Source organism: Gammaproteobacteria bacterium (genome assembly GCA_030949385.1).
GTDB lineage: Bacteria > Pseudomonadota > Gammaproteobacteria > JAUZRS01 > JAUZRS01 > JAUZRS01.
In genome coordinates, this window is sequence record JAUZSP010000010.1 from 113515 (window position 1) to 154312 (window position 40798).

Here is a 40798-nt window from a genome sequence, read left to right on the forward strand (position 1 = left end):
TGTGAATAAAGAGCGGTGCTCATACGGTTTCGATTCCTATCAAGTCAGTGGTTTGGCGCAGGATAGAACAATTGCTGCTGGGATTCTATTTTTATAACGGTTGTAGGGAGTGCAGAGATGGATTTAGCCACGTTATTGGGCGTGTTGGCGGTGACGGGGGTGATCGTAGGGTCGATTCTGCTCGGTGGCGATGCGATGGTGTTTATTAATGTACCGTCGTTGATCATTGTGTTTGGTGGCACGATTGCGGTGGTGTTGACCCGCGTCACCTTGGGGCAGTTTTTAAGCTCTTTTGGCATTGCGTTGAAAGCGTTTTTGTATAAAAGCACCGCCCCTGAAGATCTAATCACTGAAGCCGTTGAACTGGCCAACATTGCTCGTAAAGAGGGTATTTTGGCGCTGGAGGAGCGAGAGATTAACCACCCTTTTTTGAAAAAAGGCATTGGTCTCTGCATTGACGGTCATCCGCCTGAGATGGTGAACCGGATGTTGGCTAAGGACATTAATTTGACCATCGAACGTCATGATATCGGTGTCAGCATGTTTAAGTCCACGGGCGATGCGGCTCCGGCAATGGGCATGATTGGTACTTTGATTGGTCTGGTGCAGATGTTGTCGAATATGTCTGATCCCAAGTCCATCGGTCCAGCGATGGCGGTGGCACTGTTAACGACGTTGTACGGCGCGGTGATTGCCACCGCCTTTGCCTTGCCGATTGCGGAGAAATTAAAACTCAGAAGCAACGAAGAGAAGCTCAATAAAGCCTTGATCATTGAATCCATCTCTGGCGTACAGGAGGGGGTTAATCCAAGAGTGTTGGAGCAGTTATTGATGAACTTCTTACCCGAGAGCAAACGGGTCTCATCAAGTGATGACTGAATTTTTGGGATGAAGCATGGACGATGAAGCCGTATGTGAGTGTGAAGAGGGCATACCCGGCTGGGTCATGACCTTTGCCGACTTGATGTCACTGCTGATGTGCTTTTTTGTGTTGTTGCTGTCGTTTTCTGAAATGGACGTGCAAAAGTACAAGCAAGTTGCGGGTTCAATGAAATTTGCTTTTGGGGTGCAGCGCGAGATTAAAGCCAAGGAGATCCCAAAAGGCACCAGTGTGGTGGCACAGGAGTTCAGTCCTGGTAAACCGGTACCGACTCCGTTGATTCAAATTCGGCAGATGACTACGGAAGAGTATAAACAGAATTTGGACTTTACCGACTCTGATGCCAAAGGCGCTGCACAGGATATGCAAGAGGCGATCAAACGGGCAAAAAAGCGAGCGGAAAAGTTGAAAAAAAGTTTGGCCAGAGAAATAAAGTTAGGTTTGTTAGAGGTGCTGACAGAGCGTGAAAAGGTGATTTTACGCATTCGTGAGCGTGGTTCGTTTTCTTCGGGTAAGGCGGCCTTAAAGCCCAGCTTTATTCCTGTTTTAAATCGCATTGGTCACTCTTTGAAAAAGAGTGATGGTCAAATTATTGTGGCAGGGCATACGGATAATCTGCCCATTTCAACTCGGCAATTTTCATCAAATTGGGTTTTGTCGGCCAGCCGTGCTGCCAGTGTGGTGCATTTCTTAACCCAGCATGCAAAATTGAATTCGAAACGTTTTGAAATTCGAGCGCACGCGGATGTGGTGCCACTGGCGACCAACTCGATTCGAGCAGGACGGGCTAAAAACCGTCGTATAGAGATTATTTTAGTGGAAGAAATCATGCAACAGAAGCCATCAAAAAACCGTGTAGTGAGGAGGTAGGAGTGTCTAATCCAGCAGAGAGGCGGCGTTATTTTCGGATAGATGATCAGCTGTCGTTGCAGTGTCGATCTATCGAGGATGAGGCCGTTGATAGTTTTGCTTATCAGCGGGATATGTTTAGTATCTATAGTACCTTTTTGGGTAAAAATGAGAAAAAATTACCGCTCTTTAAGGTAATTGAAAAGAAGTATTCTGATGTGGCTGAGTATTTACAGTTTATGGATGAAAAGATTAACTCTTTAGCCAAATTGTTTGTTTCTAAAGAGGCGATGTTGCCGGATGTACCGACGCATAATGTCAATTTGAGCGCCCAAGGAATGCGGTTTTTTTCTCAGGAAGATTACCAAAAGGGGGGGCTGATTGAGATGCGGGTAAAACTGTTTCCATCAAGAATATTTATGATGTTGTACGCGCGCGTTGTCTCTTGCATTGTGTGCAGTGACGGTTTGGAGCAAGGCAATCAGTTTTTGGTGTCGGTGGATTATGAGTACATTCACGACGAAGATCGAGAGGCGATTATCAAGCATACGCACAAAAAACAGTTGCGTGATCTGCACAATAAAAAGCGCGATGAGACGATGAGTTTTGGTTAACGTATCGGCTGCATTGTCTGTTTTGGTAGGACGGCATCCAGTCGGAAGCCGTCTTTGTTTTCTAACAACACATTTAGGAAACTTCTAAATGCGAGGCTTTTTCCATGATTTCCCGTTTTAAGAGCGAACGGGTGGGTTCGTCAATGCTCGACCATGCCTTGGCAATGTCGATTGCTTCTTTATCCAGTGTGGGTGCGTCTTCTTGACCGAACATCAGCCAGGAAGGGGTGACACTCAAAGCATCGGATAAACTTTGGATCTTACGCGGGCGTAAGCTCTTGCCGTTTTCGATTTTTTGGATGACGGCCTGAGTTGTGCCTGCTTTCGCTGCCAACTGTTCCTGAGTCCAATGTTTGGCCTTACGGCTGTGTCTCAGACGATCACCTAATGTGGTTGGTCCACCTTGATACGTTGCATTTGCCATGTTTAATTGTCCTATGTTTTCCACTGTTTGTTGACACAAGTGTGCTGTTGTAATTAACGGCTAAGGCGTAACCTTCTTGACAATTTTATTACCACTGCCTTGGTATTCCATGACGTATATCCCTGACCTTTTTTATTTTTTGGTCAATTCAAAACAGTTTCAGTTTGAATTTATCAGTCATTGTCTAGCTGGAAAAAACAGATCCAGAGGTTACTTTAAAAGCCCTATTACCGTTTAACAAACACATCATCCAATTCCAACAACCTAACGTTGCCTGCTTAGACTGCTACTGGAACCTACAGTTCCGAAAGCCCTTCTTGAGAAAATAATTCTTTATAGAAGCAAGCTAAAGATTTTCCTTTGGAACTGCCTCTTCGTGTTCTGCGACTTTCGGTAGTTATTTTGACACATTGAATTACTGAATGGCTAATAAAAAGTGTTTTTTGTTTGAAATGAGCTGTTGTTGGTTGTTTTTTGTACAAAAAAGGGGTTGTTTCGCCATTAAATTGACGATCAACGGTATGAGATAGAGAGTAATAGGATTTTTGTGTGTAGGTATTTAGGTAAACACACGATTGTTGGTAAAGCATAAAGTACTCAATATGTCACAATTGTCATATCATATTGGTGTTTCTTGGGGTGTCATAGGGAAGTGATACTGCTTCAATTAAGAGGATTATAATTCTTTTTTTATTTGGGTGAGTGATGAAAATGAGTGTATTGGAGAGTAAAACTGAAATGAAAGAGTGGGCAAGATTGTTAGATAAACCGATGCAGAAAGCGGTTTTGCGTTGCCAGCCAGCGGATTTTCAGGTGGATGAGGTATTGGGCTTTGAACCCAGTGGTGAAGGTGAACATTGGTTTTTACAGCTGGAAAAAACCGCCTTGAACAGCGATGAGGTGGCGAAAAGAGTGGCTGATTTAGCTCAAGTCAAACTCATGGACGTGGGTTACTCGGGTTTAAAAGATCGAAATGCCATTACTCGTCAGTGGTTCAGTGTCTATTTGCCTGGGAAAAGTGCGCCAGATTGGCAGAGTTTGAACAGCGAAAATGTTTCTGTCCTACAGGTAACGCAACATTCGAAAAAATTGCGTCGTGGGGTGCATAAAGCGAATCGTTTTGAGATTACCCTACGTGAATTTGAGGGCGATTTTAATGAATTAAAAAATCGACTCGGTTTTTTGCAAAAAAACGGGTTTGCTAATTATTTTGGTGAGCAGCGGTTTGGTCACGGTGGACGTAATATTGATCGAGCATTGGCTCTGTTTGAGCGGCGTTTACGAAAAGTCTCACGAGCGAAAAAATCAATCTATTTGTCAGCGGCGCGTTCATGGTTGTTCAATTGTGTGTTGTCAGAACGGATCAAGCAGGGACGTTGGGATCAGTTGCAGCAGGGCGATGTGGTGATGTTGCACGGTTCGCACAGCATTTTTGCCATTGAAACAGTGGACGAGTTATTACAGCAACGTTTGGCTGAGGGCGACATTCACCTCACAGGGCCGATGTGGGGTAAAGGCTGTTCTAAGCTGGGTGAAGAGGCGTACGCATGGGAGAAGGCGTGTATCGTCTCTGAGCCGCCTTTGACTGTGGGGCTGGAGGCCGCAGGGATGAAAATGGAGCGCCGACCGTTGCGGGTTTTTATTAAGGGTGTGGAGTTGATGGCGCTGGAAGCCGGTGTGGTGAGGTTGGCGTTTGAGTTGCCCACCGGCAGTTACGCCACCAGTTTGCTGCGGGAGTTGCTGAATTATCGGCAGTGATGTTTGGGTTGTCTGTCAGAATTGTCACCATAGTCTACTTGGTCTGACTTTTGCTCGGTAAGAAGCTAATGCCGCTTGAGCGGCGTAACCGTCAAAAATACAAGTAGGATTCTTCAATGAATGCAGCAGTGAAAGCCCCTAAACTTCGTTTTAATCAAGCCATTAATTTTGAATTAAGCGTGTATGAATACGCGCAGTTGGAGACCTTTTTTGACGAAAAGTATCAGACGTTTTGGTATTACATGAACGCCACTCCGAGACCCTGTTTCACTCCGACGTTGTTGGCGGACATTAACAGTTTTTTTGGCAGCGTTAAGCAGGAGATAGAGAGTGAACACGGGCGTGATGTTGAATATTTAGTCTTGGCTTCAGAGTTTGATGGCACGTTTAATTTAGGCGGTGATTTGAATCTGTTTAAAACCTTGATTGAAAACCGAGACGCACAGCAATTGCAAAAATACGCCGATGCGTGTGTGGATGTGTTGTATCAAAACGTCAACAGCTTGGACAGCAATATCACCACCATCTCTTTAGTGCAAGGGGATGCCTTGGGTGGTGGTTTTGAAGCCGCGCTCTCCAGTAATGTTTTGGTGGCGGAAAAAGGGGTGAAAATGGGGCTGCCCGAGGTGATGTTTAACCTCTTCCCTGGCATGGGTGCTTACAGTTTTCTATCGCGTAAAATCGGCAATCTGGCGGCGGAAAAGATGATTTTGAGTGGCAAACTTTACCGTGCCGAAGAGCTGCATGAGATGGGTGTGGTGGATGTGTTGGCGGAAAAAGGCGAAGGTGAAAAAGCGGTGTACGCCTACATTAAACGTGAAAAACGCATGGCGAACAGTGTGCGGGCGATGCGCAAAGTGAAAAACTATTGCAACCCCGTCAGTTACGAAGAGCTGCGCAACATCACTAAAATTTGGGTGCAAGCGGCCTTGAATTTGAACAAAAAAGATCTGCGCATGATGGCGCGTTTGGTTGCGCGTCAAAATGGCAAACAGCAAGAAGCCGCAGCGTAACGGCTTAACTTCTCTGCTAAGCTGAACTCTTTTTACGGTGGGATGGGGTTGAGTGGCAGAGCATCGTTGGGTTTTACTGCTGGTTTCCACCTTTGCAGGTCTGACCTTCTCTTTTTGTTTGCAAACCGTCCCGCCGTTGATGCCGGTTTTGGTGATCGAGTTGCAGATCAGCTTTGCCCAAGCAGGTCTATTAATGGGCTTGTTTACCCTGCCTGCGTTGCTGGTGGCGCTGCCCAGTGGTCTGTTGTTGGATCGTTACGGTGCGCGGCGGGTGGCGGTGCTGGCAGCGGTTTTGCTGCTGCTGGGTAATCTGTTGGCGGCGCTGGTTGAGGGTTATTTGCCCTTGGCGCTGGGGCGTTTGATTGCGGGCAGTGGGGCGGCGGTATTGATCGTGGTGGCACCGCAGGTGGTGGCGGCGGCGTTTCGCCAACAGGGTTTGGGCTTGGCGATGGGGTTGTTTAACGTCTCGGTGCCATTAGGCACCTTGTTGGCGTTGAACGGCCTTGTTTTACTGTTGCCTGAATGGGGCTGGCAAGGTGCCTTTTGGCTTGACCTGCTGTTGTCTGTGTTGCTGTTGCTGCTGGTACTGCGCTTTTATCCCACTCACTTATCTTCAGATCATGTTGCAAGCGCTTCTCTGTGGCAGGCGGTGCGGGGTGTGCCTGTCAGTCTCTGGTGGTTGAGTCTCTGTTTGGCGCTGTACGCGATGGGCGCGATGCAGTTTTTCAGTTTTGCCCCCGCGTTTTATCAGTCTGAGGGTCTGGGGGAGGCTTCGGCTGGGCTGTTGGCCAGTGCGCCCATGTTGCCCTCACTGCTGCTGGCACCGCTGTTTGGCTGGCTCACGGATCGTTTTGGTTTTCGTTGGTTGTTTGTTTTGTTGGGCAGTGTGGGGGCGGCGTTGGTGTTGTTGATTTTGCCGTTGCACGATCTGGGTGGGTTATTTTATCCATTGTTATTGGGGCTGTTTTTGGCGCTGATGGTGCCGACGATCTACAGTATGCCGCCGGAATTGTTGCCAGCGGAGTCTTTGGGTTTGGCTTACGGCTTGTTGAGCATGGCTTTTGGTGTGGGGGCGCTGTTGGGTGCGTTGACGGTGGGTTGGGCGCGTGATGGGAGTGGTGATTATCAGCTGGGGTTTCAGTGGATGGCCTTGGCCAGCGTGCTGGCAGCGGGGGCGATTTTGGGGGTCTTGAAGAGGGGTCGTGTTACGCCTGTGTGACTGGCGTTAGTGCAGGCCACAGCATTTTTTGTATTTCTTGCCGCTGCCACAAGGGCAGGGTTCGTTACGCCCTACTTTTTTTGTGGTGGGTGTCACGTTGTTGTTACGCCAGCCCATTGGCGTTGAGCGTTCTCCTGGGGTGACTTTTTTGTCGGCGATGGGAACCGATACTGCGGCGTATTCCATGCCTTTGTCGAGCACGTCAGTGTCTGGATATAACCACCAGGTTAGCTCTTTGATGGGCTCTTTAATATAACCATCGACCACTTTGTCTTTGTTTTTGATGGTTTCATTTAGATCATTTTTTAGGCAGATTTTGAGTGATTTGGCGTTGAGTACCATGGGGGCAATGAGCTGTTTACTGATCGCTTGCCGCAGCAGTTCTTCGAGTTCACGAGGGTGAAGGTCATAGGCGATTAAGGCGATGCTGTCCCAGACATAACCGGCGATGTGCTCCAGTTTTCCTTCCATCAACTCTTTCAGATAGGCGATGACCTCAGCCCGCTCCAGTTGACCTTCTTTCCATAACACCATAAATGCATCGAGTGCGCCGCTGCGTATCCACGGGTTTAGGCTGGCATTTTCGACCACGGATTTTATCGGTTGTAGATTGCCGTCGTAGACCGAGGCCAGAATGCGGCCTAATGCCTCGGTGAACACTTCACCGGTCAGGTTGACGATTTTGTCGCCAGGGTGGGAGATCAGTTTGATCACCAGCGGGTAGGCGGCTTGTTTTCGCAGATAGGCAAGAATAAAAATCGAGACAACATGGCGAATGTACTCTTGGCCGAGTATTTCGATTTGGTGCGGATGCTCTGCCAGCGTTGCTATTTCATCGAGCAACATTGGTGTTAATTCGGTTTGTCGCTGTTCTACGGCGATGAAGACCTCTTCTGAAGGGGGCTGAGCAATGGATTTTAGCTGTTCGAACAAGGCCGTGGCAGAGTGTGCATGATCGGTCATTATTTCTCCTCCTGATGTGGGTTTTATTGTGTTTTAGCGGCGTTTTTTACGCGCCTCTTTTTTGGCTTTTTTCTTTTCAGCCTCTTTTTCCAGTCGGATGTGCAGTTCGATCAGCTCTTGTTCGACCATTTCGGGGCGTTCCAAACTGATGCGGCCTAAGGTGGCATCACGGAATTCGGTCAGTAAAATCTTTGAAATTTTATTCAGGTTAACCAGACCGCCGCTGACCAGAGCGCCGCGCTGGCGACCGATGGTCTCTAAAAACTCCAGTTCACTCTCGGGTAGGGTGTCCAGTTGATAACGCCGTTTTAGATTGTCAGGATAATAGTTAAGCAGATATTCTGCGGCAAAAAAGCCCACGTCATCGTACTCCATTGCGGTGTCTTTAATCGCGCCACTGGTGGCCAAACGGTAGGCGCTTTGTTGGTTTTCTACTTTTGGCCAGAGAATGCCAGGGGTGTCGAACAGCGTCACGCCGTTGTCGAGAATGATGCGTTGTTGGCGTTTGGTAACCGCCGGTTCGTTGCCTGTTTTGGCAATCAGGCGACCGGAGAGGGTGTTGATCAGGGTGGATTTGCCCACATTGGGGATGCCCATAATCATCGCATTGATGTTGCCTACGGAGCGTACCGGTACCATCTGCTTGATCAAATTGCTGAGGCTGCGGATCTGCTCCGGTTGCTCGCGGCTGACGGCTATGGCTTTGACCTGCTGTTGGGTTTCAAAATGGTCGATCCAGAGTTGAGTCACCTCAGGATCGGCCAGATCGCTTTTGTTCAGCAATTTAATGGTGGGTTTGTCGGCGCTGAGACGGCCAATAACGGGGTTTTCACTGCTGTAGGGCAGCCGTGCGTCCACCACTTCGATGATGACTTGCACTTTGTTGAGAATTTCTTTGATCTCTTTGGTGGCCTTGAACATGTGGCCGGGATACCAATTGATGCTCATCGTTTTTTTGCCAGTAAAGTGCGTTTGGCTTGATTGATTTGGGCGGCCAAATAGTCGGAGCCGCCTCGGTCAGGGTGGACCTTTTGCATCAGTTTACGGTGTGCGCTGGTAATCTGTTTGCGATTAAGCGGTTCCGCTGGATCTAAGCCTAAAATCTCCAAGGCCTCTGCTTGACTCATGCCTGTTTTTGGGGGCGGTGCTGCGCTCGGTTCTTCTGTGTTTACTTTGCGCCCCCATTGTGGCCAGTTGTCACCAAAACGCTGCTGCAGATAGTTTTCCAGCAGCGATTGTGAGGTGCCGTCTGCTTGGCACTCTTGCCAAAAAATCTCCAGTTGCGGTTGGGTAAGCTCTCCCAAGGAAAACCCTTGGTAACGACCGCGTAAAACGTCACCTGACAGTGGGGTTTTTTGTTGATCCAGATCCAAGGTGAGAAACAGGCTGTTGGCGGTAAAGGCAACGCTGGGCGGTGGAACGGCAGATCGTCCGGGCTGGAATAGGTTTTTTAGCTGATGGAGCAGAGGGGCAAATTGCATCAGGCGCATCACTTTTTGGGCAAAGGGAATTATGGCGGCAACAACGGCAAACAGCCACGGCAGCCGCCCCGTAAGGGTGATGAGCAGCAGCAGAGACGCACCACCCCAGAGGAAAAATTTTCCATAGAGTTGTTGGCGTTGAGGTGCTGAGAGGCGGTTTAGGTGACGGAAAAACAGCACGATGCCAAACAGCAGCAGTAAAATCAACAGTAGGCGGCCAAACATACCCGCTCCAGAGATGTATTCTAAGTCGGAGCAAGTATACGCAGCTCATCCATCACTACAAGGGAAGTTCTGTGCCAGAGTGTGGGTTTTGGTGCAGGTGGGTTGAACGCACCGACGGGGTGTTTAAATCGGTGCGTTTTGTTGCCGTGGCGTTATTTGCTCAGATCATCCACATACCAATCCATCGCTTCCAACATGCCCTCACCGATGCGGTGACTGGGTTGGTAACCCAATCGCTCTTGAGATTTGCTGATGTCTGCCAGCGAGTGACGCACGTCTCCGGCACGAAAATCACGGTAGGTGGGTTTGGCATCCTTTAGATGAGGAAAGCGTTCCACCAATAAGACACGAATGTTTTCGTACAGCTCGTTGAGGGTGGTGCGATCTCCCACGGCGACGTTGTAGACCTGATTGGCCGCTTCAGGGTGTTGTGAGGTGGCGGCGAGTAAGTTGGCCTGTACGGTGTTGTCGATGTAACAGAAATCGCGGCTGGTTTCGCCGTCGCCGTTGATGAAAATTTCTTCGTTATTGATCATCGCATCGACCCATTTTGGGATAACGGCGGCGTAAGCGCCGTCGGGGTCTTGGCGACGACCGAAAATATTAAAGTAGCGCAGGCCGATGGATTCCATGCCGTAGCAGCGGCCAAAGACGTTGGCGTACTGTTCGTTGACTACTTTGGTGACGGCGTAAGGTGAGAGAGGGTTGCCGATTTTGTCTTCCACTTTGGGCAAGCCCGGATGGTCGCCGTAGGTGGAGCTGGAGGCGGCGTAGACAAAGCGTTTTACGTTTGCGTCCCGTGCGGCGACCAACATATTGAGAAAGCCGCTGATGTTGTTGTTGTTGGTGGTAATGGGGTCTTCCAAGGAGCGGGGTACAGAGCCGAGCGCCGCTTGATGCAACACATAATCAACGCCGTCACAGGCATCACGGCACTGCTCTAAGGTGCAGATGTCGCCTTTTTTGAAGGTGAACCGTTGCCACTGAGCGGCGCTGACACTGGCCTTCACTTTATCCATGTTGTGCTGATGGCCGGTGGCAAAATTGTCTAAACCGACGACGTTTTGATTTAATTTGAGCAGTGTTTCGAGCAAGTTGGAGCCGATAAAACCGGCTACACCGGTAATCAACCACGTGGAGGGTGTCTTGGTCAGATGTTGTTTGAGTGTTTCATAGGCGGTCATAAAGAATCACTTTTTTGTGGTGGGTTTAATTGTGGATTGATACTAGAGAGCGGCCTAGTCGAGGTCAATGCCGCCTCACATAGGCTGAGATGATATTAGGCTTAAATTTCAGATATTTTTTGGCTGTCTGTTTTCGTTGGGCGGGTGTGATTGGGCTGAATGTCTGGAATAAAGTGGCTGCGGATGAGGTCTGGGATTTTTGTGACTTCAACGGGACGGCTAAAATAGTAACCTTGCAGCAGGTCACAGCCAAAATTGATCAGCAGTTGAGACTGCTCTAGGGTTTCGACCCCTTCGGCTACGGTTTGACAGCCCATGGCGTGTGCCAGATCGACGATGGTGCCAAGCAAAACAATGCCCTCTTTGTCGTCGGGCAGGTCTTTGACAAAGGCGCGGTCGATTTTTAGGCAATCCACGGGCAGATTTTTCAGTGAGCTGAGAGAGGAGAAGCCGGTGCCAAAATCGTCAATGGCGATTTTTACTCCGAGTTTTTTCAGGGCATCAATGGTTTCGATGACACTTTCTTTGGTTTGCAGTGCGCCTTCGGTGATCTCCAGCTCCAGCAGGTGAGCAGCTAAACCGCTCTGTTGCAGCGTTTCGGTGACCGTGTTGACCAGTGTGTTGTCGGCAAAATGAGACGGGGAGATATTGACCGCCATGCGAATGTCGCCCAAACCCTCTTGTGACCACTGTTTGGCTTGTTGGCAAGCGGTTTCGAGTACCCATTCGCTAAAAACTTGAATCATGCCCATGCGTTCCAAGACCGGAATAAATTCATTGGGTGGCACCAGACCACGGCTGGGATGCCGCCAGCGGGTCAGTGCTTCCACGGCCACCAAAGCACCGCTCTGAATGTCGATCTGAGGTTGGTAAAAGAGCTCAAATTCAGACTTGGCGAGTGCTTGGTGCAGCGCCTGTTCGAGAGAGAGTCGTTCTTCAGCCACGGTGGTCATCTGTGCGTCGTAGAAGGCAAAACAGTGTTTACCGGCTTTTTTGGCGGCGTACATGGCGCTGTCGGCGGTTTTTAGCAGATTTTCTACCGTGTCGGCATCGTTGGGGTAAAAAGAGATGCCGATGCTGGCTTTGGGGGTCAGGGTTCGCCCTGCCAGATCAAGTGGTTGACTGATGGCTTCTAGGCAGTTGTTGGCTACGCGGGCAACGCTGCTTTCGTCTTGGAGGTCGTTGAGCAGCAGACAAAACTCATCACCGCCCAGACGGGCAACAAAGTCGCTGTCACGCACGGCACTTTGTAGGCGTTGTGCAATGTGGGTCAGCAGCTGGTCTCCTGCGTTGTGCCCCATGCTGTCGTTGATGTCTTTGAATCCGTCCAGATCTAGAAACAGCAGGGAAAAGTGCTCTTGGTGACGATGGGCTCGTTTGATGGTCTCTTGCAGGTGTTGCAATAGATAGGTGCGGCTGGCTAAGCTTGTGAGGGTGTCGAAATAGGCTAATTTTCGCACCTGTTCTTCGTTTTTACGCAGCGCTTTTTCCGTTTTACTGGCGCGTAAAATAAAGCGCAGTTGTTGCAGCAAGATGGGGGCGTTGACCGGTTTGGTGGTGAAACCGCTGGCACCGACGGCAAAGGCGTGATTGATGGAGGTAACATCGTCTAGACCGGTGACCATCATCACCGGGACGCTGGCCAACGTCTTGATGGTTTTAAGTTGGCGACAGGTTTCATAGCCGTCCATCTTTTCCATCAGGGCATCAAGCAAAATCAGGTCTGGCGGGGTTTTCTGAGCTTTTTCCAGCGCTTCTTGACCGGATTGTGCTTGTTCGACGAAAAATCCTTCGTTGTGCAGCATCGCTTCTGTGGCGAGACGATAGAGAGGGTCGTCGTCCACCAACAAAATGCGTACTGCTGACTTTGTGGGCTGGGTTTTTTTGCTGGAATGGGTCATTTTTTTCGTTACGTTATCGTTTAATAACGCTTCCAGTGCGTGCAGCAGTTGCGGTGCAATGTTGTCAACCTGTTGCTGCAAGGTGGGTAGGGCATCAAAATGTTGTTGATGCGCTGCATTTTCAAGCTCAGCACAGAGAACGGAGAGGCGGGTGGCTCCCACATTGGCACTGCTGGACTTGAGGCTGTGGGCGCTGTTTCGAACCTGCTCCCAGACTCTTTTCTGGGTGGCGTGTCGCAGCTGTTGCAGCAGCTTGGGTGTTTCGGTTAAATAGAGTTTTATGATTTTGTCACGCAGGCCTTTGCCCAGTTGATCGAGTTGTTCTAGTGGGGCAGGGTCAAGCAGTGGCTGATCTGGATTATGGGTTGTATCGCCGCTTTTTTTGCTGCGTTTTGACGTCTGTTTACTCTCTATGTGCCACTGCTGTAGGGTATTTTGCAATTGCTGTTGATTAAAAGGTTTGCTCAGATAATCGTCCATACCCGCTGCCAGACACTGTTGTTGAACGCCTTTTTGAATGTCAGCGGTCAGGGCGATAATGGGGGTTCGAGCAAGTCCCTGTTGTTGTTCAATGTGTCGCCACTGTTGGGTGGCGCAAAAACCGTCCATCTCTGGCATATGGCAATCCATAAACACCAGCTCAAAGCTCTGTTGTTTGAGACTTTTTAGGGCTTCTAAACCGTTGTTGGCCACTGTGGTTTGATAACCCAATATTTCCAACATGCCCAGTGCAACTTCTTGATTAACCAAATTATCTTCGGCAAGAAGCACCTTGCCCTTGGGTTTTTCCAGACTCTGTTTGACGTCGTTATTGGTTGATTCTTCTTTATGATTTATCAGTTCCAATAAACACTGCAACAGATGGTTTTGGCGTACCGGTTTGCTGAGATGGCGGCTGATATGGGCGTTACGAACTTCTGTTGCGTCGCTGTCAAAATCGGCGGAGCTGAGCATAATGAGGGGCAGATTGGGAATTTGATCATCACTACGAATCTGTTGGGCTAGGTTTAAGCCATTCATCTCGGGCATTTGCCAATCGAGCAAGGCAATTTCATAGGGCTGTTTTGTTTCAGCGGCGTGGCGTAATTTCAGCAGTGCTTCTGAGCCACTGGCCGCTGTTTTGCTCTGCATTCCCCACAGGTTCATCTGTCGTTGCAGGATCTCTCGATTACAAGGGTTGTCATCTACAATCAGAGTTTGAACGCCGTGCAGCGTCTCGTTGTTACTGTCTTGCATGATGGTTTTTTGGGTGTTGCGCAGTTGGACGTGAAACTCAAAACAACTGCCTTGACCGAGTTGACTGCTGAGACTGATTTCACCTTCCATCAGCTCTACCAGTTGACGGCTGATGGCCAGTCCTAAGCCGGTACCGCCGTGTCGCCGAGTGCTGGAGTTGTCAGCTTGGGTGAAGGATTCAAAAATGGCGGCTTGTTGACTTTCGGCAATGCCAGGACCGCTGTCGATTACCTGCAGATGCAGTGTGAGTTGTTCGTTGGCTTGAGTCTCAAGGCGGGCGATTAGATGTATTTGACCTTGTTGAGTGAATTTGATCGCGTTACCGAGTAGATTGGTCAAAATTTGTCGCAGTCGAGTAGCATCACCGTGTAACAAGGTGGGCAGATACGGGGGCAGATCTGCAAGCAGCTCTAGGTTTTTACGTTGTGCTTGATCGGCAAGCATCTCCAAGGTGTCATCAAGCAAGCAGCGCAGGTCAAAGTCTTCTTCTTGCAGCTGTAATTTACCCGCTTCAATACGGGAAAAATCGAGAATGTCATTGATAACGTGCAGCAAACCCTCGGCAGAACGGTGGGCGGTATTGGCCAGCCTCAGTTGCCGCTGATTTAATTGGCTGCTGAGCAGCAGTTCGGTCATGCCTAGAACACCGTTCATGGGGGTGCGAATTTCATGGCTCATGGAGGCGAGAAATTCGCTTTTGGCGTGGTTTGCGCTCTCGGCGGCCTCTTTGGAATCACGCAGCGCCTGTTTTTCATTTTTCAGTTGTTGCAGCGTTTGGTTAAGCTCTTGGGTGCGTTCTTTGACTTTGTCTTCGAGCACCGTGGCGCGTTGGAACAGAGAGAAAGCGTCTTTATCATAGGAGAGTGAGGCTTCGACCCGTTTGATCAACACTTGATTGATTTTTTTTAGGCGTTGATTTTCTTGCTCCAGCTGCTGGGCCGTTTGACTCACGGTACCTCTCCAGCGGCGATGGCGATGGCGGTAAAGGTCTGGTTGATGTGTTGACCGCCCATCTGTTCGCCGTAGGTGGAGAAACCGACCACATTGTGTTGCAACAAGCTTTGACTAATGTTGCCCAAGATGCCGCTGCTCTTGGCTTCGAGTTGACGCAAGATGCAGTCAAAACCGATGATCAGCTCGGGCTGTTGCAGACTGTTTTGCACTGCATTAAGGGCGTTGTTTAGATTTTCCAGCAGATCTCCCTTGAGGGCTTGATGCAGTACGATGCCCGATTCAATGGCGCAGTAGAACAGCAGTCCACGGCCTTCGATCACTTGTTGTACGGAGCGGACGTAAATTTGGCTGCCGACTTTGACCACCATGGGGTGATCGGCAAAGGTGTTGGGGCCCAGTTGATCCACCTCTAGGCCGACGCTGTGAGCGTAAAATTCAGCGGCGGGTTCGGCATCAATTTCCCAGACAATGCGATTTTTTGGATCGGCTTCGGTAACCACATGGGAGCTGCCGACTTGGGTAAAGTGTTCTGTTTTAAAGGTTTTAAAACGGCGTTTGCTGTGAATGAGCAGCAACAACGCTCGATTGCTGAGCGCTTCGCCTTGATAATAGAGCCAGGTTTTTTGAAAATTGATGCCGTCTCCGGCAGAACCACCGATCAGAGGAATGTTGCTCAAACCTTGGTAAATGCCTGCGACCAAAACCTCTTCTTGCAGTGAGAGGCCGTCGCTGAGCAGCATGGCGAAGGTATTATCGGCAGCACAGGTTTTTCCGAGTTGGCTTTCAAACTCTGCTCTGGCGCTGTGGCTGATCTGATCAGCCTGTTTTAAATCAAGTTCGGATAGGTTGTCAAACAGGGCTACTTTGACTTGAAAGTCTTTGCTGGGCAGAGAAAAAGCGCTGATACTGCCTTCAAGGTAACCACTGGGGCCGATTTCGCCAGCGGTGCTGCACCCGATGACCAGCTGCCGTGGAAAGTGTTTCACAATGGCTCTGGACAGCTGTTTTGAATCGTAATGGGGTGAGGCAAACAGCACGATGATGGCGCTGTTATGGCTTTGTAAGCTGTTGGCCAAATCGGATATGGCGTCTTCAGCTTGGCTAAAATGGCTGACGCTGCGACGAATTCTGTTGGGGGCGTTTGCATCCATATCCAATCTCCAATTATTTTTTAGAGGAGATTCAATAAATGTGCCTAGGTTTGGAAAGACGTGTCAATGGAAGTAGGCATTTGTCACTTTGATGACTTTTTATTGATGTTGTTGTTCAGCACCCTTAGGTTAGGCTGTGAGTCTGTACTCAAATCGAAGAGAAGATAGCTGGTTATGAAAACATCACTGCGCGGTCTACGAGATCATCTACAGGATTATGTTCTACGGGCTAAAGAGGGTGAGGAGGTGGTGATTACGATGAACAATCATCCGGTGGCGCGTTTGATGCCCTTGGAGGATGAGCATGAACAGCGTTCGCTGTGCAGCGAGCAGTTTTTATCTGAATTGGAGATTTTGCAGGAGGCGTTGAGTGTTGACGTTAAAGCTGATAAACCTGCATGATGGATTTTAATTCAGTTAAAAGCAGGCGGCGTTCTTTGGGGGTTAAGGTGCGAACTTCTCGCAGTTCTTCGCCTTGTTCAAGACCGGCGATGATGCGGTAGACCTGCTGACAGCCTTGTTGGCAGAACTGTTCGACGTGTTGTGTTACAGGGCAGATTTCCATTATTGATCTCTCCATTTATGCCGTTAATGTGGGGAAGGTACTGGCGTAGCGTTCGATCCACTCTTGAGCCGCGCCTTCATAACAGAGCTGGCGTCCCTGCTGCTGGTAAACATATTCTCGATAGGTCTCAATGTGGCAGATCTGTTCAATCATACGCAGTCGAAAAGCCTCATTATAACTTTCGAATCCTACTTGAATGTGAAAGCCACTGTGGTGAGCTTGGGAGTGGGTGACAACCGATTGAAAATAGTGAGTTTTATTTTGAATACGAATGATTAACTTAAGGTGAGTGTTGTTGTGCAGTGCGGTTGGGTGGTTGAAACAGAGCTGGGGTGAGTCGCAAAGTTGAATCGTTTGAGAGGTGTGTGCCGTAGAATCAAGCTGTTGGCAATGTAGACTGATGTTGTTTGGGTGTTGGATGATGTTCGCTTGCTGAGAACGCCATGATTGCACCTGATGCGGAGGAATGGGTTGGGGTGACGTTGTGATTGCATCGCTAACGGCAGAAAATGACACGGGCAGCTCTCTTTTCAAAAATCATAAAAACGGTTGTTTTCTGTTTTCTTCTACTGATATAGTCCTTTTTTATCAGCAAGTTAAGGAAGGTAATTGACAAATAACTTTAATTGCAAATCCAAATATTTGCGCATATTAGCATATTCTGTTTCAGCAAACTAACTTTTGGAGTTGTGATGCAATTTGATAGAGCGTTAATCGAGGCCGTTTTGATCAAACGCTACAAACGTTTTTTGGCCGATGTCACGTTGGAAAACGGAGAGGTGGTTACGGCTCACACGCCCAATACCGGCTCGATGAAAGGCTGCTCAGAGCCGGGTTGTCGAGTGTGGTTGCTGAATTCTGAAAATCCGAAACGCAAATACCCACTGGGTTGGGAATTGATCGAGGTCAAAGCCGATGTGTTGGTGGGGATCAATACCCACTTGAGCAACAAATTGGTTAGGGAGGCGATAGAGAACGGAGTGATCAACGAGCTACAAGCGTATGAAACGATCCGTACCGAGGTGCCTTACGGCGCTGAAAAGAGCCGCATTGATCTGTTGTTGCAACAGGGCGAGCAGCCCGATTGTTATGTTGAAGTGAAAAACGTCACTTGGGTGGAGGAGGGCATCGCTTATTTTCCCGATGCGGTCAGTGTGCGTGGGCAGAAACATCTGCGTGAGTTGATGGCGCAGGTGGAGCTGGGCTTTCGGGCTGTGCTGGTGTTTTGTCTGCAACGCAACGATGCCACGGAGGTACGTCCTGCTGATCAGGTCGATCCTGAATACGGTCGTCTGCTGCGCCACGCGATGGCCGTTGGTGTTGAGGTGTTGGCCTATCAGGCCGATCCGACACCTGAAGGAATCAGTTTGAGCCATGCGGTGCCGGTGGTGGCTGGTGTTGAATCTACGTTTCACGATCCGTGGTGTTGACATAAATTTTAAGTCGTTGGCCGAGTTTGAGGTATTTGCCGCGCAGTTTCTTTTTGTTCCAACGCTGGAGGTCTTGCAGGCGAACTTTAAACCGTTGGCTGATGCTGGCCAGGGAATCGCCGCTGCGTACCGTGTAGGTGAGACGGCGTTTGGCGGTTTTTTGCAGAGGATGCTGGAAGGTGGCGGGGTTGCCAAAATGGCTGCTGTTTTTTCTTGTGATCCAGACGACCAGTTTTCGGCCTTGGCGTAAGGAGTCTCCTGGTGCCATGTTATTCCACTTGGCCAGTTGACGGATGCCGACCTTATATTTAAGCGCAATGTCGGAGAAGGTTTCGTTCTTTGCTACCCGATGGCTGATTTTTTTGCGCCCTTGGCGCTGTCGATTTTGTTGCTGTTGCAGGCGTTGTTCGCTGCTGAGGGCGTAGTCGCTGAGGTCACGTCGCGCTAGGGGAATAATCAACATTTTTCCGGCATGGATGCGATGATTTTTTAAATTATTGACCATTTTTAATAAACGGGTAGTGGTGCGGTAACGCTGCGCGATTTTACCCAGACTCTCTCCTGGTTTGATTTTATGCCGCTGCCAGTTGATGCGTTTTTCGGCTGGAGTAATGGGTTAGCGCGAGCTTGAATTTTTCTACGTTTTGGCTCGGAATCAGCAGTTCAAAAGGGCCTTTTGGCGGCGTGGCCCAGCGATTAAAAGCGGGGTTGTAGCGGTAAATCTGTTCGATGCTGATGTCGGCCAGTTGCGCGGCGAGATCAAGGTCCATTTGTGAGCCGATCTGCACGGTGTCTAAAAACGGCTGGTTTTTAATTGCTTCGAGTTGGGTGTTGAATTTTTCTGGCTGGAGAATGATCTGTTTTAGGGCGAGCATTTTAGGTAGGTAGGAGCGGGTCTCTTTGGGCAGTTTGAGTGACCAAAAATCCGTGTCTTTGCCCTGTTTGCGGTTTTTGCGCACCGCTCGTCCAACGGTGCCTTCGCCGCTGTTGTAAGCCGCCAGTGCCAGCAACCAATCGCCATTAAAGTAACGGTGCAGGTATTCAAGGTAGTCGAGTGCCGCACGGGTAGAGGCGATCACATCACGGCGCTGATCCAACCACCAATTTTGTTCTAAACCAAAACGTTTGGCGGTGCCTGGGATCATTTGCCACAGCCCGGCGGCGCGTCCGTGGGAGTAGGCAAAGGGGTCGTAGGCGCTCTCCACAATGGGCAGCAGCGCCAATTCGCTCGGTAGGCCACGGGCTTCGACCTCATTGAGAATGGCGTAGAGATAAGGGTGAGCGCGTTTGCTGACCCGTTTCAGGTAGTTGGGGTGTTGTTTATACCAGTTTAATTCGGCTTGAATGTTCTCATGTTGGCTGCTAGGCAAGGCAAATCCGGCACGCAGTCGTTGCCACAGATTCTCTGTGGCCTCTGCTTTTTTGCTGTCCTTGGGGGTGTCGATTAACTCATAAGCGAGTTGCGGCAGTGCCAGTGGCAGGCGTACCGTGGAGCTGGGTTGCGGCGAAGAGGGTTCAGCAGCGGTGGCGGTTGCACAGAGAGCGAACAGTAGGCTAAAGAGCTTGATGAAAGTAAACATTGAGATCCTTGGGAATGATGCCTCAGGCAGTGAGCAGACGGTCGATCACCTCTAGGCTGATGTGTGCGTTATTGTAGTCGATCTCAATCGGCCAATAAGCCCCATTCTGTTCCAAAATCAGGCTGGGAAAGCTGCTGACGTGCATGTGGCGGCAGAGTCGAATTTCTTTTTCGAGTTGATTTTGGGTTGCGCTGGCATTGAGCTGCTGGGCAAAACGATCTGGGTCCAATGTTAACGCAGTTGCCAGTTCAAGCAGAGTGCTGTCATCGGAGGGGTTGCGCGCCTGTTGGTAGTAGGCCTTTTGAATCGCTTGAGTCATTAACAGATCGCAGCGAGGGTTTTGGTCGCGCGCGGCAATCACCGCTCGGCAAGCGGGATAGGTGGAGCGGCGAGGTTGGTTGTTTGTCCAGAAATCAAAGTTAAATTTTTTCTGTGGCAGACGCTGTTCGATCTGTTGCCACGCCTGTTTGATCTGCTGCTGGGTTTCAATGGGCATGGCTTGGTCGCTGTCGGGGGCTAACCCGCCGAGCAGGCGCTTGACGTTGATTTGCGGTGGCAGCTGAGTTTGAATCTGTTTCCAGACCGTTGTAAAGGCCCAGCACCAACTGCACATGGGGTCGTGAATATAATAGAGCGTTGTCGGTTGCATCTGTTTTACTCCACCGTATCCACAATGCGCAGATGAGAAAACCCATCGCCGTTGCGCTGCACCTGAATCTGAGTGGTGAGGCGGGTTTTGAGCGCCTCAACGTGAGAGATGATGGCGATGGTGCGGTTGTCGAGGCGCAGATTTTCCAGTGCGCTGAGGGCGATGTCCAAAGTGTGAGCGTCTAAGCTGCCAAAACCTTCATCAATAAAGAGGCTTTCGATGCGGGTTTTACGTCCGGCTAATTCCGACAGCCCCAAGGCCAAGGCGAGACTGACCAGAAAGGATTCCCCCCCAGAGAGGCTGCTGGTGGGACGCACGCTGCTGGCTTGGTAGAGGTCAACGATTTCCAGTGCCAGCTCTTCGACGTTTTTCAGTTGAATTTGATAGCGTGGATTGAGTTTGTGCAGATGAAAATTGGCCAGTTTAATCAGTTGTGCCAAGGTCAAACTCTGGGCGAATTTGGGGAACTTGCTGCCATTGGCGGAACCGATTAGATCGTTGAGCACAAACCAAGGTTGGGCTGCTTGAGTGAGCTGACTGATTTTTTTCAGTTGTGTCTGTTGGTTGTGGCGTTGTTCCTGATCGGCTTTGAGGAGGGCGTTGATTTCACCGGCGCGTTCTGACAATTGGGTCTGCTGCTGTTGTTGCTGTTGGTAATCGAGTTTCAGTTGTTGAGCCGCTTCACCTTGGGGCAGGTTGTAATCGAGCAGTTTATTCAGTTCGTTGTCTTGGTTTTCCCATAAGGCATCCAGCTTGGATTGTTGTTCCCGCAGTTGGGTCTGTTGCTGGCGCCGTGTTTTGGCTTCGGTTTCTGTCAGTAGGCTTTGGCGTAACTGTTCCAGATCTTTAAATTGGTGTTGACTGAGTTTTTCTTGCAGCGCTGCTTTTTGCTGTTGCAGCTGAGTTTGCTGGCTGTTGATGCTGTCGAGATTGGCGTAACAGAGCGCTTGTATTTCAGCCAAGCGCGTTTTGGCCTGTTGTACGCTCTGTTTGCGTTTGTTTGCGTCCGTTAAGGTGATGTCTGGGGTAACGGGCTGTGTCAGTTGTAGATCACGGTATTGATTCAGTTGCTGTTGCCACTCTTCATCTTCTTGCAGCAGTTGGGAGAGTTCATTGCCGACCCGTTCCAGCTGGGTTTTGAGGTTTTTCTGGTCTTGCTGTAGTTTGAGTTGTTGCTGTGTCTGTTCGGTGTGGTGTTTGAAACGCTGTTCTAATTCGTCAATGACCGGTTGTGTTTGCTCGCTGCCATGAATGGCCACTGTCCAGTTGGCGGTGGTGGCATTGAAATCATCGAGTGCGGTTTGTGATTTTTCCAGTAGAGCGGCCAGATTGTGTTGGCGCTGTTTCAACTCGTGAGTGTGCAGCTCCAGTTCTTGTTGGTTTTGGCGGCTCTGTTCCTCTTGGCTGCGTTGTTGGGCTAGAAACAGCAAATATTCTTTCTCAGCTTGCGCCTGATCTTTTTCGACCTGTTTCAGCGTTTCTGCCTGCTGCTTTGCTTTTGTGAGCAGTGCTTGAGTCTCCTGACACGCCTCCTGTAGAAGTTGAGGCTCGTTGAGGCTCAGAGTGAGGTTTATCTTGTTGGCTTTGCTGCTAAAGCGTTCCGCCAGACCTTTGATGTCGGCGCGGTTTTTATGCAGTTGTTCGGTCTGATTATTGATTTTATTCTTGCGTTGTTGAAGTTGTTGCTCTGCGGCGGCTTGCTCTTCTGTGGCCTGTTTGAGCTGTTCTTGTTGTTGCTTTAGAGCCGTTTCTGTCTCTGATTCAGAGGGCAAACTTTGTTCGCTGTAGGGGTGTTCTTGTGCGCCACAGAGGGGGCAAGGTTGGTTTTCTTGCAACTGTTGACGATGACTGCTCAGGCTTTGAATGGCCAAGGCTTGCTGGTGTTGTAGGGCTTTGTCTTCCAGTCTCTGTTGCTCGTGTTGGCGTTTTGTCTGGCAGGTTTTAATGTCGGTTTTGTCTTGTTGATAGCCTATTTGGAGCTGTTTCACGCTTTTGAGCAGTTGGGTTTCTGCTTTTCTTAGCAGACGCGCATCGGCATCGTGATCGGAGAGTTCATCCAGAACGTGCTGCTTTTTTTGTAGGATTTCAATCTGTAGTTGCCAGCTGGTGCTGCTGTGATCACCTCGTGCGTGCTGTAATTTTTGTTGGTGTTGTTCCAGTGTGGCAAGCCACTGGTCGCGTTGTTGCTCGGCACTGCTGAGCTGATGTTGCAATTGATGGAGATGGCTTTGGCGATGCTGAATGTTTTTTTGCAGCTCTTGAATGCCTTGTAAGCTTTCATCTTGCTGGCGTTGTAAGGAGCGGCACTGCTCCGCTTGTTGGCGAATTTGGGGCAGTTCTGTTTCGATTTTTACCTCTTGTTGGTGTTCTTGCAGCCAGAGTTGGAGAGTGTCTAGAGTTTGGTTTAGGCTGCTTTGTTCTTGCGAGAGTTGTTGGCTCTGCTGAGCGGATTGTTGGCGCTGCTGTTCACAGGTTTGGTGAGCTGCGGTGAGGGTGGTTAAGTTCTGTTGGCGAATCTGTTGCTGTTGTTGTTGCAATGTTTTTTGCTGTTGTAGCAACTCGTGCAGGTTTTTTTCCGCATTTTTGAGTTGTTCTACCTCGTTGCTGAGGGGAGCGGCTTTTTCATGTTGTGCCAGTTGTTGCAGCTGTGGGTTTAATTCTTTTTGTTCTTGTTGCAACAGCAGTTGTTTTTGTTGCAGTTGTTGCTGTTTTTGTTGCAGCTCTTGCTGCTGGTGATACTGTTGCAGTTGTTGATGTACGGTTTCCAGCTGTTTTTGATTCTGTTGTTTGGCTGTTAATAGGGTTTGTTTTTCTGTTTCAATCTCGTGCTGCTCAAGTTCAGAAAGCAGCTTTACTCCTTCCAAAGCCTGATGAGCTGCGCTGATTTCAGCCTCTTTTTGGCGAGCAAGGTCAAAGGCGGTGGTGCTGATTTTGGAGTAGATTTCGGTGCCGGTGATGCGTTCGAGCAAAGCTCCACGTTCATTGGCATCGGCATCTAAAAACTCTTTAAAACGTCCTTGCGCCAGCAGCACCGAACGTAAAAAACGCGGGTAATCCAGCCCTGTGAGCGCTTCGATGCGTTCGTCTACGGGGCGCAATTTGCTCTCTAAAATATGCCCTTGTTCATCGCTTAGCTGGCGTTTGGCAGGCTGTATTTTGCCGTCGCTTTTGCCCCGAGCGCGGCGCAGATCCCAGCGAGCATAAAATTGCCCTTCGGCACATTCAAACAGCACTTCGGCAAAACACTCGTTGCTGCCGCGTGACATCATTTCACTGGGGTTATTGAGGTTGTTGTAGCGGGCGGCTTTGCCAAACAGGGCCAGTGTGATGGCGTCCAGCAGGGTGGTTTTGCCCGCGCCAGTGGAGCCGGTGATGGCAAAGATGCCTGCCTCTGCCAGTGGCCCACGGTCGAAGTCGATCTCAAAAATGCCTACCAAAGAGTTGAGGTTTTTGAATTGCAGGCGCAAAATTTTCATAACGTTTCCTCTTCATGGAGGTGATTTAACAGTTGCTGAAAACATTCTCTGAGGGTTTCGTGACTGATTCTGCCTTGGTAATGTTCTAAACGATGTTGAAAGACCTCTTCTGGTTGCAGCTCTTCAATGCTGCGATCCGATTCCTTGAGATGGGTGATGGGTACGGCTTGCCGAGCTAAGCCAATTTTTAAAATCTCCACTTGGCGTTTTTTGGCGCATTCGTGCAGCATTTTCAGATCATTGGTCGCCAGTTCGCTGTCGGTGAGCACCAGTTCCAACCACGGCGTGAGCTGTTTATCGGGTGTCAGTGCTTCGATCTGTTGCTGCAATTCTGTGGCGCTGCCTTGCAGAGTGAGCAGACAACGAAAACGCGGAATGGTGATGCCCTGTTGTTCGATTTTGCCTTGCTCGGTGCTAATAATTCGCAGGCTCTTGTCGTGTTTGATTTCAGCAAAACTGAGGGGCAGTGGGCTGCCAGAGTAACGGATGGTCTCACAGCCACCAACCTTTTGTGGGCGATGCAGGTGGCCAAGGGCGATGTAGTCAAAGGCTGTGGGAAATTGAGCGGCGGAGATGCTGCCCAGCGTGCCGATGTGAATGTGGCGTTCGCTGTCGGAGAGGCTGCTGCCGATGGCGGTCAGGTGGCCGGTGGCGAGCATGGGCGCGTTGTCGTGGTTGCGTTGTTGCAGCTCGCTGGCCAAGGTAGCGTAACTTTGGATGACACCCTGTTTGGTGCGTTGCTCCATTTCGTCAAAACGTTCACCTGCCACAGCGCGGCGCAAGTCACGATCACGCAGATAGGGCACGGCAGCGAGCCAGATGCCAGGGTCATGCGGGTTTTGGCTTTTGATTTGCAATAAGGCATCGTCATGATCGTCGCTTAGAGCACCAACCACATGAATATTAAAGGCTTTGAGCAGCCGTTGTGGTGCTTCCAGGTGTGAGGCCGAGTCGTGATTTCCCGCCACAATGACCGCTTGGCAGTGACCTAAACTTGAGAGACGACGCAGAAAGTCGTAGTAAAGCCGTTCTGCTTGTCGTGAGGGATTGGCGTTGTCGAAGATGTCACCGCAGACCAGCAGCAGTTCAATTTTGTGCTGTTGTAGGGTGTGCAAGAGAAAGTCGAGAAACAGGGCGTGTTCTTGGTGACGTTCTTGGTCGTAAAAGCGTTGGCCGAGATGCCAATCTGATGTGTGGAGAATTTTCATGGGTTCGCTGTGCTTGGCTGCTGTTTTTCAGGTGAACAGTAAGTGTTATTGGCAGAGGGGTCAATTAGGAAAGACTAATTTTTATTAGTATGCAGTTGTTTGAGAAAGTGTTGGCGTTGTTCAGGGTCATTGAATTGCTCTTCGTCAATTACTGGTAGGTGAGGGAGCTGCGCTAGTAGGGTTTGAGTGAACAACCCCATGCCGTTGCGCTCGGTCTCTTTGCTGCTGGTATTGTAGACTTTGACTCGCTGTGAACCGCAGCTGGGTGAACCGCGTTTGATGATCAAGCCGTTGATGTGGGCAAATTGTGCCGCCATCTGCGTGCCGTACTCTTGTAGGGCTTGAGTGAAATCCAAGCTGGGGTTCTCAACGCCAAGTACACGGATGAGATTGTGCTCCGAGACCAAACGAATGGGCGGTCTTGGGGTGGGTAGACCAATGGCGGTTTCGGGGCAAAAGGGGATCAAAGTGGCGATTTGGCTCAGTTCATCGAGTAAAAACGCTTGGCGTTTGTGGCTGCCATCGTAACGAACGGCGTGACCTAACAGGCAGGCGCTGACGGCGAGGCTGATGGTGTTGGGATTTTTTTGCATAGGGCGTGCAGCTTAGCAGAAGACACAAAAAAGCCCCAACTGGGGAGGGAGATCCAGTTGAGGCTTAGGTGAAACCGAAGTTTCGGATGTGACTTATTTTGCAGCAGCAGGAGCAGCGGCTTTAGGAGCAGCAGCAGGAGCGACTGGAGCAGCAACAGGAGCGCCGTAGTAAGGGGCATTGTAGCCGTAACCGTTGCCTGCAACGTTGCTGTTGCCTTTAGCAGAGGTTTTCATGCTGAAACCGAAAGAACCGTTACCAGCGCCGTTACCGAAGAAGTTGCCGTTACCGTTGTTGTTGCTGTTGTTATAGCCGTTGGTGCCAGTGCTGTTACCGTTGCCATTACCGTTAGCAGATGCGTTCATGCTGAAGCTGAAATCACCAGAACCGTTAGCGGAACCGTTACCCGCGCCATTACTGTTGCTGGTGTTGTTGTAACCGTTGTTGTTGTCAAAAGGACCCCACCAAGCTTGAGAAGCAGCAGAAGCAGTGATCAGGGCAGCAGCAGCAATCAGTTTCAAAGTTTTCATGGTTAATCTCCAAAAAGTTTAAGTTAAATTCTAAGATGAATAAGTGTGGTTTAGGTGACTTGAAGGTCTCTGCCTAAACGATGGAGTGAAGTATATTAGTAGATGTTAATATAAGCAAGTGCTTTTTTGACTTTTTTTGATTCAGGCTCTGTTGTTTGTGGTTCGAAACGAATTCGGTCACAGGTTCCGCTCAAATCAGCAATCCTCTATAATGCGCCACGACTGTTTTTTCACTTCTCAATTTGGGTCACTTTTTCATGCGAATCCTTCAGGAAGCACTGACGTTTGACGACGTTCTGTTACAACCCGCTCACTCTACCATTTTGCCCGCCGATGCTCAGCTGGGCGCACCGCTGACGCGAGGCATTCGCCTCAATATTCCATTGGTCTCAGCGGCGATGGATACGGTCACCGAAGCGCGTTTGGCCATTGCGCTGGCTCAGGAGGGCGGCATTGGCATCATTCATAAGAACATGTCACCAGAGCAGCAAGCCAATGAAGTGCGTAAGGTAAAGAAATTTGAGAGCGGTGTGATTACCGATCCCGTCACCACCAGCAAAGAGACCACCATTCGTGAGTTGCTGGAATTGACTGCGTATCACAACATTTCCGGTGTGCCGGTGGTGGAAGGTGAAAATTTGGTCGGCATTGTGACTCATCGGGATGTGCGTTTTGAGACTCGTCTGGATGAGCCGGTTTCGGCGGTGATGACCTCTAAAGAGAAATTGGTGACGGTGATGGCCGGGGCTAAAAAAGCCGAGATTGTCGAGTTGCTGCACAAACACCGGATTGAAAAGTTGCTGGTCATTGATGATGCGTTTCATCTCAAGGGCATGATTACCGTTAAGGACATTCAAAAATCCACGGATTTCCCCAATGCCTGTAAAGACGATCAAGCCCGTTTGCGCGTCGGTGCAGCGGTGGGTACCGGTGCGGATACCGATGAGCGTATTCACGCGCTGGCCGCTGCCGGTGTGGATGTGGTGGTGGTGGACACCGCTCACGGTCACTCCCAAGGGGTGTTGGATCGGGTCAGTTGGGTGAAACAAAATTACCCCGATCTGCAAGTGATCGGTGGCAACATCGCCACTGCTGAGGCGGCGCGTGATTTGGTGGCTGCCGGTGCTGATGGGGTGAAAGTGGGTATTGGTCCGGGTTCCATCTGCACCACCCGCATCGTGGCCGGTGTCGGTGTGCCGCAGATCAGTGCGGTGGCTAATGTAGCCGAAGCGCTGGAAGGCACGGGTGTGCCGTTGATTGCCGATGGTGGCATTCGTTACTCCGGTGATCTGGCCAAAGCGATGGCTGCCGGTGGTCATGTGGCCATGATTGGCAGCATGTTGGCGGGTACCGAGGAAGCCCCTGGTGAGGTGGAGCTGTTCCAAGGGCGTTCGTATAAATCCTATCGTGGCATGGGTTCGCTGGGCGCGATGCAGCAGGGTTCCAGTGATCGTTACTTCCAAGACAAGAGTGTCGGAGTGGAAAAATTTGTCCCCGAAGGCATCGAGGGTCGTGTGCCTTACAAAGGGCCGCTGTCGGCCATCGTGCATCAGATGTTGGGCGGTTTGCGTTCCAGCATGGGTTATGTGGGCTGTGCCAATCTGGAAGAGATGCGCACCAAAGCCTGTTTTGTGCGCGTTACTTCAGCTGGGATGCGTGAGAGTCACGTTCACGATGTGACCATTACCAAAGAAGCGCCCAACTACCACGTCGATTAGAGTTTCATGCTCTGATTTACCTTGCAGCCTCAGATTGTCTGGGGCTGTGCTGTTTTTATTTTCAGACTTTCATTGGCAGATAAAAAACCATGACCGACATTCATACTCAACGCCTCCTTATTCTCGATTTTGGCTCCCAATACACTCAGTTGATTGCGCGGCGGGTACGCGAGGCGGGGGTCTATTGCGAACTTTATGCTTACGATTGTGGCAGTGAAGCCATTCGTGACTTCAAACCCAGCGGCATTATTCTCTCCGGTGGGCCGGAATCGGTCTCGCTGGAGGACTCGCCGCGTGCCGAGCCGATTGTGTTTGAGTTGGGGGTGCCGGTGTTGGGTATTTGCTACGGTATGCAGACGATGGCGGAGCAGTTGGGCGGTACGGTCTCCAGCTCCGATAAACGGGAGTTTGGTTACGCGCAGGTGCGCGCCCGAGGCCACTCCGATCTGCTGCGTGAAATCGAAGATCACGTTACCGCTGAAGGTTACGGTCTGCTGGATGTTTGGATGAGCCACGGCGATAAAGTCACTGAATTGCCGGAAGGGTTTAAGGTGATCGCCTCCACCGAGAGCGCCCCCATTGCGGGTATCGCTGATGAAAGTCGCTCTTTTTATGGCCTGCAATTTCATCCCGAAGTGACCCACACCAAACAGGGTGAGCGCATTATTGAGCGTTTTGCCCATGACATTTGTGGTTGTGAGTCGCTCTGGACGGCGGAGAACATCATCCACGACGGCATCGAACGGGTGGTGCAGCAGGTGGGCAGCGATGAGGTGATTTTGGGGCTGTCGGGTGGGGTGGATTCCTCGGTGGTGGCGGCCATGTTGCACCGTGCCATCGGCAAGCAGCTCACCTGTGTGTTTGTGGACAACGGTTTGTTGCGCTACCAAGAGGGCGATGCGGTGATGGCCATGTTTGCGAAAAACATGGGAGTGAAAGTGATTCGGGTTGATGCTGAGGCGCGTTTTTTGGCGGCGTTGGCCGGTGAGTCTGATCCTGAGAAAAAACGCAAAATCATCGGCAATCTGTTTGTCGAGATCTTTGAAGAGGAAGCGGCCAAGCTGCCTTCGGCCAAGTGGCTGGCGCAAGGCACTATTTACCCCGATGTGATTGAATCGGCGGGTGCTAAAACCGGCAAAGCGCATTTGATCAAATCTCATCACAACGTCGGTGGTCTGCCCGAGAACATGACCTTGAAGCTGGTGGAGCCGCTGCGTGAGCTGTTTAAGGATGAAGTGCGGCGCATCGGTCTGGAGCTGGGGCTGCCTTACGATATGGTCTATCGTCACCCCTTCCCAGGGCCGGGCCTGGGGGTGCGGATTTTGGGTGAGGTGAAAAAAGAGTACGCCGATCTGCTGCGTCTGGCGGATCATATTTTCATCGAGGAGCTGTACAGCCACGACCTCTATCATAAGGTGTCGCAAGCCTTTACCGTCTTTTTGCCGGTCAAATCCGTCGGTGTGACCGGCGACGGTCGGCGTTATCAATATGTGATTGCTCTGCGTGCGGTGGAGACGATTGATTTTATGACCGCCCGCTGGGCGCATCTGCCGTATGACTTTTTGGATCTGGTCTGTCGGCGCATTGTTAATGAGATCGACGGCATTTCGCGGGTGGTGTATGACATTACCGGTAAACCGCCGGGGACCATTGAGTGGGAATAAACGTGGGCGCATGGTTAAGGGATTGAATATCGGTTATAATTTTACCAATTGTTGATCGAATGAGGTGATGTAAAAATGGTCTCTGCAACGTTATCGAGTAAATATCAATTGTCATTACCTAAGGTCATTCGTGAGCAACTTGAATTGCGAGCGGGGCAGAAGTTTTCGGTGATTGCTAAGGGGGATGTTATTGAATTGGTGCCGGTGAAATCCATTCAGTCGGCACGCGGCATCTTCAAACAGGTCAATCCCAACGGTTACCGTGATCGCTCTTAGGATGGCGGTTGTTGTTGATACGTGTGGTTGACAAACGGTCTTTTGGTTGAAGATTACGCACCTTATTTTCTCTGTATCGAGGAAATTATTGTGCCCGCTTCCGTGCAATTTGAATTGTATAAGTGGGTCTGTCGAGAGGTCTCCGAAAGTAACGCTTTGGAGGTAATCGGGTTGACAGAACAAGGTTGTGTGGTGCCGTTATCAACCAGTATTGCTGTGTTGGCCGCTGATTTTGCTAGACAGAAGGGACTTTCCTTTGCCGATGCCATTATTTACGCCACAGCACACCACTCTAAAAATATTTTGGTGACCTCCGATGCTCATTTTAAGGGGCTCGATGGTGTCGAATATTTTGTTAAAAGCGGGTAGTTTCCGCATCAAAAATCATTGAGTAAAATGTGGCCGCCCAAAAAGCCCAAGTAAAAAAACCCAAAAAACCAAAAGCCAGCCCCGTTCAACGTTCTGTATTAAGACGTTTTTTCGCCCTCTGGCCACTCTGGTTTATTCTATCAGCAGTGCTGTTGGCAGCTTATGTGGCTTTTTTAGACTACAAAGTACGTCTGCATTTTTCTGGTGCGCAGTGGGCCCTGCCCGCTCATGTTTACGCTCGTCCGCTGGAACTGTACGCCAGTGCGGCGCTTTCACCCTCGGAACTGGAAGAGAAACTGCGGCAATTGGGCTATCGAGCCAAACGCCAACCCAGCCGTCCTGGTGAGTACCGTCGTTTGCCTCAAAGCTTGGATATTGTCAGTCGTCCGTTTCAGTTTTGGGACGGTTTGCAGGTGTCACGTAACGTTCGTGTCAGCTTTGCTCAGCGTCACGTCAGCAGTTTGCGGGCATTGGATCGTCTTGGTGAATTGAGTTGGTTTCGCCTGCAGCCAGAACGCATTGCCAGCATCTATCCCGCTCACCATGAAGATCGTTTGCTGGTGAAATACGCCGATCTACCCGCCCATTTGATTGAAGCGTTGTTGGTGGTGGAGGACGGTAATTTTTTCCAACATCACGGCGTGCGTCCACAAGCGATTGCCCGTGCTCTGTTGGCCAACATTCAAGCGGGTGGGCGGGTGCAGGGTGGCAGCACCTTGACTCAGCAGTTGGTGAAAAACCTCTTTTTGAGCAATGAACGCACCCTGAGCCGCAAAGCCAATGAGGTGATTATGGCGTTGCTGTTGGAGTGGCGCTTTAGCAAAGAGCAGATTCTGGAAGCCTATTTTAACGAGGTCTATTTTGGTCAGTCGGGCGCGCGCGCGATTCACGGTTTCGCTTTGGCCAGTGAATTTTATTTTCGTCGCCCTTTGATCGAGCTGGATCTGGATCAGATGGCGCTGCTGGTGGGGTTGGTGAAAGGCGCTTCGTACTACAACCCGTATCGTCACCCTGAACGGGCTAAAAAACGGCGTAATTTAGTTTTACGTCTGATGCACACAGCAAAATTGATCTCGAAAAAAGTCTATTTTCAGGCCAAAGCAGCACCTTTGGGTCTGGCTCCGGCGCGTCTGCCCCGAGCCAGCCAATACCCAGCGTACTTGGAGTTGGTGAAACGCCAGCTTTATCGTGATTATGATGAACGAGATTTGCGCAGTGCCGGTTTGAGCATTTTCACTTACATGGACAGTCATCTGCAGCAGCAAGCGGAGAGTGCCGTGACGTCGGGGATAAAAGCCTTAGCCTATCAAAAACGCTATCCAGATCGTCAAACGGCGTTGATCAGTGTGGATCGCAGCAGCGGTGAAGTGCTGGCCGTAATCGGTGGGCGTGATCCAAAAAAAGGCGGTTTTAACCGTGTTTTGGATGCCCAGCGTCCCATTGGTTCCTTGGTGAAACCGGCGATCTATTTGGCCGCGTTGAGCCAACCTTGGCGTTATCAATTGTCGAGTTTACTCTCGGATCAGGCTCTGAGTTTGAAGACCCAAGAGGGGCTTTGGCAGCCGCAGAATTACGACCATAAAAGCCACGGTAAGGTGCCGTTGTATCGCGCCTTGGCGCACTCTTATAACTTGGCCAGTGTGCGTTTGGGGATGGAGTTGGGTTTGCCAAAGGTGGTCAAGCAGCTGCATGAGTTGGGAATAAAAAAAGATATTAAGGCCTATCCGTCCCTGTTGCTCGGAGCCTTGGAGTTGTCTCCTTTTGAGGTTGCCGATTTTTATCAGACGTTGGCCAATAACGGTTTTCATGCTCCGCTGCGCAGCATTCATGCGGTGCTGACTGCCAAGGGTGAACCTCTGCGTCGTTATCCTTTAAAGGTCTCAGCTGGAGCTGATCCAACGGCGGTTTATTTGACTCAATTTGCTTTGCAGAAAGTAACCCAAGAGGGCAGTGCGCGTTCGTTGCAGTGGCGTTTGCCGAAGATCATTCTGGCGGGTAAAACCGGCACCAGTAACGACTTGCGGGACAGTTGGTTTGCCGGTTATGGCGACCGTCTTTTGACCGTGGTCTGGGTGGGCAACGATGATAACAGCCCAATGGGGCTGAGTGGCTCATCGGGAGCCTTGCCGCTGTGGGCGAAGTTTATGTCTCTGGCCGATGTGAAATCACTGGTGAGCACCGCGCCTGCCGGTGTTGAGTGGCGCTGGGTCAACGCCAAAGGTCAACAGAGTCGTGAGGATTGTCCAGAGGCAAAAAAATTGCCTTTTGATCGTCGTTCTGCGGCATTAAAAACCTCGTTTTGTTATCAAGTGGATGACGAGCCGGATAACTGGTTGGATGATTTATCATGATAAAAGTGAACAGACAGAGTGGTTATTTTCTGCTTGTGTTGATGTTGTTTTTAGCGGGTTGCAGTACGTCAGGGCAAAAATCAAAACCGCTGGGTGAAACGTCGCCAGAGAAGCCCAAAGCGGAGCAAGCGCTGCCAAAAGCGGCGGAGCTGCCACCCGGTCGAGTCGAGGAGAAGGTCACTCAGGTGACCAGCAATGCGGCGGTGGTCTCTCTCTGGCGTGAATCAGAGTTGGCACGCAGCAACCAGCAGTTTGATCGAGCCGCCAATGCCTTAGAACGGGCGCTGCGCATCGTGCCAAAAGACGCGGTGTTGTGGAGCCGTTTGGCGGAGATTCGTCTCTATCAAAACCAGTACGCGCAGGCGGAAAATTTAGCCGCTAAGTCGAGTGCCTTGGCGGGCCGAGAACGCACATTGTTGTATCGAAACTGGTTGTTGACCGAACAAGCTCGTCAAGCACGGGGGGATAAAACGGGTGCCAAAGAGGCGCAACGCCAAGCGCAATTATTAACTGATGTTACTCAGTAGAGAAGGCAAGCAGTTTAGGACTGCGTAGGGCGCACTAACCGAAGGGCAGTGCGCCGATAAAACCAAGCACCCAATCATGATATACAGTGGTCTTGCTCGTCATTCCCGCGAAGGCGGGAATCTATACAAGACGATCAAATTCTCACGTGGATTCCCGCCTTCGCGGGAATGACGGGGGTTACGATGCACTTATTTTTTAACCAATTACGTAACATCAGTTATTAAAGTGACGTAGGGAGAAGAGTCATGTCTTTAGGGCCGGTGATGCTGGATCTGGAGGGAGCAGCCCTCAATGAGCGTGAACGCCGTGTGCTGCAACAGCCGCAGGTGGGTGGGGTGATTCTTTTCAGCCGCAATTTTGAGTCACGTTTGCAGTTGCAGCGGTTGGTGGCGGAGATTCGCGCCGTGCGCCAACCGCCGCTGCTGGTGGCGGTGGATCACGAAGGCGGTCGGGTGCAGCGCTTTCGAGCCGGTTTCAGCCCCATTCCGGCGATGGCACGCCTCGGTGAGTTGTACGAGCGCAATAAAAAAATGGCCTTGCACAGCGCCGAGCAGTTGGGCTGGTTGTTGGCCGCTGAACTGCGTGCCGAAGGCGTTGATGTCAGTTTTACCCCTGTGCTGGATCTGGGGCGGGGCATCAGTGGGGTGATTGGCGATCGTGCGTTTCACTCTGATCCTGAGGTGATTGCGCGTTTGGCGGCGGCGTTGATGGCGGGGATGAAACGGGCGGGGATGGTGGCGGTGGGCAAACATTTTCCCGGTCACGGTACGGTGAAAGAAGATTCTCATCTGGCGTGCCCTGTTGATCCGCGATCGTTGGCGGAGTTGATGTTGGAAGACCTGCTGCCCTTTGAGCGTCTGATTGAGCAGGGTTTGGCGGCGATGATGCCCGCCCATGTGATTTACTCGCATGTGGATCAACACCCAGCGGGTTTTTCGCCTTTTTGGTTGCAGCAGGTGCTGCGCCGTGAGCTGCGTTTTCAGGGGGTGATTTTCAGCGACGATCTGAGCATGGCCGCCGCCGCTGCCTACGGAGATTATCCGCAACGGGCGCAAGCGTCGTTGCAGGCGGGCTGTGACATGGTGCTGGTTTGCAACCAACCTGAGGCGGCAGAGGCGGTAGTGGCTTCGCTCAAAGGTTATGAAAACCCCGCCAGTCAAGCGCGTTTGGTGCGTCTGCACGGTCGAGGTGGGATGAGTGGCGATGCGCTGCGCGCCAGTGACGAGTGGCAGCAGGCTCAAGGGGTGTTGCAGGCGGTGCAGAGCGGCGATGATTTTGAGTTAGAGCCATGAATCGCTCTTCTATTACCGCTGCACAAGCAGAGGCGGCTTTGGCGGAAGCTGAGTTGTTGTTTGATGAAGATCAAATTCGTACGGCGTTAGAAAAAATAGCCACTGAAATCAGCGCGCAGTTGGCGGACTCTGATCCGTTGCTGATTTCGGTCTTGAACGGCGGTCTGATTCCGGCGGGTCAGTTATTGCCGCTGCTGGATTTTCCTTTGCAGTGCGATGTGTTGCACGCCACGCGCTACCGTGGTGAAACGTCGGGTGGCGAGTTGCAGTGGTTGCTGTATCCGCAGCAGAATTTACGCGGGCGCACGGTGTTGATTGTGGATGATATTTTGGATGAGGGGCATACTCTAAAAGCCATTCTTGCGTACTGCCAACAACAAGGCGTTAAGCAGGTGCAGAGTGCGGTTTTACTGGAGAAAAAACATCAGCGCCGCTGCGCAGGTGTTGAGGCGGATTATGTCGCCTTGCGTGTGGATGATCGTTATGTGGTGGGTTATGGGATGGATTATCACGGTTACTTGCGTAATGCGAAGGGTATTTATGCTCTCGATGAAACGGCGTTGTAAGGAGTTCTAATGTCTAGTTCAGCATCCATCGCCATTATTGGTGGCAGCGGTTTTAGCTCTTTGGCTGAGTTGAGGGTGATTAAAACCGAGCAGGTCATGACCGAATTTGGTGCGCCATCGGCTCCTCTGGTTTATGCCGAATTGGCGGGGCGGTCATTGGTCTTTCTTGCCCGCCACGGTGACCCTCATACCATTCCACCTCATCAAGTGAATTACCGCGCCAATATGCTGGCTTTGAAAGAAGCTGGAGTAAAACAGGTGTTTGCTTTGGCGGCGGTGGGTGGCATGGGTGATGGGTGTACTCCCGGTGCTTTGGTGATCCCTGATCAGATTATTGACTATACGTATGGTCGTCAGCAGACCTACTTTGAAGAGAATTTGGAGCAGGTTACTCACATTGATTTCACCTACCCTTATACCGAGGTTTTGCGAACGGAGTTAAAGCAGGCTGCGGTAAAAGCGCAGATTGAGTTGGTGACAGAGGGGGTTTATGCTGCCACGCAAGGACCGCGTTTGGAAACGGCAGCGGAGGTCAGAAAATTGGAGCATGACGGCTGTACCATTGTCGGCATGACGGGGATGCCAGAAGCGGCTTTGGCGCGTGAACTGGAGTTGGAATACGCCTGTTTGGCGGTGGTGGCCAATTGGGCAGCGGGTAAACGTGATGTTTTGATTACCATGCCCGAAATTGAAAAAACCTTGCAGAGGGCGCATAAATCGGTAAATCAGCTTCTGTTAGCTCTGTTTTCTCGATAAATTAGGTTATAAAAGAATAATATTTTCTAAAAAGTGGCTGTTCTCTTGACCGATGGCAGGGCAGACAACGACACTGGAGTTTCTCGTCATACGTGACTTTTCTGGGGTCGGTTATGCAACGCATCACTTTTTACTACTCTCAACATCAGGGCTGGAGTTTGGACTCTTTTCCTGACTGGGACTCGCCTGAAACACTGCTGATGGTGTTTGGTGCCAGTGAGTTTTTGCACAATCCCGCCCCTTTGCAAACCTTACGCGATGCTTTTCCCACCTCTCTGTTTATTGGTTGTTCGACTGCCGGTGAAATTTTTGCTGATCGTGTCTCTGATCACAGCCTCAGTGTGGCCTTGATCCGTTTTGCCCATACGCCGCTGAGGATCGTGACCGCATCGGTCTCTGCGATGAAAGACTCTTTTAAGATCGGTGAGCACTTGGCGCAGCAGTTGGTCGCAAATGACCTGCGTTCTTTGTTTGTACTCTCTGATGGCTTGCATGTGAACGGCAGTGAACTGGTTAAAGGGTTGTGTGCCAATGTGGCTGATGAGGTGGTTATTACCGGTGGTTTGGCCGGAGATGGTGAACGGTTTCAGCAGAGTTGGGTGATGTCGAAGGGGCTGCCGGAAGAGTCAAAAGTGGTGGCCTTGGGTTTTTATGGCGATGCTATTAGGGTCTCTTTTGGCAGCAAAGGTGGTTGGGATATTTTTGGTCCGGAGCGGCGTGTGACCCGTTCGGTTAATAATGTTTTATATGAATTGGATGGCCGTCCGGCACTGGAATTGTACAAGGCGTATTTAGGTGAGTTGGCAGAGGGTTTACCTTCAACGGGTCTTCTGTTTCCTTTGGCGCTGCGCCAAAACCGCGAGGATGAGCGCCATCGAGTTAGAACTATTTTAGCGGTGGATGAAGCGGCGCAGTCATTGACCTTTGCTGGTGACGTGCCGCAGGGCTGGTTGGTGCAGCTGATGCGCGCCAATTTTGAGCGGCTGATTGACGGTGCCGAACGTGCGGCGATGGATGCGCAGCAGCGTATTGCAGGTGTTGACTCGGGGCAGAAGTTATCGATTGCCATCAGTTGTGTCGGGCGGCGGTTGGTGTTGCGAGAGCGTTCTGAGGAGGAGCTTGAAGTGACGTTGGCGGCGCTAAAGGGGGATGTGGAGCAGATTGGTTTTTACTCTTATGGTGAAATTTCTCCCTTTGTCAGTGGCAGTTGTGATCTGCACAATCAAACCATGACCCTAACGGTTTTTAGTGAGGCAAAATAGATAATGCATCACCTCTTAACACGGCAGTTGCAGCGTTTGGGTTTGGATGAGGCTCAAGCGCCCTCTAAGGAGCAGTGGTTGGCGTTGTTGCAAAAAGTCAGCGCAACTTACGATGATGCGGATCAAGACCGCTATTTACTTGAACGCTCAATGGAGATCTCTTCTAAGGAGATGATGGCTCTGTACGACAGTGTGCGCCAACAGTCGGAGAACCGCGTTGAAGTTGAGCATCAAAAATTACGTTCGGTGATGGACTCATTGAGTGACGGTCTGTGTGTTTTGGATGACAGGGGCGTGTTGCAGTTTATTAATCCTGCGGGTGAATATTATTTTCAAGATGCGGCAGATAATCTGGTGGGGTGTTCTGTTTTAAGTCGTTTTACTCTGCACGAGGTGGGGCAGCCAGAAGAGCCTTTGTTGACCGAGGAGCTGTTGCGTCGTTTGGCCGCAGGTGAGAGTTTTCGGGATGATCGAGGTTTGTTATTGCAAGATGATGATGATTTGGCCGTCTCTTGCGTCTTTAATCCGTTGTTTGTGGACGATGAATTTTTAGGTCAAGTCTTTCTGTTCAGGGACATCAGTGAGCGGCGGCGTTTTGAAATCAGCCTGCATCAAGCGCAGCAAGATGCGGAACAGGCGAGTCGTTCTAAAAGCGAATTTTTGGCCACCATGAGCCATGAGATTCGCACCCCGATTAACGGCGTGATGGGGATGTTGGGCTTGTTACTGGATTCCAGCTTGGATGAGGATCAGCGTGATTGTGCGGATAACGCCTATCGCTCTTCGGAAGCGTTGTTATCCATTATTAATGATGTGCTGGATTTTTCTAAGATTGAAGCGGATCAGTTGCAGTTGGAGCACTTGGAGTTTGATCCACAACTGTTGGTTGAGGAGTTACTGGATTTTTTTGCCGAAACAGCCGCAGAGAAGAGGCTCTCTTTGATGGCCTACATTGATCCTAATGTGCCCGAAACGGTGTTTGGTGACATTGGCCGAGTGCGGCAGGTGTTGAGTAACTTGATCTCCAATGCGATTAAATTTACCGATCAAGGTGACGTGTTGATTCGCTTGTTACCTGAGGCTGAGGATCTGATTCGCTGTGAAGTGCGAGATACGGGCATTGGCCTTTCGACGGAACATTCACAAAAACTGTTTGAACGTTTTATTCAAGCGGATGCATCCACCACGCGGCGTTACGGTGGTACCGGTTTGGGTTTGAGTATCAGTAAACGTTTGGTAGAAAAGATGGGCGGTGACATTGGGGTGCAGAGCGAGGTGGGGCAGGGCAGCACGTTCTGGTTTAATTTACCGACCCATGTTAAAGATCGTCGGCAAGATGCTCCCAGTTTATCGGGATTGTCGCTGCTGTTATTGGACAGCGGTCATTATCGCCATAACACCTTGGTGGAACAGCTGCAGAGCTGGCAGATTGAGGTCACACAGGTCGCTTCTTTACCGCAAGCGCTGTTGAAGTTAGAGGCGAGTGGACAAAAACAGCAGTTTGATTTGGTGGTGATCAACCGTCATCAAGCCGATGGTTTGATCTGGGCGGAAGTATTGCAAGCGATGCCGCATTTGATGGAAATGCCAATGTTGGTGTTTATCAATTTTCGTCAACATCTGGATCACAGTCGTTATCAGCGTCTGGCACGAACCTTTTATCTGCGCAAACCCTTAAAAGCATCCCTGCTGTATCAGCATTTGATGGCGGTGGCTGAAAAACGGTTGCTAAGCTTGAATAAGGGCAATAGAAATCCACACACGCAATTATCGGATCTCAGTTATCAGGGTAAATCGGTGTTGGTGGTGGAAGATAATCTGGTCAATCAGAAGATTTTACAGCGCATGTTGGAAAAGATGGACGTGGCGGTGGATGTGGCGGTCAACGGTTTGGAGGCGCTGTTGCTGGTGCAGCAGCACCGTTACGATTTGATCTTGATGGATTGCCAAATGCCGGTAATGGACGGTTACGAAGCGACGCAAAAACTACGCAAACGAGAGCGTGCGCAGCGCCGTTATGTACCGATTATTGGTATCACTGCAAATGCCTTGGTGGGTGATCGTGAAAAATGTCTGGATGCGGGTATGGATGATTATCTGCCTAAACCGATTCGTCCAGCGGAGTTGCGTGGAGCACTGCAAGAGTGGTTGGCGTTTGAAAAAGAGAGCCATTCAGCTTAATGCGTCGTTGTTAATTTTTAAATAACAGCAGTGATCTTGCCAGTCGGCGAGGACGATTCGAGTGCAGGGCTGTTTGTCTAAAAAAAAGTGATGGGTTTTTGGTCGATGGGTATGGCCATGAATCAGTTGTTGCACCTTGTATTTCCGCATGACTTTTTCAACTTCTATTTGATTGACATCCATAATTTCACTGCTTTTTCCCCCTGTCGCTGCTTGGCTTGCTTCACGTAAACCTTTGACCATTGCGATGCGCTCTGCCATAGGCTTGGCCAAAAAGGCCGTTTGCCAATGTGCATCGCGTACCTGTTGGCGAAAGGCTTGGTATTTCACATCGTCGCTGCAAAGAGTGTCACCGTGCATCAGCACGGTGGGAGTGCCGTAAAGATCAATGAGCGTGGGATCGTCGATTAATTCGATGCCGTAATTGGCCAGCATCTGTTTACCGAGCAGAAAATCACGATTGCCGTGCATTAAAAAAACACGGGTACCGTTTTGGCTGAGTTTTTTCAGTGCCTTAAAACAGTCGAGAAACTCGGGATTTGGATCATCATCGCCGAGCCAATATTCAACAAAATCACCTAAAATATAGAGTTTTTCAGCATGAGCTGCTTGTTGATTAATAAAATCGTGAAACAGCTGTAACACCGCTGGTTGACGGGCATCCAAGTGTAAATCAGAAATAAAAAGTGTGTGCATAAAATAGAGAGAATAAAAGTGGGAAGCCAAAGCCAAAGCCAAAGCCAAACCGCAAGAGTTTGGCTTTGAGAAGGGCTTAATCGACCACTTCAGCCTTTTCAATCATCACGTCAACGGTAGGCACGTCAGCGTGACCGCCTGCGTTGCCGGTGGAGACTTTGCTGATCTCCATCATGATGTCCAGCCCATCAACTATTTTACCAAAGACACAGTAACCCCAGCCTTGTTGGGTGGGGGCGGTGAAGTTCAGAAAATCGTTGTTGCTGACGTTGAGGAAAAACTGCGAGCTGGCAGAATGAGGATCAGGGGTACGCGCCATGGCGATGGTGCCCACGTCGTTGGTGAGGCCGTTGTTGGCTTCGTTTTCGATGTTGGCGCGGGTTGTTTTTTCGCTCATGCCTGGCTCCATGCCACCGCCTTGCACCATAAAACCAGGGATGACGCGGTGAAAGATGGTGCCATCATAAAAACCGTCTTTGGCGTATTGCTCAAAATTGGCAGCGGTTTTGGGGGCTTTTTCGTGGTCGAGTTCGAGGGTGATCAGACCCATTGAGGTGTGCAGTTTAATCATGGAAAGACCTTTGTCTAAGTAAGTTTGAATGCAAAATATAGGGGTGAATATTGATAAATCAAGCCGCTAGAGGCGGCTGATTTTGTTGATGATCACCTGAGGGCTGGGCACGTCTTTGGGGAAGGAGCCACCTGAGCCGGTTTTCAGCGCGGAAATTTTCTCGATCACCGCTTTGCCGTCAATCACTTTGCCAAAGACACAGTAACCCCAGCCACGGCGAGATTTGCGCGTGTGGTTTAAAAAGCGGTTGTTGCTGGAGTTGATGAAAAATTGTGCGGTGGCGGAGTCGGGGTCAGAGGTGCGCGCCATGGCGATGCTGCCGTAGTTGTTTTCCAGCCCGTTGTCCGCTTCGTTGGCCACCGGATCGTGGGTGGCTTTGCGGTTGTAGCTTTTATCAAAACCACCGCCCTGAATCATAAAGTTGGCGATGACACGATGAAAAACGGTATCGGTGTAGAACCCTTCATCGACGTAGCGGAGAAAGTTTTTCACCGTTTTGGGGGCTTTTTCGGGGTACAGCTCTAGGGTCATGTTGCCTTGGCTGGTCTCGATTTTGACTTGGATGGCTTCATTTTTTTGTTTGTGTTCGTGGTCATGCTCTTTTTTCTCGCCGTGATCGGCAGCCGAGGCGGTGCCGAAGAGGCTGAGGCTGGCAAGCAGCAGCAGGGTTTTTGATAGGGCGTTTAA

Annotated in this window: 39 protein-coding genes (1 of these 39 cut by a window edge); 19 read left to right on the forward strand and 20 right to left on the reverse strand. The window is 50.4% G+C overall.

Features of this window, described 5'->3' with window-relative positions; all coding sequences use genetic code 11:
• Positions 1 to 23 carry the 5' end (the start) of an AAA family ATPase gene (locus Q9O24_13880; protein ID MDQ7076195.1) on the reverse strand. Its footprint begins 1546 nt before the window's first position, so only the first 23 of its 1569 coding nucleotides appear in the window; its start codon is at positions 21 to 23; its stop codon lies off the left edge, out of view.
• Between the two features lie 94 nt (positions 24 to 117).
• Here Q9O24_13880 and pomA point away from each other — a divergent pair, with 94 nt between their 5' ends.
• From pomA to Q9O24_13895, 3 genes are read left to right on the forward strand one after another with little or no spacing between them, the layout of a single operon-like run.
• Entirely contained in the window at positions 118 to 879 is a 762-nt protein-coding gene (gene pomA / locus Q9O24_13885; GenBank protein ID MDQ7076196.1) for a flagellar motor protein PomA, read from the forward strand.
• 16 nt (positions 880 to 895) lie between these two features.
• A complete protein-coding gene (locus Q9O24_13890; protein ID MDQ7076197.1) occupies positions 896 to 1750 on the forward strand; it encodes a flagellar motor protein MotB in 855 nt (284 codons plus the stop codon).
• Positions 1751 to 1752: 2 nt separating this feature from the next.
• Positions 1753 to 2343 (forward strand): PilZ domain-containing protein, encoded by a 591-nt coding sequence (locus tag Q9O24_13895; GenBank protein MDQ7076198.1) that lies wholly within the window; start codon positions 1753 to 1755, stop codon positions 2341 to 2343.
• 73 nt (positions 2344 to 2416) lie between these two features.
• Here Q9O24_13895 and Q9O24_13900 read toward each other — a convergent pair whose 3' ends face one another.
• Positions 2417 to 2767 (reverse strand): helix-turn-helix transcriptional regulator, encoded by a 351-nt coding sequence (locus tag Q9O24_13900; protein ID MDQ7076199.1) that lies wholly within the window; start codon positions 2765 to 2767, stop codon positions 2417 to 2419.
• A 705-nt stretch (positions 2768 to 3472) separates the two neighbouring features.
• Between Q9O24_13900 and truD the strand changes: the two genes are divergently transcribed.
• From truD to Q9O24_13915, 3 genes are all read left to right on the forward strand, one after another.
• Positions 3473 to 4525, forward strand: coding sequence for a tRNA pseudouridine(13) synthase TruD (gene truD / locus Q9O24_13905; GenBank protein ID MDQ7076200.1), 1053 nt, complete (start codon positions 3473 to 3475; stop codon positions 4523 to 4525).
• A 116-nt stretch (positions 4526 to 4641) separates the two neighbouring features.
• Positions 4642 to 5538, forward strand: coding sequence for a crotonase/enoyl-CoA hydratase family protein (locus Q9O24_13910; GenBank protein ID MDQ7076201.1), 897 nt, complete (start codon positions 4642 to 4644; stop codon positions 5536 to 5538).
• Between the two features lie 52 nt (positions 5539 to 5590).
• On the forward strand, positions 5591 to 6757 hold the full coding sequence (locus Q9O24_13915) for an MFS transporter (GenBank protein MDQ7076202.1): 1167 nt from the start codon (positions 5591 to 5593) through the stop codon (positions 6755 to 6757).
• 6 nt (positions 6758 to 6763) lie between these two features.
• Here Q9O24_13915 and Q9O24_13920 read toward each other — a convergent pair whose 3' ends face one another.
• The 6 genes from Q9O24_13920 to Q9O24_13945 all read right to left on the reverse strand — a co-directional run bounded on the left by Q9O24_13920 (position 6764) and on the right by Q9O24_13945 (position 15852).
• Complete coding sequence (locus Q9O24_13920) at positions 6764 to 7720, reverse strand: DUF1186 domain-containing protein (protein MDQ7076203.1); 957 nt, start codon at positions 7718 to 7720, stop codon at positions 6764 to 6766.
• Between the two features lie 33 nt (positions 7721 to 7753).
• Complete coding sequence (ylqF, locus tag Q9O24_13925) at positions 7754 to 8668, reverse strand: ribosome biogenesis GTPase YlqF (GenBank protein ID MDQ7076204.1); 915 nt, start codon at positions 8666 to 8668, stop codon at positions 7754 to 7756.
• The gene (locus Q9O24_13930; GenBank protein ID MDQ7076205.1) at positions 8665 to 9426 is read right to left on the reverse strand and encodes a molecular chaperone DnaJ; all 762 of its coding nucleotides are present in this window, start codon (positions 9424 to 9426) and stop codon (positions 8665 to 8667) included. The genes ylqF and Q9O24_13930 overlap by 4 nt, the downstream gene beginning before the upstream one ends.
• Before the next feature lie 152 nt (positions 9427 to 9578).
• On the reverse strand, positions 9579 to 10610 hold the full coding sequence (locus tag Q9O24_13935) for an NAD-dependent epimerase/dehydratase family protein (GenBank protein MDQ7076206.1): 1032 nt from the start codon (positions 10608 to 10610) through the stop codon (positions 9579 to 9581).
• A 101-nt stretch (positions 10611 to 10711) separates the two neighbouring features.
• Positions 10712 to 14698, reverse strand: coding sequence for an EAL domain-containing protein (locus tag Q9O24_13940; GenBank protein ID MDQ7076207.1), 3987 nt, complete (start codon positions 14696 to 14698; stop codon positions 10712 to 10714).
• Positions 14695 to 15852: an FIST N-terminal domain-containing protein gene (locus tag Q9O24_13945; protein ID MDQ7076208.1), complete on the reverse strand. Its 1158-nt coding sequence runs from the start codon at positions 15850 to 15852 to the stop codon at positions 14695 to 14697. The genes Q9O24_13940 and Q9O24_13945 overlap by 4 nt, the downstream gene beginning before the upstream one ends.
• 174 nt (positions 15853 to 16026) lie before the next feature.
• Between Q9O24_13945 and Q9O24_13950 the strand changes: the two genes are divergently transcribed.
• On the forward strand, positions 16027 to 16254 hold the full coding sequence (locus tag Q9O24_13950; protein MDQ7076209.1) for a type II toxin-antitoxin system prevent-host-death family antitoxin: 228 nt from the start codon (positions 16027 to 16029) through the stop codon (positions 16252 to 16254).
• On the opposite strand, the gene Q9O24_13955 is transcribed toward Q9O24_13950, so the two are convergent.
• Both Q9O24_13955 and Q9O24_13960 read right to left on the reverse strand, forming a co-directional pair.
• The gene (locus Q9O24_13955; GenBank protein MDQ7076210.1) at positions 16232 to 16417 is read right to left on the reverse strand and encodes a hypothetical protein; all 186 of its coding nucleotides are present in this window, start codon (positions 16415 to 16417) and stop codon (positions 16232 to 16234) included. The genes Q9O24_13950 and Q9O24_13955 overlap by 23 nt on opposite strands.
• Before the next feature lie 15 nt (positions 16418 to 16432).
• On the reverse strand, positions 16433 to 16933 hold the full coding sequence (locus Q9O24_13960; protein ID MDQ7076211.1) for a hypothetical protein: 501 nt from the start codon (positions 16931 to 16933) through the stop codon (positions 16433 to 16435).
• A 176-nt stretch (positions 16934 to 17109) separates the two neighbouring features.
• Here Q9O24_13960 and sfsA point away from each other — a divergent pair, with 176 nt between their 5' ends.
• On the forward strand, positions 17110 to 17847 hold the full coding sequence (gene sfsA / locus Q9O24_13965; protein MDQ7076212.1) for a DNA/RNA nuclease SfsA: 738 nt from the start codon (positions 17110 to 17112) through the stop codon (positions 17845 to 17847).
• On the opposite strand, the gene Q9O24_13970 is transcribed toward sfsA, so the two are convergent.
• The 7 genes from Q9O24_13970 to Q9O24_14000 all read right to left on the reverse strand — a co-directional run bounded on the left by Q9O24_13970 (position 17822) and on the right by Q9O24_14000 (position 25881).
• The gene (locus tag Q9O24_13970) at positions 17822 to 18352 is read right to left on the reverse strand and encodes a LysM peptidoglycan-binding domain-containing protein (protein MDQ7076213.1); all 531 of its coding nucleotides are present in this window, start codon (positions 18350 to 18352) and stop codon (positions 17822 to 17824) included. The two genes, sfsA and Q9O24_13970, sit on opposite strands and share 26 nt — an antisense overlap.
• Before the next feature lie 67 nt (positions 18353 to 18419).
• The gene (locus Q9O24_13975) at positions 18420 to 19427 is read right to left on the reverse strand and encodes a transglycosylase SLT domain-containing protein (GenBank protein ID MDQ7076214.1); all 1008 of its coding nucleotides are present in this window, start codon (positions 19425 to 19427) and stop codon (positions 18420 to 18422) included.
• A 22-nt stretch (positions 19428 to 19449) separates the two neighbouring features.
• Positions 19450 to 20076 (reverse strand): DsbA family protein, encoded by a 627-nt coding sequence (locus Q9O24_13980; GenBank protein MDQ7076215.1) that lies wholly within the window; start codon positions 20074 to 20076, stop codon positions 19450 to 19452.
• Positions 20077 to 20081: 5 nt separating this feature from the next.
• Entirely contained in the window at positions 20082 to 23552 is a 3471-nt protein-coding gene (locus Q9O24_13985; GenBank protein ID MDQ7076216.1) for an AAA family ATPase, read from the reverse strand.
• Positions 23549 to 24760, reverse strand: a complete 1212-nt coding sequence (locus Q9O24_13990) for an exonuclease SbcCD subunit D C-terminal domain-containing protein (GenBank protein ID MDQ7076217.1) — start codon at positions 24758 to 24760, stop codon at positions 23549 to 23551. Before Q9O24_13990 ends, Q9O24_13985 begins: the two co-directional genes overlap by 4 nt.
• Positions 24761 to 24834: 74 nt before the next feature.
• Positions 24835 to 25353, reverse strand: coding sequence for a DUF523 domain-containing protein (locus Q9O24_13995; GenBank protein MDQ7076218.1), 519 nt, complete (start codon positions 25351 to 25353; stop codon positions 24835 to 24837).
• A gap of 93 nt (positions 25354 to 25446) precedes the next feature.
• Positions 25447 to 25881: a sulfur globule family protein gene (locus tag Q9O24_14000; protein ID MDQ7076219.1), complete on the reverse strand. Its 435-nt coding sequence runs from the start codon at positions 25879 to 25881 to the stop codon at positions 25447 to 25449.
• A gap of 257 nt (positions 25882 to 26138) precedes the next feature.
• Between Q9O24_14000 and guaB the strand changes: the two genes are divergently transcribed.
• The 11 genes from guaB (at position 26139) to Q9O24_14055 (ending at position 38844) form a co-directional block, all read left to right on the forward strand.
• Positions 26139 to 27599, forward strand: coding sequence for an IMP dehydrogenase (gene guaB / locus Q9O24_14005; GenBank protein MDQ7076220.1), 1461 nt, complete (start codon positions 26139 to 26141; stop codon positions 27597 to 27599).
• A gap of 89 nt (positions 27600 to 27688) precedes the next feature.
• Positions 27689 to 29263 carry a glutamine-hydrolyzing GMP synthase gene (gene guaA, locus Q9O24_14010; GenBank protein ID MDQ7076221.1) on the forward strand — a complete coding sequence of 525 codons (1575 nt, stop codon included), beginning with the start codon at positions 27689 to 27691 and terminating at the stop codon, positions 29261 to 29263.
• A 75-nt stretch (positions 29264 to 29338) separates the two neighbouring features.
• Positions 29339 to 29539 (forward strand): AbrB/MazE/SpoVT family DNA-binding domain-containing protein, encoded by a 201-nt coding sequence (locus Q9O24_14015; GenBank protein ID MDQ7076222.1) that lies wholly within the window; start codon positions 29339 to 29341, stop codon positions 29537 to 29539.
• Between the two features lie 90 nt (positions 29540 to 29629).
• Complete coding sequence (locus Q9O24_14020; protein MDQ7076223.1) at positions 29630 to 29908, forward strand: type II toxin-antitoxin system VapC family toxin; 279 nt, start codon at positions 29630 to 29632, stop codon at positions 29906 to 29908.
• A 29-nt stretch (positions 29909 to 29937) separates the two neighbouring features.
• A complete protein-coding gene (mrcB, locus tag Q9O24_14025; protein MDQ7076224.1) occupies positions 29938 to 32259 on the forward strand; it encodes a penicillin-binding protein 1B in 2322 nt (773 codons plus the stop codon).
• Positions 32256 to 32786, forward strand: coding sequence for a tetratricopeptide repeat protein (locus Q9O24_14030; protein MDQ7076225.1), 531 nt, complete (start codon positions 32256 to 32258; stop codon positions 32784 to 32786). Before mrcB ends, Q9O24_14030 begins: the two co-directional genes overlap by 4 nt.
• Before the next feature lie 246 nt (positions 32787 to 33032).
• Positions 33033 to 34079: a beta-N-acetylhexosaminidase gene (gene nagZ / locus Q9O24_14035; protein ID MDQ7076226.1), complete on the forward strand. Its 1047-nt coding sequence runs from the start codon at positions 33033 to 33035 to the stop codon at positions 34077 to 34079.
• The gene (locus Q9O24_14040) at positions 34076 to 34645 is read left to right on the forward strand and encodes a hypoxanthine-guanine phosphoribosyltransferase (protein ID MDQ7076227.1); all 570 of its coding nucleotides are present in this window, start codon (positions 34076 to 34078) and stop codon (positions 34643 to 34645) included. Before nagZ ends, Q9O24_14040 begins: the two co-directional genes overlap by 4 nt.
• Positions 34646 to 34654: 9 nt before the next feature.
• The gene (locus tag Q9O24_14045) at positions 34655 to 35401 is read left to right on the forward strand and encodes an S-methyl-5'-thioinosine phosphorylase (protein MDQ7076228.1); all 747 of its coding nucleotides are present in this window, start codon (positions 34655 to 34657) and stop codon (positions 35399 to 35401) included.
• A 113-nt stretch (positions 35402 to 35514) separates the two neighbouring features.
• Complete coding sequence (locus tag Q9O24_14050; GenBank protein ID MDQ7076229.1) at positions 35515 to 36663, forward strand: FIST N-terminal domain-containing protein; 1149 nt, start codon at positions 35515 to 35517, stop codon at positions 36661 to 36663.
• A 3-nt stretch (positions 36664 to 36666) separates the two neighbouring features.
• Positions 36667 to 38844: a response regulator gene (locus tag Q9O24_14055; protein MDQ7076230.1), complete on the forward strand. Its 2178-nt coding sequence runs from the start codon at positions 36667 to 36669 to the stop codon at positions 38842 to 38844.
• Here the strand turns inward: Q9O24_14055 and Q9O24_14060 are convergent.
• The 3 genes from Q9O24_14060 to Q9O24_14070 form a co-directional block, all read right to left on the reverse strand.
• The gene (locus Q9O24_14060) at positions 38836 to 39642 is read right to left on the reverse strand and encodes a UDP-2,3-diacylglucosamine diphosphatase (protein ID MDQ7076231.1); all 807 of its coding nucleotides are present in this window, start codon (positions 39640 to 39642) and stop codon (positions 38836 to 38838) included. The genes Q9O24_14055 and Q9O24_14060 overlap by 9 nt on opposite strands.
• The gene (locus tag Q9O24_14065) at positions 39617 to 40111 is read right to left on the reverse strand and encodes a peptidylprolyl isomerase (protein ID MDQ7076232.1); all 495 of its coding nucleotides are present in this window, start codon (positions 40109 to 40111) and stop codon (positions 39617 to 39619) included. Before Q9O24_14065 ends, Q9O24_14060 begins: the two co-directional genes overlap by 26 nt.
• A 66-nt stretch (positions 40112 to 40177) precedes the next feature.
• A complete protein-coding gene (locus Q9O24_14070) occupies positions 40178 to 40675 on the reverse strand; it encodes a peptidylprolyl isomerase (GenBank protein ID MDQ7076233.1) in 498 nt (165 codons plus the stop codon).
• Positions 40676 to 40798 lie beyond the last annotated feature (123 nt).

Excerpts from the sequence above, each read along its gene's own strand:
- Q9O24_14065 (MDQ7076232.1), bottom strand. The coding sequence starts at position 40,111 with ATGATTAAACTGCACACCTCAATGGGTCTGATCACCCTCGAACTCGAC.
- Q9O24_13910 (MDQ7076201.1), top strand. The coding sequence starts at position 4,642 with ATGAATGCAGCAGTGAAAGCCCCTAAACTTCGTTTTAATCAAGCCATT.
- Q9O24_14055 (MDQ7076230.1), top strand. The coding sequence starts at position 36,667 with ATGCATCACCTCTTAACACGGCAGTTGCAGCGTTTGGGTTTGGATGAG.
- Q9O24_14040 (MDQ7076227.1), top strand. The coding sequence starts at position 34,076 with ATGAATCGCTCTTCTATTACCGCTGCACAAGCAGAGGCGGCTTTGGCG.
- pomA (MDQ7076196.1), top strand. The coding sequence starts at position 118 with ATGGATTTAGCCACGTTATTGGGCGTGTTGGCGGTGACGGGGGTGATC.
- truD (MDQ7076200.1), top strand. The coding sequence starts at position 3,473 with ATGAAAATGAGTGTATTGGAGAGTAAAACTGAAATGAAAGAGTGGGCA.
- Q9O24_14030 (MDQ7076225.1), top strand. The coding sequence starts at position 32,256 with ATGATAAAAGTGAACAGACAGAGTGGTTATTTTCTGCTTGTGTTGATG.
- Q9O24_14045 (MDQ7076228.1), top strand. The coding sequence starts at position 34,655 with ATGTCTAGTTCAGCATCCATCGCCATTATTGGTGGCAGCGGTTTTAGC.
- Q9O24_13990 (MDQ7076217.1), bottom strand. The coding sequence starts at position 24,760 with ATGAAAATTCTCCACACATCAGATTGGCATCTCGGCCAACGCTTTTAC.
- Q9O24_14000 (MDQ7076219.1), bottom strand. The coding sequence starts at position 25,881 with ATGAAAACTTTGAAACTGATTGCTGCTGCTGCCCTGATCACTGCTTCT.
- Q9O24_13930 (MDQ7076205.1), bottom strand. The coding sequence starts at position 9,426 with ATGTTTGGCCGCCTACTGTTGATTTTACTGCTGCTGTTTGGCATCGTG.
- guaB (MDQ7076220.1), top strand. The coding sequence starts at position 26,139 with ATGCGAATCCTTCAGGAAGCACTGACGTTTGACGACGTTCTGTTACAA.
- nagZ (MDQ7076226.1), top strand. The coding sequence starts at position 33,033 with ATGTCTTTAGGGCCGGTGATGCTGGATCTGGAGGGAGCAGCCCTCAAT.
- Q9O24_13890 (MDQ7076197.1), top strand. The coding sequence starts at position 896 with ATGGACGATGAAGCCGTATGTGAGTGTGAAGAGGGCATACCCGGCTGG.
- Q9O24_13900 (MDQ7076199.1), bottom strand. The coding sequence starts at position 2,767 with ATGGCAAATGCAACGTATCAAGGTGGACCAACCACATTAGGTGATCGT.
- Q9O24_14015 (MDQ7076222.1), top strand. The coding sequence starts at position 29,339 with ATGGTCTCTGCAACGTTATCGAGTAAATATCAATTGTCATTACCTAAG.
- sfsA (MDQ7076212.1), top strand. The coding sequence starts at position 17,110 with ATGCAATTTGATAGAGCGTTAATCGAGGCCGTTTTGATCAAACGCTAC.
- Q9O24_13980 (MDQ7076215.1), bottom strand. The coding sequence starts at position 20,076 with ATGCAACCGACAACGCTCTATTATATTCACGACCCCATGTGCAGTTGG.
- Q9O24_13975 (MDQ7076214.1), bottom strand. The coding sequence starts at position 19,427 with ATGTTTACTTTCATCAAGCTCTTTAGCCTACTGTTCGCTCTCTGTGCA.
- Q9O24_13950 (MDQ7076209.1), top strand. The coding sequence starts at position 16,027 with ATGAAAACATCACTGCGCGGTCTACGAGATCATCTACAGGATTATGTT.
- guaA (MDQ7076221.1), top strand. The coding sequence starts at position 27,689 with ATGACCGACATTCATACTCAACGCCTCCTTATTCTCGATTTTGGCTCC.
- Q9O24_13970 (MDQ7076213.1), bottom strand. The coding sequence starts at position 18,352 with ATGGTCAATAATTTAAAAAATCATCGCATCCATGCCGGAAAAATGTTG.
- Q9O24_13995 (MDQ7076218.1), bottom strand. The coding sequence starts at position 25,353 with ATGCAAAAAAATCCCAACACCATCAGCCTCGCCGTCAGCGCCTGCCTG.
- Q9O24_13920 (MDQ7076203.1), bottom strand. The coding sequence starts at position 7,720 with ATGACCGATCATGCACACTCTGCCACGGCCTTGTTCGAACAGCTAAAA.
- Q9O24_13985 (MDQ7076216.1), bottom strand. The coding sequence starts at position 23,552 with ATGAAAATTTTGCGCCTGCAATTCAAAAACCTCAACTCTTTGGTAGGC.
- Q9O24_14050 (MDQ7076229.1), top strand. The coding sequence starts at position 35,515 with ATGCAACGCATCACTTTTTACTACTCTCAACATCAGGGCTGGAGTTTG.
- Q9O24_13935 (MDQ7076206.1), bottom strand. The coding sequence starts at position 10,610 with ATGACCGCCTATGAAACACTCAAACAACATCTGACCAAGACACCCTCC.
- ylqF (MDQ7076204.1), bottom strand. The coding sequence starts at position 8,668 with ATGAGCATCAATTGGTATCCCGGCCACATGTTCAAGGCCACCAAAGAG.
- Q9O24_13945 (MDQ7076208.1), bottom strand. The coding sequence starts at position 15,852 with ATGGATGCAAACGCCCCCAACAGAATTCGTCGCAGCGTCAGCCATTTT.
- Q9O24_13955 (MDQ7076210.1), bottom strand. The coding sequence starts at position 16,417 with ATGGAAATCTGCCCTGTAACACAACACGTCGAACAGTTCTGCCAACAA.